Annotated in this window: 43 protein-coding genes and 2 pseudogenes; 15 read left to right on the top strand and 30 right to left on the bottom strand. The window is 60.6% G+C overall.

Features of this window, described 5'->3' with window-relative positions; all coding sequences use genetic code 11:
* Positions 1–175: 175 nt before the first annotated feature.
* From CXY73_RS23455 to CXY73_RS04555, 9 genes are all read right to left on the bottom strand, one after another.
* A complete protein-coding gene (locus CXY73_RS23455) occupies positions 176–328 on the bottom strand; it encodes a hypothetical protein (RefSeq protein ID WP_199184144.1) in 153 nt (50 codons plus the stop codon).
* Positions 329–605: 277 nt separating this feature from the next.
* Positions 606–1,253, bottom strand: a complete 648-nt coding sequence (locus CXY73_RS04590) for a 3-oxoacid CoA-transferase subunit B (RefSeq protein WP_104176978.1) — start codon at positions 1,251–1,253, stop codon at positions 606–608.
* Positions 1,250–1,999: a 3-oxoacid CoA-transferase subunit A gene (locus CXY73_RS04585; RefSeq protein ID WP_104176977.1), complete on the bottom strand. Its 750-nt coding sequence runs from the start codon at positions 1,997–1,999 to the stop codon at positions 1,250–1,252. Before CXY73_RS04585 ends, CXY73_RS04590 begins: the two co-directional genes overlap by 4 nt.
* Before the next feature lie 134 nt (positions 2,000–2,133).
* A complete protein-coding gene (gene accC, locus CXY73_RS04580; protein ID WP_104176976.1) occupies positions 2,134–3,498 on the bottom strand; it encodes an acetyl-CoA carboxylase biotin carboxylase subunit in 1,365 nt (454 codons plus the stop codon).
* Entirely contained in the window at positions 3,491–4,015 is a 525-nt protein-coding gene (accB, locus tag CXY73_RS04575; RefSeq protein ID WP_199184146.1) for an acetyl-CoA carboxylase biotin carboxyl carrier protein, read from the bottom strand. Before accB ends, accC begins: the two co-directional genes overlap by 8 nt.
* Entirely contained in the window at positions 4,005–5,546 is a 1,542-nt protein-coding gene (locus CXY73_RS04570; RefSeq protein WP_104133937.1) for a pyruvate carboxylase subunit B, read from the bottom strand. The genes accB and CXY73_RS04570 overlap by 11 nt, the downstream gene beginning before the upstream one ends.
* Positions 5,547–5,680: 134 nt before the next feature.
* On the bottom strand, positions 5,681–8,221 hold the full coding sequence (locus CXY73_RS04565) for an ATP-binding cassette domain-containing protein (RefSeq protein WP_158254027.1): 2,541 nt from the start codon (positions 8,219–8,221) through the stop codon (positions 5,681–5,683).
* A gap of 113 nt (positions 8,222–8,334) precedes the next feature.
* Positions 8,335–9,597, bottom strand: a complete 1,263-nt coding sequence (locus CXY73_RS04560) for a substrate-binding domain-containing protein (RefSeq protein ID WP_146071626.1) — start codon at positions 9,595–9,597, stop codon at positions 8,335–8,337.
* Positions 9,598–9,644: 47 nt separating this feature from the next.
* Entirely contained in the window at positions 9,645–10,688 is a 1,044-nt protein-coding gene (locus CXY73_RS04555; RefSeq protein ID WP_146071625.1) for an ABC transporter permease, read from the bottom strand.
* A 290-nt stretch (positions 10,689–10,978) separates the two neighbouring features.
* On the opposite strand from CXY73_RS04555, the gene CXY73_RS04550 reads away from it, so the two are divergent.
* On the top strand, positions 10,979–12,796 hold the full coding sequence (locus CXY73_RS04550) for a sigma-54-dependent Fis family transcriptional regulator (RefSeq protein WP_158252948.1): 1,818 nt from the start codon (positions 10,979–10,981) through the stop codon (positions 12,794–12,796).
* Between the two features lie 80 nt (positions 12,797–12,876).
* On the opposite strand, the gene CXY73_RS04545 is transcribed toward CXY73_RS04550, so the two are convergent.
* The gene (locus CXY73_RS04545) at positions 12,877–13,131 is read right to left on the bottom strand and encodes a hypothetical protein (RefSeq protein WP_146071624.1); all 255 of its coding nucleotides are present in this window, start codon (positions 13,129–13,131) and stop codon (positions 12,877–12,879) included.
* A 181-nt stretch (positions 13,132–13,312) separates the two neighbouring features.
* Entirely contained in the window at positions 13,313–14,098 is a 786-nt protein-coding gene (locus tag CXY73_RS04540; protein WP_104134074.1) for an N-acyl homoserine lactonase family protein, read from the bottom strand.
* A 260-nt stretch (positions 14,099–14,358) separates the two neighbouring features.
* Here CXY73_RS04540 and CXY73_RS04535 point away from each other — a divergent pair, with 260 nt between their 5' ends.
* Genes CXY73_RS04535 through CXY73_RS04525 form a run of 3 tightly spaced genes read left to right on the top strand, consistent with a single transcriptional unit; the run spans position 14,359 to position 17,728 of the window.
* Positions 14,359–15,447, top strand: a complete 1,089-nt coding sequence (locus CXY73_RS04535; RefSeq protein WP_104176973.1) for a zinc-binding dehydrogenase — start codon at positions 14,359–14,361, stop codon at positions 15,445–15,447.
* A 24-nt stretch (positions 15,448–15,471) separates the two neighbouring features.
* Positions 15,472–16,932: an NAD-dependent succinate-semialdehyde dehydrogenase gene (locus CXY73_RS04530; RefSeq protein ID WP_104134072.1), complete on the top strand. Its 1,461-nt coding sequence runs from the start codon at positions 15,472–15,474 to the stop codon at positions 16,930–16,932.
* Positions 16,933–16,966: 34 nt separating this feature from the next.
* A complete protein-coding gene (locus tag CXY73_RS04525; protein WP_104134071.1) occupies positions 16,967–17,728 on the top strand; it encodes an SDR family NAD(P)-dependent oxidoreductase in 762 nt (253 codons plus the stop codon).
* Positions 17,729–17,791: 63 nt separating this feature from the next.
* On the opposite strand, the gene CXY73_RS04520 is transcribed toward CXY73_RS04525, so the two are convergent.
* From CXY73_RS04520 to CXY73_RS04495, 7 genes are all read right to left on the bottom strand, one after another.
* Entirely contained in the window at positions 17,792–19,027 is a 1,236-nt protein-coding gene (locus CXY73_RS04520; RefSeq protein WP_104134070.1) for an alkene reductase, read from the bottom strand.
* A 42-nt stretch (positions 19,028–19,069) separates the two neighbouring features.
* The gene (locus CXY73_RS04515; protein ID WP_104134069.1) at positions 19,070–21,178 is read right to left on the bottom strand and encodes an acetate--CoA ligase family protein; all 2,109 of its coding nucleotides are present in this window, start codon (positions 21,176–21,178) and stop codon (positions 19,070–19,072) included.
* Positions 21,175–21,525, bottom strand: a complete 351-nt coding sequence (locus CXY73_RS23450) for a zinc ribbon domain-containing protein (RefSeq protein ID WP_104134068.1) — start codon at positions 21,523–21,525, stop codon at positions 21,175–21,177. The genes CXY73_RS04515 and CXY73_RS23450 overlap by 4 nt, the downstream gene beginning before the upstream one ends.
* Entirely contained in the window at positions 21,522–22,721 is a 1,200-nt protein-coding gene (locus CXY73_RS04505) for a thiolase family protein (protein ID WP_104134067.1), read from the bottom strand. Before CXY73_RS04505 ends, CXY73_RS23450 begins: the two co-directional genes overlap by 4 nt.
* A gap of 390 nt (positions 22,722–23,111) precedes the next feature.
* Positions 23,112–23,366: a hypothetical protein gene (locus CXY73_RS04500; protein WP_104176972.1), complete on the bottom strand. Its 255-nt coding sequence runs from the start codon at positions 23,364–23,366 to the stop codon at positions 23,112–23,114.
* 21 nt (positions 23,367–23,387) lie between these two features.
* A complete protein-coding gene (locus CXY73_RS21415; RefSeq protein ID WP_146071623.1) occupies positions 23,388–23,591 on the bottom strand; it encodes a hypothetical protein in 204 nt (67 codons plus the stop codon).
* A complete protein-coding gene (locus tag CXY73_RS04495) occupies positions 23,575–24,003 on the bottom strand; it encodes a hypothetical protein (RefSeq protein WP_146071622.1) in 429 nt (142 codons plus the stop codon). Before CXY73_RS04495 ends, CXY73_RS21415 begins: the two co-directional genes overlap by 17 nt.
* A 218-nt stretch (positions 24,004–24,221) precedes the next feature.
* Here CXY73_RS04495 and CXY73_RS04490 point away from each other — a divergent pair.
* Positions 24,222–24,617: pseudogene (locus CXY73_RS04490) on the top strand (helix-turn-helix domain-containing protein); the annotation flags it as partial.
* A gap of 452 nt (positions 24,618–25,069) precedes the next feature.
* Here CXY73_RS04490 and CXY73_RS04480 read toward each other — a convergent pair.
* On the bottom strand, positions 25,070–25,699 hold the full coding sequence (locus CXY73_RS04480) for a TetR family transcriptional regulator (protein ID WP_158252946.1): 630 nt from the start codon (positions 25,697–25,699) through the stop codon (positions 25,070–25,072).
* A gap of 119 nt (positions 25,700–25,818) precedes the next feature.
* On the opposite strand from CXY73_RS04480, the gene CXY73_RS04475 reads away from it, so the two are divergent.
* Positions 25,819–27,420: a GMC family oxidoreductase gene (locus CXY73_RS04475; RefSeq protein WP_104176971.1), complete on the top strand. Its 1,602-nt coding sequence runs from the start codon at positions 25,819–25,821 to the stop codon at positions 27,418–27,420.
* A gap of 138 nt (positions 27,421–27,558) precedes the next feature.
* On the opposite strand, the gene CXY73_RS04470 is transcribed toward CXY73_RS04475, so the two are convergent.
* Positions 27,559–28,377, bottom strand: a complete 819-nt coding sequence (locus CXY73_RS04470; protein WP_104176970.1) for an SDR family oxidoreductase — start codon at positions 28,375–28,377, stop codon at positions 27,559–27,561.
* 404 nt (positions 28,378–28,781) lie between these two features.
* Between CXY73_RS04470 and CXY73_RS04465 the strand changes: the two genes are divergently transcribed.
* Positions 28,782–29,783, top strand: a complete 1,002-nt coding sequence (locus tag CXY73_RS04465; protein ID WP_104134060.1) for an isopenicillin N synthase family oxygenase — start codon at positions 28,782–28,784, stop codon at positions 29,781–29,783.
* 360 nt (positions 29,784–30,143) lie between these two features.
* Here CXY73_RS04465 and CXY73_RS04460 read toward each other — a convergent pair whose 3' ends face one another.
* The 4 genes from CXY73_RS04460 to CXY73_RS04445 form a co-directional block, all read right to left on the bottom strand.
* A complete protein-coding gene (locus CXY73_RS04460; protein WP_104176969.1) occupies positions 30,144–31,178 on the bottom strand; it encodes a glycine betaine ABC transporter substrate-binding protein in 1,035 nt (344 codons plus the stop codon).
* Positions 31,179–31,904: an ABC transporter permease gene (locus CXY73_RS04455; RefSeq protein WP_104176981.1), complete on the bottom strand. Its 726-nt coding sequence runs from the start codon at positions 31,902–31,904 to the stop codon at positions 31,179–31,181.
* Positions 31,905–32,020: 116 nt separating this feature from the next.
* Positions 32,021–33,310, bottom strand: coding sequence for an ATP-binding cassette domain-containing protein (locus CXY73_RS04450; protein WP_104176980.1), 1,290 nt, complete (start codon positions 33,308–33,310; stop codon positions 32,021–32,023).
* Positions 33,311–33,338: 28 nt separating this feature from the next.
* Positions 33,339–33,980 (bottom strand): ABC transporter permease, encoded by a 642-nt coding sequence (locus tag CXY73_RS04445; RefSeq protein ID WP_104176968.1) that lies wholly within the window; start codon positions 33,978–33,980, stop codon positions 33,339–33,341.
* Positions 33,981–34,564: 584 nt separating this feature from the next.
* Here CXY73_RS04445 and CXY73_RS23445 point away from each other — a divergent pair.
* The 7 genes and pseudogenes from CXY73_RS23445 to CXY73_RS04415 all read left to right on the top strand — a co-directional run bounded on the left by CXY73_RS23445 (position 34,565) and on the right by CXY73_RS04415 (position 39,030).
* Positions 34,565–35,053 carry a GNAT family N-acetyltransferase gene (locus CXY73_RS23445; RefSeq protein WP_104176967.1) on the top strand — a complete coding sequence of 163 codons (489 nt, stop codon included), beginning with the start codon at positions 34,565–34,567 and terminating at the stop codon, positions 35,051–35,053.
* Positions 35,054–35,220: 167 nt separating this feature from the next.
* Positions 35,221–35,790 carry a GNAT family N-acetyltransferase gene (locus CXY73_RS04435; protein ID WP_104134387.1) on the top strand — a complete coding sequence of 190 codons (570 nt, stop codon included), beginning with the start codon at positions 35,221–35,223 and terminating at the stop codon, positions 35,788–35,790.
* 591 nt (positions 35,791–36,381) lie between these two features.
* The gene (locus tag CXY73_RS04430) at positions 36,382–36,864 is read left to right on the top strand and encodes a DUF2975 domain-containing protein (RefSeq protein WP_104134388.1); all 483 of its coding nucleotides are present in this window, start codon (positions 36,382–36,384) and stop codon (positions 36,862–36,864) included.
* The gene (locus CXY73_RS04425) at positions 36,864–37,085 is read left to right on the top strand and encodes a helix-turn-helix transcriptional regulator (protein ID WP_104134389.1); all 222 of its coding nucleotides are present in this window, start codon (positions 36,864–36,866) and stop codon (positions 37,083–37,085) included. Before CXY73_RS04430 ends, CXY73_RS04425 begins: the two co-directional genes overlap by 1 nt.
* A 68-nt stretch (positions 37,086–37,153) precedes the next feature.
* Positions 37,154–37,357, top strand: a complete 204-nt coding sequence (locus tag CXY73_RS23440; protein WP_369831208.1) for a helix-turn-helix domain-containing protein — start codon at positions 37,154–37,156, stop codon at positions 37,355–37,357.
* A gap of 121 nt (positions 37,358–37,478) precedes the next feature.
* Positions 37,479–38,416 (top strand): annotated as a pseudogene (locus tag CXY73_RS04420) (DDE-type integrase/transposase/recombinase).
* Positions 38,417–38,505: 89 nt separating this feature from the next.
* Positions 38,506–39,030: a hypothetical protein gene (locus CXY73_RS04415; RefSeq protein ID WP_104176966.1), complete on the top strand. Its 525-nt coding sequence runs from the start codon at positions 38,506–38,508 to the stop codon at positions 39,028–39,030.
* Between the two features lie 656 nt (positions 39,031–39,686).
* Here the strand turns inward: CXY73_RS04415 and CXY73_RS04410 are convergent.
* From CXY73_RS04410 to CXY73_RS04395, 4 genes are all read right to left on the bottom strand, one after another.
* The gene (locus CXY73_RS04410; RefSeq protein WP_146071620.1) at positions 39,687–40,175 is read right to left on the bottom strand and encodes a hypothetical protein; all 489 of its coding nucleotides are present in this window, start codon (positions 40,173–40,175) and stop codon (positions 39,687–39,689) included.
* 214 nt (positions 40,176–40,389) lie between these two features.
* Complete coding sequence (locus CXY73_RS23435; protein WP_158254024.1) at positions 40,390–41,418, bottom strand: M20/M25/M40 family metallo-hydrolase; 1,029 nt, start codon at positions 41,416–41,418, stop codon at positions 40,390–40,392.
* 286 nt (positions 41,419–41,704) lie between these two features.
* The gene (locus tag CXY73_RS04400) at positions 41,705–42,616 is read right to left on the bottom strand and encodes an amidohydrolase family protein (protein ID WP_104176963.1); all 912 of its coding nucleotides are present in this window, start codon (positions 42,614–42,616) and stop codon (positions 41,705–41,707) included.
* A 50-nt stretch (positions 42,617–42,666) separates the two neighbouring features.
* Positions 42,667–43,746: an IS110 family transposase gene (locus CXY73_RS04395; RefSeq protein ID WP_104176962.1), complete on the bottom strand. Its 1,080-nt coding sequence runs from the start codon at positions 43,744–43,746 to the stop codon at positions 42,667–42,669.
* Positions 43,747–43,891: 145 nt separating this feature from the next.
* Between CXY73_RS04395 and CXY73_RS04390 the strand changes: the two genes are divergently transcribed.
* Positions 43,892–45,066 (top strand): IS3 family transposase gene (locus CXY73_RS04390; protein WP_233198136.1). Its coding sequence is split into 2 segments (ribosomal slippage): positions 43,892–44,144 and positions 44,144–45,066, totalling 1,176 coding nucleotides; the frame shifts between segments, so codons are not numbered across the junction.
* Here the strand turns inward: CXY73_RS04390 and CXY73_RS04385 are convergent.
* Positions 44,954–45,643, bottom strand: a complete 690-nt coding sequence (locus CXY73_RS04385) for a transposase (protein WP_104176960.1) — start codon at positions 45,641–45,643, stop codon at positions 44,954–44,956. The two genes, CXY73_RS04390 and CXY73_RS04385, sit on opposite strands and share 113 nt — an antisense overlap.
* A gap of 259 nt (positions 45,644–45,902) precedes the next feature.
* Positions 45,903–47,302, bottom strand: a protein-coding gene (locus tag CXY73_RS04380) for an IS3 family transposase (RefSeq protein WP_104176979.1) whose coding sequence is annotated in 2 segments (ribosomal slippage) — positions 45,903–46,981 and positions 46,981–47,302 — 1,401 coding nt in all. Because the reading frame shifts where the segments join, the coding sequence is not laid out codon by codon here.
* Positions 47,303–47,374: the final 72 nt, after the last annotated feature.

The raw sequence follows: 47,374 nt of genomic DNA, 5'->3' as shown, positions 1-47,374 counted from the left end.
GATGACCGCCGCCGCCAGGTCGGACGGCGCGACCGTTTTGAAGGCGCCGCCGAACCGGCCGATCGGGGTGCGCAGCGGCTCACAAATGACGACCTGGCGCAGTGTGGTGGGTCTCATATGGGGTCTCCGTCATCGTTCATAAGGGTCGGGGATGCAGTCGACAGGATTCGGGCAGTCATTCGGAACCGCCGATCAGTGTCGTGATGATGGCCAGCGGCGTGAGCACGAGCGGAGTCGTCTCGGTCGCCTTCTGCACCGCGTCGACAGTGATGCCGGTGTTGTCGCGGATGCTCTCGTCACGCTCGACCGGGAGGCCGGGAATCTGCACGATCTCGTCGTCGTAGATTTCGGTGCCCAGGCCTTCGTGAGCGCGGGGTTGGTCATGTGCCAGCCGATCGAGGTGTTCCAGAGGGTCTGGTTGCTGACAGTTTGGTTGACGGCCGCCAGCCAGGGCCTGAGCGGCTTCTCGACTACGAACAGTGCTCGGCCCATCGACTCGACGCCGCCAGCGAGGACGATGCCAGCGGCGTCGAGACGGACCGCGGAGAGGGAGCCTCCGTAACGGCCGAAGGGGGTGCGCACGGTGTCGTAAACGAGGCTCGCGGTCATTCCAGTCCTGAGTATTGGAGGTGGAGGCCGGTGAGCTTTTCGAGCACCTCGACGGTGTTGTCACCGAACAGATCGCGCACTCGGAAGCCGTCGGGGGTCACGTCGAATACAGCGTGGTCGGTGTATATGCGGGAGACGCAGCCGACGCCGGTGAGCGGATAGGTGCACGCGGTTACGAGTTTCGACTCCCCCGACTTCGCGAGCAGGTCGGTCATGACGAAGACTTCTTTCGCGCCGCTCGCGAGATCCATCGCCCCGCCGACCGCTGGGATAGCATCGGGTGCACCGGTCGACCAATTCGCGAGGTCTCCGTGCTGCGAGATTTGGAACGCACCGAGCACGCAGATGTCGAGATGGCCACCGCGCATCATCCCGAATGAGTCGGCGTGGTGGAAGTAAGCCGCACCGGGAAGAGCAGTCACGGGTTGTTTGCCTGCGTTGATCAGATCCGGATCGATTCGACCAAGTGCGGGCGCGGCTCCCATGCCGAGCAGTCCGTTCTCGGTGTGCAGGAAGATTTCGATGTCGTCGGGCAGGTAGTTCGCCACGAGGGTCGGCGCGCCGATGCCGAGGTTGACGTACGCGCCGTCCGGGATGTCGGCGGCGATGCGCTGAGCGACCTCTTCACGGCTGATGCCGGTCATCGGACCGCCCCCGTCTCCACGTTGACAGGCTCACCTTCGACGTCGACACCGCCCACGAATTCGCCATCTTGGACCCACCGACGCGAGCCCACGGCCACGACACGGTCGACGAAGATGCCCGGTGTCACAACGGATTCCGGATCGAGCGCACCAAGGTCGACGATCTCGTCGACCTGCACGACGGTGGTGGTTGCTCCCGCCGCCATGATCGGACCGAAGTTACGGGCGGTTTCGCGGTAGACGAGGTTGCCCCAGCGATCTCCGCGGTAGGCGGAGATTAGTGCGAAGTCGGCCTTGATCGGGTACTCCAGCACATGTCGGCGGCCTGCGATGGTGCGCTCCTCCTTGCCATCGGCGAGCTGGGTGCCGACCCCGGTCGGGCTAAAGAACGCACCGATCCCGGCCCCGCCCGCCCTGATGCGCTCAGCGAGATTGCCCTGCGGCACGAGCTCAAGCTCGATGCCACCCGCCCGGTAAAGACCATCGAACACCCAGGAGTCGTGCTGGCGCGGGAACGAGCAGACGATACGGCGCACCCGCCCCTTTCCGAGCAGCGCAGCCAGGCCCGTGTCGCCGTTTCCCGCGTTGTTGCTCACGATTGTGAGGTCTCGGGCACCCTGCTCAATGAGAGCGTTGATGAGTTCCACCGGCTGACCGGCCCTGCCGAATCCACCGATCATCACCGTCGCCCCGTCAGGCACGCCCTCAACGGCCCGCGCAACATCGGCCACTGTCTTGTCGACCACGCGCTCAGCCCTGGTTCATGGAATCAACGGCAATGACGTCGAAGGATCGGGTCCGATATGCGCGTCGGATGATCCGATCGGAACAGACCCGGCAGTGAATCACGGTGGTCAAGGACATGACCTCTCCTTGAGGTTTAGAGTGTGGGGACGGGGGAAAGAAGTTCGGTGACGAAAGCGGTGTTGAAGTCACCGTTCTGGAACTTCTCGGTTTCGAGGATCTTCTTATGGAACGCAGCAGTGGTGATAATGCCGTCGACCACGAGCTCCTCGAGGGCACGGATAGTCCGTGCAATAGCCTCATCCCGGTCGTTGCCCCAGCAGATGAGCTTGCCGATCATGGAGTCGTAGAACGGCGGTATGACGTATCCGGACTCGATGTGGGTGTCGATGCGGATGCCGAACCCACCTGGGGCGCGAAAGTTCGTGATCGTGCCCGGGCCCGGGGCGAAGTTGTTGTCGGGGTCCTCCGCGTTGATGCGGCACTCAATGGCGTGGCCGCGGATGACGATATCGTCCTGTGTCAGCTCCAAAAGCTGACCGCCCGCGATCTGAAGTTGGAGTTTGATGAGGTCAATGCCGGTGACCATCTCGGACACGGGGTGCTCAACCTGGATTCGGGTGTTCATCTCGATGAAGTAGTACGTGCGCTCGATGTTGTCGAAAACGAACTCGACCGTGCCGGCGTTCCGGTATCCGACTTCGTGGCACAGGGCGACCGCGGCCGCGGCCAGGCTCTGCCGGAGCTCGGCGTCGAGCACCGGCGATGGCGACTCTTCGATCAGCTTCTGGTTGCGTCGTTGCGTGGTGCAGTCTCGCTCGCCCAGGTGCAACGCGGTGATCCCGTCCGAGACCACCTGAATCTCGATGTGCCGGATGTCGGTCAGGTACCGCTCGAGGTAGACCGAGGGGTCGCCGAAAGCGACTTCAGCCTCCGACATGATCTCCGCCAAATCCTTTTCCAGCGTCGCGGCCTCTTCCACGACGCGCATGCCTCGTCCACCGCCGCCGGCCGCCGCCTTGATGAGGAGGGGATAACCCACCTCGCTCGCCACGGTCAGCGCTTCACTGTAGTCCGCGATCGCGCCCACGGAGCCGGGCACGGTCGGTACGCCGGCCCGGCGGGCGATCTTCTTGGCCTCGATCTTGTCGCCCATCCGGCGGATGACATCTGCCGTAGGTCCGATGAAGACCACGCCTTCTTTTTCGCACATCGCGGCAAAGTCGGCATTCTCGGAGAGGAAGCCGTAGCCGGGGTGGATCGCGTCGACCTTATAGGCCAGCGCCGCGCCGATGACGGCGTGGGCATTGCGATAGCTCGACTTCGCCTGCGCCGGCCCGATGCAGACCGCCTGATCGGCCAGCTTCACCGGCAAGGAGCTCGCGTCAGCCTCCGAATAGGCGAGCACACTACGGATGCCCAGCTCCTTGCACGCCCGGATAATGCGCAACGCGATCTCGCCGCGGTTAGCAATCAGGACGCTTCTTAGCAGCTCAGCCATTGCGTCTGATCACCAGCAGCGGCTGACCGTACTCGACCGCCTGCTCGTCGTCGACCAGGATCTGAGTAACGATGCCCGCGAACTGCGCCTCGATCGTGCTCATAAGCTTCATGACCTCCACAATGCAGAGCACAGTGCCGACCACAACGCTGTCGCCAACCTGCACGAATGCGGAAGCACCGGGCTTCGGCGCTGCGTAGTAGGTGCCTACCATCGGTGCTTTAATATGCACCTCATCGACCGCTAAGTCTGTGGCAGGTGACGGAGCACTCGCAACGGGAGCGCTCACGACCGAGGTCGGGGTCATAGCGGATGCACTCACCGCAGCTGGCGAGAGTGCTGACGCTAGAACGGGTGCCGGTGCCACGACGGCCGGTCTGCCAGCCACCTGCCGGTCACGCGAGATGAACAGCTCCACCTCGCCAAACTTGATCGATAGCTCGCGCACGTCGTCAGTCAGGTTTACCCAGTCGACGAGTTTCTGGAGTTCTTTGATATCGGGCGGGTTAAGCGACATTTTCATTCTCTCCTTGGGTGAGGCTGATCTGTAGGCCTTCGAATTTCAGCGCCTGCGTGCCGGTCGAGCTTGTCTGATAGAGCGATTTGACCAGGCCCAGGATCGGTCCGTAGATCTCGTCAGGATTTCCACCCGCAGCCACGGTCCTCTTCATCTCGTCAACCTGCGTGCCCGCGAACATCGCGCGCAACAGCAGCAAATCGATTCCCTCGTCGGGGTAGCGTTCCCGAAGATCCGGCAGCATCGGCTCGATCAGGGACGGCTCGAGCGCGATGGTGGACGAGCCGTTAGCGATGATCTTCTCGCGCAGCTCCGGATCGATAGGGGCCAGCAAGGCCCCGTAATAGCCAAGAACGTACTTCTTGACCTCGTTCGGCACCACTGAGTAACGCTCACCGGAGATCACGTTCATCACAGCCTGCGTACCGACGAACTGCGCGAACGGGGTAATCATGATCGGGAATGCCAATTCGGCGCGCACCCGGGCAACCTCCAGCAGCAGCTCATCGAAACGATCCGACAAGCCAGCCGTTGCTAGTTGGGAGTGAAAGTTCGACAGCATGCCACCGGGGGTCTGGTGCAGATAGTGCAAGCCGTTGTAGGCGACAGCATGGCCGACCGGCTTACCCTCAGCCTCCGCGATAGCCGTCAGCTGTGCGCTGATGGTCTCGATCCGCTCGTCGTCAACGTTGACCGTGTAGCCCAGCGCCCGCAGGTCGCGCACGACGCCCTGCGTCGCTGGCTGCGCGGCGCCGTTGGCCATCGGCGCGATAGACGTGTGCAGCGCGTCGGCACCCAGCTCCACCGCCTCCAGATAGACCAGTGGAGCCAGTCCAGTCAGGCAGTGACTGTGGATCTCGAGCGACCGGTCGCCCATGACCGCCTTGAGGGCGGGCACTAGGGAGCGGATGCGATCAGGCGTCAGGAGACCGCCAGCGTCCTTCAGCATGATGGCGTCGACATCAGCTTTTTCGATCAGCTCGATCGCCTTAGCGACGAAGAGCTCATCAGTGTGCACCGGACTCTCACTGAACGAAACCGCCCCGAAGGTGGAAGCACCGAGCTCTTTCGCCCGGATCAGACCTGGAACGATGTTGTCGATGTCATTAAGTCCGTCGAACGAGCCGATCACGCGGAAGCCGTTGGCGTACAGGCTCTCCACCCAAGCCATGATGACATCGTCGGCCAAGAAATCGAACGAGGCGATGTTCTTGGAACGGATCAGGGCCCGGAATGTGGTGTTCGGTGCATGCTGGTGAGCCAACCGCACCCGCTCCCAAGGATCTTCCTTGAGATAGCGCACCGCCACGTCGAACTGGATCGGCGCCACCAGATCCACCTGCTCGAAACCGACCTTGTCGAAGTCACTCGCCATCGAGACGATGTGCTCCGTGCGCATCCGCGTCGCCCACAGACTCTGATGCGCATCCCGCAACGTCGTATCAATGATCTTGATCTCACGACGGCTATTCGCCGGCCGCCCCCCCAGACTCATCACAGAGGCGATCGATTCACGCTTATTCGTCAACATACATCCGACTCCTTATTCTTCGTTAAAAAAGGGACTTAGCGATATTTTGATCGCGGCCTTGCCCGCGAGACGATGGGCACACACTTCATCTTGTTCGTTCATGTTTTGAGCTCAACCTCCCACCGAGCAGACGCTCAGCGATGGCGGACAAACGCTTTGGTGAAGGACACCCTCGTCTTCAACGGCAGCACGTAAGTGACTAGGGCTATGAGTGTGATCCCGCCTATGAACAGCAGGTTCGCGCCCTGCGAAATGCGCAGCACAGTGGCCAAAGTCATCAGCATCGCCAACATGATCGAGCCGAGCAACGCTCCGACGAGCGTTCCGCGTCCACCAAGCAGGCTCGCACCGCCGATCACGGGTGCTGCGATCGCTAGAAGCGTATAGATCTCTCCAACCGAGGCGTCACCGATGCCTATTTGGCCAGCGAGGAACACGCCGCCGAGCGCAGCGAGCATTCCGCAAAGCATGTAGGCACCGGCGCGAATTGCCGTTGCTTGTATTCCAAGTCGGTTGGCGTAGATCCCATTAAGCCCGACTGCGCGAACGCGCAGTCCTAGGCCGGTGCGCCGCAGTAAAATGTCGCCAACGATGACAGCAACGATCAACCCAAGCAGGGCGACTGGGAGGATTCCAACACTCCGCATCAGTACAGTCATCAGCTCGTACCCGATCGCCCCGCCCGGTGTGGGCCGCAAGCTCAGGGCGATACCGGTCACGATCCCCATGGTCGCAATGGTTGCGATTACTGCAGAGAGTTTCATCTTCTCGACGAGCCACGCATTGATGAGACCGACCAGAACGCCGAGTCCCAGTGCCGCTGCTACAGCCACGAAGAAAGACTGGAAGATGTCCCCCGATTGGACCAGATATGACACGGTCACGACACTGAGACTCATCGTGGCCCCCACAGAGACATCGATGCCTCCCACAAGCAGCACGAAGTACTGCGCGATAGCGACCGCAGCTAGGGGGGTAGCAATGAGCAGCACGTTTCGCAGGCTTAACCCACTCAAGAATGTGGGGTTCTGGATAGCAGCTAGAACGCCAATCGTCACTATGAGCAGAGCGAGCACTCCCAGACGGATCGTTTCCTCATTCCTCACCCACTTGGGCAGCTTCGAGCCACCGGTCCCTTCAGCGCGCAGGGATACGGTGAACGGTGCTAGACCGGTATCGATGACCCTGGAATCGACTGCGAAAGCGCCCACGATACTCTCCTCATCAGACCCTGCGCCCGGCATGTCCGCGGTAATGCGCCCGCGCGACATGACGATGATCCTGTCAGCGACACCGGCCAACTCCGAAGCATCCGAACTCACGAGAACGACGGCGTTGCCCGCATCCGCGCATGCGCGGAGCATTCGATAGATCTCCATTCGAGAGCGCACATCAACACCTTGAGTAGGCTCGTCGATGAGGAAAACCTTGGGCTCGGTGGCGAGAGCGCGGCTGATCGCGATCTTCTGCTGATTGCCACCAGATAGCGAGCTGGGTAAGTGGGACGGACTTCCCAGACGAATTCCGAAGTCCTTAGTCTGGTTTCTAACGAACCGCCGCTCGGCAGTGCCACTCACGATGCCTGCCGTAGAGATTTTGCGCAGCACGCCAGCGGTCATATTCTCTTTGATTGTCAGGGATTGGAAGAGCGATTCCTGCTTGCGGTCTCCACTGAGAAAGACGATTCCATCGCGCGCGGCCTGGCGATAATTGGACAAGGATTTGCCGAGCGACGTGACAACGCCCCCTGAGATCCCGAGCGTAGCCAGCCCTCGCAGTAGCTGCCCCTGGCCATTGCCGTCTGCCCCCGCGATGCCCAAGATCTGACCTGCACGGAGCGTGAGGCTCAGAGGCCCGAATTTGTCGCCCGCGAGGCTCTCAGCATGTAGCAGTTCTGTTGCATTGGGGTCAAGTTCCTCGCGGTTTGGGAACTCTGTGTCGACGCTGGTACCCGCCATGAGCTCGACTACGTGTTCTGGTGAGACCTCGGCGGCGGGATATGTGCCGACGAATCGACCGTCGCGGAGGATCGATATGGCGTCTGCGACGCGGAAGACCTCGGAAAGCCGATGGGTTACGAAGAGCACGCCGGATCCGTGGGCAGCGGCGCGACGCATCAGCTCGAGCACTCGATCCACGCCGCTCGCATCGAGGGCCGATGTGGCCTCGTCGAGCAGAAGGAGACGGGGTCGCGCCATCACTGCTCGGACAATTTCAAGGAGCTGACGATCGCCGGGGGCGAGGGCGGCCACCTTCAGATTAGGGTCGAGCTCGAGGTCATAGTCGGCCAGTCGGCCCTTCGCCCAAGAGAAGATATCCTTATACTTTGGCCGCTGCGCCGCGGGTGTACCCACATACAGATTCTGAGCCACGGTCAGCGAGGCCAGAAGTGACCCGTCCTGGAATACGGTCAGCACACCGGCGGACTGAGACTCAATGGGCTGATGTTTTGTCAACCTCTGATCAGCGACAGTCACTGTGCCCGTGTTTGGAATAACCGTGCCACTCAAAATGCCCACGAGCGTCGATTTGCCCGACCCGTTCTCGCCGACCAAAGCGCGTATCTCGCCGACCTGAACTGTGAGGGACATCTCACTGAGGGCTTTGACTGGTCCGTACTGCTTGCTGACTGCGGTGGTCTCGAGTGCGAGTTCAGCGAGTCGCAACTCAGACACCGTCATATCTTTGATCGAGTTTGTCATCGGAAACTTCCGGGTTTGAGGTCCTATAGGGAGGTTCGGGTGTGGGGTGCCGCGGCGAGATGCACCCCACACCCTACGGGTCGCTGTTACTTCAGCATCCCGCTCATGACGTCTTCAGGGATCAGCGCGCTCCACCCCGGGAAATCACCGGGTAGGTCCGCCTCATAGACGCCCGCTTTGGCCTTGATGATCGGCAACGGCAGGGGAGTCCGATCCGGAACGTCCTCACCTGCCAGGATGCTCATCGCGTTGGTGAGCGCGAGACGTGCCTGATTGACGAGGGCGTTCGTGTAGTAGAGATCAAACTCTTTGGCGGTGCCCGCACGCTCCTCCCAGATGCCGAAGAGTTCGTTCATCTCGGTCCACGTGAGAATCGAAGGAACCTGCACGCCGGCCTGGTCGTAAGCGCTGATGAGCTGCGGGATTGGATCGGCGTATGTGTTGAGGACGGCCTTCGCTGGCACGCCCGACGCGATAAGCGCGGCAGCCGCGCTAGCTACGCCGGGGCGAGACCAGTCAGTGTCCTGCTGAAATCCGATCGTCGGGCCGTCTAACTTCGTGAGGGACTCCTGAAGGCACCCGGTCACCAGGGTGTCCTGAGGATTCCCGGGCGTTCCGAACAGGAACGCGAGTTCGTTGGTGCTGGTGAGGCCGAGGTCGTTCACCATCACGTTGCTCATACCCGTGCCAGCGTCGCACGCCTGAGCGTAAACTTGATTATTGATAACCGAGCCGTCGACATCCGGTGTCTCACCCGTGTAAGTGGCGATGACCGCTCCCGCTGCTTGCGCCTCCGTGAATACGGGTGCCATCGCGGCGCCGAACGCGTTGTAGCCGATGATGATGTTGGCACCGTCAGCAGCGAGGCTTCGCACGGCGGCCTGCGCTGACGGCAGGTCAGCCACGAACGAATATGAGATCTTGCCGACCTCAGGATACGTGAGTGCCTGCAGGATGACGTCCATAACGGCCGTCGTCTGCCACAGATTATCGACCGCGTTGAAGATGCCGATGTGCACCGGACCGTCGCCGATCGTACACTCCGGCTTCTTCCAGCAGTCGAGGGCAGTCTGGATCTGGTCAGGCGTCAACTCGAGCGTGGCCCGAGCGAAACCCTCTACGGCCTCGTCCGGGAGGCCGGCCATGGGAGTGTCAACGCCGAAGGCGAGGTTGACGAGTTCCTGAACCTGTGCCTCATCGTACTCGAAGTCGGTATTTACCTGGATGGCGGTGCCAGCGCCGTTGCCGCCGGTGTCGGACGAGCTACAGCCGGCCATCAGCATTGTGAATGCGGCTGCCGCAGCGCCGAGCATCATTGCTCGGCGGTGCAATCGGGAATTAGGTGCCATTAGTTTCCTCTTATTTCTCTTTATTGGGATTTTTGGTCGCAGAACGATCACGCTTGTTGAAGTGCAGCCTCGTCTGGCTCCGCTGGGACCTTGACGCCGCCCGACGTCTTCATCGTCCGAGGCCGCATAAGCAGGCCAACCCCAGCGAGGCCAAGTGCCAGCACTAGGCCCTGGACGAGAGTCCGTGCTCCTGTCGAGAAGCCCATGACCGCCAGGCCGTGGTCGAGCAGGATAATGAAGGTCGCGCCGAGAGAGGTCGCAAAAGGACCCACTCGACCACCCGTGAGCACTGCACCGCCGAGGACCACGACGATGATGCTGGAGAGCAGGTAAGGCCCACCGGACGACATGTCGGGCGAGGCTATCTGGCCGGCGAGCAGGACGCCACCGACCCCACCGATGAGAGAGGCTATGATCCACGCGGAGACGCGCAGGGCAAGGTAGCGGATGCCGAGCAGCTCACTCGCGCGCATCGAGGCGCTTGCCAGTACGAGCCGGCGCCCAGTCGTGATTCGCCGCACAAAGACAAGAATCAACACGGCGAACGCGACCGCTACGACGAGGATGAAGCTGACGCTGAAAATGTTGCCCTGTGCCCACGAGGAGAGCAGGGGCGGGACCTTGGTCTGTAGCGCACCCTCGCGGTAGATGATGGTCGCTCCCAACACCAGTTGCCCGGTTGCCAAGGTGGTCACCAAGGCGTTGAGCCCCATCACCTCGACGAGAAGTCCATTCACTACTCCGACGATGAGGCAGACCATCGCCGCGACGAGAAATGCCTTCGGCAGCATCTCGTTCTGCCCACCCGACTCTCTCAGCATGATGATGCCCATCGCGGTAACGACAGAGGGAAGGCTCAAATCAATCCCGCCTGTGCCGATTACAAATGCTTGGGCGAGACCAATTATCACCATGACTCCGAGCAAGGGCGTCAACGTGGCGAGCGTGCGTGGCTCGAAGAGATTCTGCCCTGCGGCGAGTTGGAGAAACAGGATCAGCAGAACATTGGCGATCAAAATCACCATCAACGGCGTCCATTCAAACTGGAACCGCCTGGGTGTGGCCATCTCTTGCGCGTTCGGTTGTGACACTCGGCGTCCCTTCTCTTTATGACATTCCGCTCAAGACCGCAGAGAGCATTCGATCCGGCAGACGAATGATCGAGTCTTGTGGTGTACGTCCGAGAATCTTCTCCCGCGCCGCAAGGGCTCAGCGGGTGCTGTGTCAAATCGAGACACCGCGGCCTCGCAGAAACTGAACGAGTGGAGAATATATCGAGACGGCAGACCTCTCCCCCCCCAAATGGGTAGTCTAATAAGTCATTCGCGACGAAGCGAAGCAATTGATCCCAAAGATGTGTTCAAGTGTCAGGAGTACCGCAATGCGTTCAACCCCCCGTCTCGACGACGTCCGGGATATGTTTCTCAGCGATGGCAAACTTGACAGCCGGATGGAACAGCTCGTTCGACCAGTCGTCCTCGATTCTTGGAAACGGTCTCGCCTGCTCGGAGTAGCCGATGATCGCTCTGTGCGGCTCCCATTTGAATCCCCCATTGTGAGCGACTCGGTGTTGCTCCGCGCTGCGCGGCCCATCCTTGCGCGACTCGCCGACGAGCTCGACATGGATCACGCCAGCCTGCTGATCGCCGACCGCCATTCGCGCATTCTGCAGACCTGGAACTCCAATGGTAAGTTCGCCCGGCGAATGGAGGGTATCGGCTCAGTAGCTGGCCACTCCGGCGCGGAGGAAGTTGTCGGTACAAACGGCATCGGAACCCCCGCCACCGACAGGCGAGCGAGCATGATCGTCGGAGCAGAGCACCTCGCGGAAGCCCTCACCGATTTCGCCTGCGTCGGCGCCCCGATCCACGACCCGGTCACGCGCCGATCACAAGGCGTTGTGACTCTTACGGGCCTCGTCGAGGACGCCAGCCCGATCCTCCCCGGCCTCATCAACCAAGCGGCGCGAGAGGTGGGGCGGCAGCTACTGAACCTCTCGAGCATGCGCGAGCGCGTGCTTTTCGACTCCTTCCTCGTCGCCTCCCGGCAGGGTAGGCCGATGGCAGTCGTCGGCGGAGACATACTGATGGAGAACCCCGCCGCGAGCGAATACCTGCATCACATCGACAAGACGACACTATGGCTGATGGTCTCCGAAGCTATTTCAGTGCACCGTCCCAAGCGCACAATCCACATCGAAACCGAGACCGCAATCACGGAGTTGGCCTGTTCCGCCGTCGTATTCGACGACGAAGTGATCGGCGCGATCATTGAAGTGGTCAACCAGAAGAACCACACCGTTCCGCTCACGGACCTGCCGCCCAAGCGAACTCGAGAGTCCTGGGCCCCGCTGTCAGAATCCCTTCCCGGCACAAGTCGACCGTGGGTCTATGCGCGGGAGCAGGCGGAATCGGCCATGCGTGCGTCGCTTCCCGTCGTCGTCTTCGGCGCGAGCGGCACAGGAAAATTCACGCTGCTCCGGCACATGTTCGACCGTGTCGCGCCTGGTCAAAAGCCAATGGTCTGCGACGGTCAGGAATCCTTGAATTACACAGAGGCGTGGCTGACCGATCTGCGCGCGGCGCTTGAGGGTTCCACACCGGTGATTCTGCGTCACATCGACGCACTCGACAACGAGACCGCCCAGCGGGTGGCCGACAGCCTGTCGGCCAATCCTTCGCTCCTGGAGCGCGCCCTCGTGATGGGCACCGCGAGCGCACAAGGATCCAAAGAGCAATCGGCAGGTCATCAGTCGCTGCTGGACGTGCTCGCGGTGGGGAGAATCGATATGCCAAACCTCCGTGAGCGCAAGCAGGACATGCGCATTTTGTTGCGCAATTTCGAGCGCAAGTACGCCTCTAGCCTCAACATTACGTACACGCCAGGGGCGTATGCCGCGCTCTCGAGGGCTCCCTGGCCGGGCAACTTGCGGCAGCTCGAGGCTGTTATGCGCGGCGTCCTAACCCTCGGTCGTCGCAGTGAGGTCACGAGCGACCAGCTGCCGCCCGCCATCGCGAGCTACGCGCGACGTCGGGACCTCACGATGCTCGAGCAACTCGAAGTGGACGGTATTGTCAACGCGCTGATCCGGTGCGACGGCAACAAGGTGCTCGCTGCCGAGATGCTCGGAATCTCCCGATCCACCCTCTACCGCAAGATAAGTGGCTACAAGCTCGACGAAGAGCGGCTCTTCGTCTGACACGGTCCAGGCTCCGCCCGTGAGTGAAGCGTATCGACCGCATACCGCCGAGTGACGGCGCGGCCCGTTATACGCTTCACTCACGCAGCGCTGGCGTCCCCCTCGGCGGGTTCGTGAGCGCTCACGCCGTGACGGTGATTGTGTGTGATGGCGTCGTCCATTGTGGGAGTCTTGAACGCAGCGGCCTTCTCCTGTCGGGTGAACTCGGCATCGAGGGCTCGGTTGTCGCCACGGTACCGCGCGATCCACGCTCTGCCGGCCGTTTCGGACATGTGGCAGAGCCCGGGGACGTCGGGATTCGCCGCGCACATCGACGGCGTAGTCTTCTTTGGCACGGCTGAAGGCTGCGGCTCCGGCCTGCGCGAGATCATCCCCACCGGCGACCATCTACGTTGGCTTATCCCTCCGCACGCCGCACAGTCGCGTTTCGGTGGTGCAGGCACGTCGACAAATGCCTCGTGGACGACGCCGCACTCTGCACATCGGTAGTCGACGAGGATCGCCATGATCGACCGCCTACTCGTAAAAGCCTGGAGCGTGAGCGAATTCGGCCCAATCGTCAGGGTCGTGGCTAATCCATACCGTGGCGTCGAGGGACTCCTTGAGATACTTGAGGCGCCGCAAAGAACGCAGGGCCCCCGTCGTGTCGGCGTCGATGGGGAAGTGGTATTCCTGCTCCATAGCCGCGCGCAAATGGATCGCATCTCCAGTAAGGATGAACGTACGCGACTTTAGGTGCACAATCAGGCTCACCTCGCCAGGAGTATGACCGGGAGTCGCGAGGATGGTGACCGCACCGTCCCCAAACACGTCGAAGTCGCCAGAGACTTCACGCACGTCGAGGCGACGGATGACGTCAAGCACCTCTTCGCGGTAAACGAACTTCTGAATCGGGTCCGGCCAGTTGGCGTATCGAAGCTCACCATCGCCGAAATAGTGTTTGGCCTCAGGAAACAGGAAGAGGCCGCCTGTGTGGTCGAAGTGTCCGTGAGAGGAGACCACATGCGTGATGTCAGAGGCCTTATAACCGATCGCCTGGAGTTGTCGGTCGAGGCGCTGGTCGGCGGTCCCACCGATTCTCAGGTTCGCGGCAAGGTCAGCACCGTACACTTTTTCCGGATCCTCGATGGCATCGGGATGCAGACCCGTGTCAAAGAGCACGAGACCTTTCGGGTGCTCAATCAAAAATGACGGCACCGGGATGGTGATCTCGCCACTGGTGCCATAAAGCAGAGTCTCGGACTGGACCGTGAGTGTCGGCGAGTCCAAGGCCCATAGCCTGCGTGCGTGTCCATTATTCATTCCGCTTCGATCCTTCCGCGTGCAATACGTCCTCGTATCCAGTCAGTCTGCTATCGAAAGTCGATTCGGCCGTGTCCTATCTTGGGTCAGCCCTCTCGCATACAGGATTCAACTTTTTTGTCCGACCTTCATTCCGCGTCTGGGAACGATAACTGTACCGAACTAGGACAACTGAGCACTCGGCACCCGACCTAAGCTCGGGGCGACGGCGCCGCCGCTTGAGCACGTCGTTGGTATTCATTTATGCAAAGGAGCGCCAGGTGCAGGGCAAAGTGGCAGCAATCGTTGGACCGGGCGAGTTCGCGGTAAAACAATACGAAGTCCCCGAACCAGCCGCGGGGGCGCTCGTCCTCAAAGTGCGGCGGGCGAACGTGTGCGGATCCGACATTCACCACTTCCACTTTCATAGTCCCGCGCTACGAGAAGCCGCCCTCGGTCACGAATTCATTGGTGAGGTAGTCTCACTGGGCGCTGGAGTCACACACGACAACGCGGGCATGCCCGTCCACGTCGGCGATCGAATTGTCCCCGTCTATTACGTCACCTGCCGTCGCTGCGAGCACTGCCTGCGGGGCGAGTTCAGCATGTGTACTAACGCACTCCGCGAGTGGTCCAAGAATCCCGATGTCGCACCGCATTTCTTCGGAGGTTTTGGAACCCATTATTACGTGAATGAGGACCAGCACTTCTACAAGGTGCCAGACGAACTCGACGACCGGATCGTGGCAGGTGCGAACTGCGGCCTTGCGCAAATGCTTTTCGCACTCGATCGCACAAGGCTCTCGGCGGGGTCCACAATCGTCATTCAGGGTGCCGGCGGTCTTGGTCTGTACGCTGCCGCCGTTGCGAAGGAGCGCGGAGCGCGGGTCATAATCATCGAAGGCGTGCCCGACCGCATCGCGCTCGCAAAGCGTTTCGGTGCCGACGAAGTCGTGGACATGGCGGTACACACCACGATGGAGGGACGCGTAGCTCGTCTTCAGAAGCTCACAGGCGGTATCGGCCCGGATATCGTGCTTGAGGTTACCGGTGTCTCCGCGGCTTTTCCTGAATCCCTCGTTCTCGCCCGTGTCGGGGGTGAGGTGGTCTCAGTGGGCAACCTCAACGTCGGCGAAGGGTTCGAGGTCTCGCTGTCACCCGGGATTATTACGCGCAAGAACCTGCGGTTGTACGGCGTGCTCCGTTACGACCCCTGGTACCTACATCGTGCTCTTGAGTTCCTCAAGCGCACACGCGATCGCTTTCCCTTCGAGTCGCTCACCATGCAAGCCTATCGATTCGAAGATTTAGGCGACGCCATCCGCGATGGGGAATCGCGCAGCGTGGCCCGCGCTTCAATCGTTTTCTGACAAGTAAAAAAGAAGGAATCTAAGATGGCTGAATACCTCACCAAACTATTCATCGATGGATCTTGGCAGGACGCGATCTCCGGGGAGACGTTCGCTGTGATCAACCCCGCCGATGGCAGCGAACTCGTGCGGATCGCGGATGCGAACGCCGAGGACATGCTCAAGGCGATCGACAGCGCCCAGAAGGCACAGGCTGGCTGGGCGGCGACACCTGCCCTGGAGCGCTCGCGTATCCTCCGGAAGGCCGCGGAGATTGCCCGCGCCGACATCGACCGGCTCGCGCACGTCCTCACGATGGAACAGGGTAAACCCCTAGCCCAGGCTCTCGGAGAGATCACCTACGGTCTAGACTTCATCGAATGGTTCGCTGAAGAAGCGCGGAGAACATACGGAACGACCGTTCCGTCGACGGGCCCCGACAAGCGAATCGTAGCGATCAAGCAGGCCACGGGAGTGAGCGTTGCGATTACGCCGTGGAACTTCCCCGCCCTCCAGATCCTGCGCAAGCTCGGCGCTGCCCTTGCCGCCGGGTGTGCAATGATCGTGAAACCGGCCGCCCTAACTCCGCTGTCTGCCCTCGAGATCGGCAAGTACTTCGCTGAGGCGGGACTGCCCGACGGCGTGCTGCAGGTCGTTACCAGCTCACGAGCATCGCGCGTGAGTGAGGCGATCATGTCAGACAGCCGCGTGCGAGTCGTCTCATTCACTGGCTCGACCGAAGTTGGCAAGGTCCTTATGCGCGAGGGTTCCACCACCATGAAGCGCCTCGCGCTCGAGCTCGGTGGACACGCGCCCTTCATCGTCTTTGAAGATGCAGACCTCGATCATGCACTCGAGCAACTGATCTCCGTCAAGATGCGGAACATGGGACAGACATGCGTCTCCGCCAACCGCATCTTCGTTCAGCGCTCCATCGCCGAGGAGTTCACACGTCGCGTCGTCGAACGACTCTCTTCGATGAAGGTCGGCTTTGGCACGGAATCAGATGTCGAAGTCGGTCCACTGATCAACGCTGGCGCCGTCGATAAGGTTGAGTCACACGTTGCCGATGCGATCGCGAACGGTGCGACGGTCGCCGCAGGCGGCAAACGCCCGTCTGGCGCCGCTCTCGCCAACGGTCACTTCTATGAGCCCACTGTGCTCACTGGGGTCACAGACGAGATGATCATCGCGCGCGACGAGACTTTCGGGCCAGTTGCGCCAATCTTCGAGTTCGATACCGAGGAGGAGGTCATCGAACGGGCGAACAATTCGCCTTTCGGGCTCGCCGCCTACTTCTTTACCCGCGATGTCAACCGTCTGGTCCGGGTCTCGGAGGCTCTCGAATATGGCACCGTCGGGGCGAATGACGGAAGCATTTCAGCTGTGCAGGCGCCGTTCGGTGGTGTGAAGGAAAGCGGCATCGGCCGCGAGGGCGGTCACTGGGGGATGGATGATTACATGGACATCAAGTACATCTCGCTCGCGGGTCTGACCCGGCCTTGACCGAAAGCTCATCGAAGAGGAACCGGAGAAACAAATGACAAGCAAGCTTTTCAAAAGGACCGCCGTCGTGACCGGAGCGGGATCAGGTATAGGACGCGCGATTGCGGCTCGCTTCGCGCTCGAGGGCGCGACCGTCGCCGTGCTCGACCTCAACATCGAGGCTGCGCAAGCAACGGTGGAGCAAATCATGGAATCCGGTGGCACGGGCTTCGCCGTCGAGGTCGATGTTTCCGACGGTGACTCTGTCGCAGCGGCCGCACAGCGAACCATCGAGGAGCTGGACCGGATCGACATCTTGGTCAACAACGCGGGGATCCTCGACGGCTACGCCCCGTTGCTCGACACGAGCGAAGAGCTCTGGGATCGCATCATTGGTGTCGACCTGAAGAGTTTCTTTCTTGTCACGAAGTCATTTCTCCCCACTATGCTCGACGGGGGCGGGGGCACGGTCGTGAACATGGCCTCGATCGCCGGGCTCGTCGCCCGGGGAGGCGGGGTTGCCTATACCTCAGCGAAGCACGGCGCCATCGGCTTCACGAAGCAGATGGCCGCCGATTACGGCAAGCAGGGTATTCGGGTGAACGCGATCTGTCCGGGGGCAGTGGAAACGGGCATGACGAAGGCAATTCTTGAGGAGGGCGAAGCGGCCGTCATCGAGTCGATCAATGCGGTACCGGCTGGACGTCACGCCCAGCCCGAGGAGATTGCCAACCTGGCGCTTTTCTTGGCGAGCGACGACTCCGCCTTCGTCCATGGCGCTGCATACGTCATCGATGGCGGCTGGACGATCGTCTAGCTCAAACACGAACAGCGGCTCCCCCCTAAAAGGAGGGAGCCGCTGTTTTCGTATGGCAGTCCGCTACGCGTCCTGAATCCGTCGGTAGCGCGAAATTGCCCACGCCGCCTCCCATTCGGGGTAGGGAGTAGTTCCGGAGAAATTGGTAACCCGCACACTCGACTCCAACTCCTCGATCGATCGCTGCCCGCTTTCGAGTTCGCGCAGCAGTTGCTCGGCAGCCAGCGAGGGCCAATCGACGTAACCGGCGTCATCCGCCGTATAGAAGGTGGGCGGGTGTGGTGGGGTAAGCGCCGCACTGTCGCGAAGCCGTTTGGGGAGGTCGGGGTTGGAGGTGAATAGTCGACCAAAGGCAACGGCATCAAGGCGCCCGTCCGCCAGAGCGGCACGAGCAGAGTCTGCAGTATAGCGCCCCGCAGCGATGAGGCGGCCTGTATAGCGCGCCCGCACCCAAGCCGAATCGATGCCGTCGGCGTGACTTCTGTGGGATTCGGACCCCGAAATGCCGGGCTCGACCAAATGGAGGAAGGCTAGGTCGAATTTAGCCACGACCTCCAGCACTCGGGCCCAGAGTTCGTTTGGAGCAGAATCATGCATACTCTGGAACATGCTCGAAGGCGATATTCGAAGTCCCACCCGTGATGCGCCGATCGCGCCGGTGACCGCTTCGAGCACCTCGCGCAGGAACAAAGTTCTTGCCTCGACGGAGCCGCCATAGCGGTCCGTGCGCTTGTTGGTGCCGTCCTGTAGGAACTCGTCGATGAGGTAACCGTTCGCGCCGTGCAACTCGACGCCGTCGAAGCCCGCGTCTAAAGCCTTGGTCGCCGCGGCGGCGTAATCTGCCACCACGCGCGGGATTTCGTCCGTATCAAGAGCTCGCGGCACCGCCGACGGAATCATCTCGCCGTCGAGCTCTCGATCTTTCTCAATGGCTATGGCCGACGGAGCGACCGCATGTTCGCCATTGGTTTGCAGCCGGGGATGCGACGCTCGACCTGTATGCCACAACTGCGCCACAATGAGTCCCCCTTGAACGTGCACCGCCTCGGTGACGTCTCGCCAGGCTTCGACCTGGTCCTCCGTCCACAGGCCAGGAAGCCGCCGATCACCTATGCCCTCGCGTGAGATGCAAGTGCCTTCGCTGATGATCAGCCCCGCACCAGCACGTTGTGCGTAATATAGCGGTGCGCTCTTCGATGGTACGGCTTGGGCGTTTGCTCGACGCCGGGTCAGCGGCGCAAGAATGATCCGGTTGCGGAGCTCGAGGTCGCCAAGCTTAATAGGGGTGAACAGACTCATTTTTTCCTCTTTTGTAGTAACACGAACTTGGCCCAGTTGCCGTCAGCTTTTTAGGGATCCACGGATCACGACGGCATCGACAGCCCGGATGGCTGGCTGCACATCTCCGTGCTTCGCCAACAGCATGAGCGGGTTCACATCCAGCTCATGGATCTCCAATTTGTCATCCAGCAGAGCGTCGCCGAGGTTCACGGCGGCTCGGGCCCAAGCCTCTATGTCGACCGGCGGCTCACCTCTCGTACCGCCGAGCACCGCGGCGATCCGCAGCCGGGAGATAGCACGGAGGGCGTCGTCGATGGAATACGGGGGCAGCAGGAACTGCACGTCGGGCATCGCCTCGACGTGGACACCGCCTGAGCCGATCACGACGACGGGGCCGAACACGGGGTCTACGCGCGCGCCGAGCATTCCCTCATGTACACCCTTCACCATGCGTGCGACGATCACCCCTTCGTTCGCGATTCCCGCCCTGGCCATCAGGTCAAACATCTCTTCAACGACACGAGTCGCATCAGCTTCACGCACGCCCACCCGCACAAGGCCGAGTTCGGACTTGTGCGTCATTTCGGACGAGCACCCCTTGATCACCACCGGGCCGTCGCCAAGCGCTTCGACTGCAGCCGGTGCACCGTCAGGATGGGTGACCAGCACGTGCTCTACTGTTGGCACACCCAAGCGGTCAATGATGCCGAGGCTCTCGGACTCATTGAGGACGACGCGCTCGGTCCCGCATACGCGCCTTATCCTGGGTCGACCAAGTGTGCGGTGCCGCGCGCGAGCGATGAGTGCGTGATGGTGGAGGTACTGTGAGAGCGCGCGAACCGCCTGCCACTCATCCGCATAGACGACGGTTCCGTGCGCTCGGAAGCGCTCGGCGATGTCATTCTGCGGGACCGCCATGACGAGCGGGACGCCGGCAGACGCTTCGAAGTCCGCCACGTCCCGCGCGAATCTTTCAACGTCGTAGCCTCGACCTGACACGGGGATGCCAAGAAAGCACGCGTCGACGGACTCATCGCGTCCGAGGACTGGAAGAACGCGACCGAACAGGGAGCTGTCGGTGAGCAACGCTGCGGTCACGTCGATGGGGTTGTCTAACGAGGCGAATGAGGGCAGTACAGCGGCGAGGTCCACTTGCGATTGTTCGGATAGCTGGGACAACGGCAGGTCGTTGTCTTGGGCCGCGTCGGCGGCAAGAACGCAGATGGCTCCAGAGTTGCTCACGATCGCGAGCCGCTCTCCCTTCGGGACGGTTGGTCGAAGGTAGAGCCCGACCGCGGACACGAGGTCGTGGGTGCTACGCGCACGCCAGATGCCATACTTTTCGAGGAAGGCGTCGACGACTTTTTCTTCGGTCGCGAGGGCGCCGGTGTGGGATGCGGCGGCTCGCTGCCCCGCTTCGCTGCGGCCTCCCTTGAGCGCGATCACGGGGACCCCACGCTCGAGGGCCTTCGTGGCTACACGCGCAATGGAGTCAAGGTCCCTAAAATCTTCGAGGTAGAGCAGCAGGAGCGAGATGTCGGGGTCTTCGAGGATCTCCGCCGCAAGCTCCGCCGCCGTGACATCGATGTCGTTCCCGGTGCCGTGCGCATAGCGGACACCGATGCCGGCCTGTCGAAGCAAGCCGTAAGGCACGGAGCACAGCGCCCCGCTCTGACTGACGATGGCGACGGGTCCGTCTTGCGGAGGCTCTTCGGTGAAGAGCGTGGAAAAGCCGAGGACGGCACCCGTCGCGAAGTTCGCGAGGCCCTGCGAGTTCGGTCCGACGATGCGCATGCCCGTCCGCGCAGCGGCGGCGAGCATCTCGTTCTGCCACGCGAGACCTTGCTCATCACCTGTCTCACCGAAACCTGAAGACATGACGATGCAGCCCTTGACACCTAGATCTGCGCAACGGACGATCTGAGCGACCGCGTTTGCGCCCGATACTGCGATGATCGCGACATCGGGGAGCGAGGGAAGATCATCGAGGGAGGGATACGCGGTGATCCCCTGGATCCGCACCCGGTTTGGGTTGATCGGGTATATAACACCTTCGAACCCGAATTCCCGCATGTATCGGATGGGACGGCCGCCGATCTTCTCGGGGTCGTTGGATGCGCCGATGATTGCGACAGAACCCGGACGGTGAAAGAACCAGAGCGAACTCATGCTGGGATCACTTCGCAGTAGGGGAACAACTGTGCCGTGTCTGCATCCTGGACGATCGACACGACGACCCGGCTGCCGATCGAGGTTCCTGGTGCGCACTGCGCCATGACACGAATTCCTTCGTCGAGGTCGACGAGAGTGATCCCAATCGACGAGGCACCTCCGTCGCCCCTGCGGTGGATCGTAGTCTGAGCAAATATCGTTCCTGTGCCGATGGGCTCGAATGGAGAGGCCGCGGAACCGCACCGAGGGCACCGCGGTCTGGGCAGGTACCACGCGTGCCCTTCGTCGCAGCGCTGCCCGAGAAGGCGGCGTTGACCATGGGTCCAATCGTCCAGTTCACTCATTTCAGCCCTTCTGCCGTAGAGGGCGTCGCATACGCGCCACCGTCCAACACGATTGAGACATGCGCAGAGAGGACACCGCCGTCAGCATGCAAGAAGCCTCGCCTCGGCCGCTCGACAAGCTGCCTCGATCCCGCCTCGCCTCGGATCTGAATGACGAGTTCGGCCATGTGCGCCATCCCACCCGCGACGCCCGGGTGGCCGTATGAAAGGAGTCCGCCATGCAGGTTCAGCGGATACTTTCCCGTCGCTGCGAATGCACCGTCTCGCGCCATTCCCCCGGCCGTGCCCGGCTGCGCGATGCCGATCTCCTCGAGCAGGATCGCGAGCGTGATGGTGAAGCTGTCGTAGATTCCAAAGATGTCTATGTCCGTGACGACGGCTCCGGCTTGGTTCAGGGCCTGTTCTGCGCTCTGCCTCGCACCGACGGAGCTGAAGTCCGCCTCACTGACGTGCTGGTGCAAATTCGTCTCGCCGATGCCCGTGATCTCCACACTGCGGGTGCCCTCGGAGCGGCGGGAGAGAACAAACGCCGCCGACCCATCAGAAATTGGGCAGCAGTCGAGCAGACCGAGCGGCTCCGCAATCAGCGGCGCATTCAGAACATCGTCGACAGTAATCGACTTGTGGAACTGCGCTCCGGGATGGGTCCGCGCATGCTCGCGCATCTGCACTGCCAGGGGCGCGAGGTCCTCTCGTTTCAGGGAGTAGCGATGCAGGTACTCGGAGGCGAGAAGTGCGTAGTACGCGGGGATGTTCGCACCGAGTGCTACCTCGTGCGTCGCATGTCCTACTTGCGCGAGTGTCGCGATCGCCGCATCGCGGCTCTGCCCACTTGCGCGGTTCTCTCCGCCGACGACGAGCACGGTATCGGCACTTCCCGACCAGACGAGACGAGCGGCCTCGGCAACCATCGCGAGCCCCGTCGCACCCCCGACGTTCATGCCAAAGGCCCGCTCGGGGGTCGCGCCCAGATACTCGGCGAGCAGATTCCCAGGCATGATGTGGTTGACGGTCGTCGCGTAGCCGGCGATGACCGTGTCGACGTCACGGGCACGAATCCCGGCGTCATCGAGGGCTTGTAAGGCTGCCTCACCTTGAAGCTCCAGCGCGCTGCGTCCGGCATTGCGGCTAAAGGGCGTCAGTCCGACTCCGGTCACGACCGCAGACGGGTTGTTCCTAATCAATGAGTCTCGCATCGCTGGCCTACGCACTGGGTCTCAGGGTCGCTGGCGGCGTCACCCTCGAGTCGTCGTCACGGGGAAACCAGTTTTGGGTCATATAGAACATGGTTTCAGTCTCTTTGAAATCACCATGCGCGGGCTGTCCCATATTGCGACGTGGAGCCATAGCACCGCGAACCGCAGGCGATGATCATAAAAGCGGGACAGCCGAACGAGAATGCCGCCATGCCCCCATAGGGATGCATCCTCCGGCAGAGGACGAATGGCCGCGCTCCATGGTTGCGGCGCCGCGGCCGCAGCGTCGACCAGCGCCGTCGTTCGATCCCGGATGAGTCCCGCTTGGGCGTGAAGCCAGTCACGGACCTCGCGGTTGTCCCTGGCAGCTCCGCCAGGCGGCGGGGTCACCTAGGTCGGGGGTGCGCTCTCGCCTGTTGTAGCCACAGTTGCGCCGATGCGGTGATGGTAAATCTTCGCGAACGGCTCAACTGTCGAGTCCGACCCGGTGTCCTCGGCCCGGTCGGCCGCGGACACCTGCGCACGCACGGCGGCACCCCACGCCTCATGCGCAGCCAGCCGGCTTGCGAGATGGGTCCACGCCTCGTCGTTGACAATCCGACCGGCGATGCCCGCGTCGAGCACATCGCGGACGACCGCTTCCATCCGTCCGATCTGGTCGGGATCCTAGACCCGCGCGAGAGCATCCACCTCGAGGGTCTCCTCCACGACCGCACACATCCGGTTGGATTCGCGGCCGCGCGTCGCCACCACATACAGTTGCTCGCGGGACGTGGACTGCGGGTCCACAAAAGTATGGGACGTGTCAACGATCATGTCCTGCACCCGGTTAATCGTCGCCGCATAGCCAAGCTCAACATGCGTGGCCACATATACGGCCGGCCGGGTCAACACCCCCAGGCCGGAGACTCTTCACCTTCAGGTCATCGCCCTCGTCACCCAGGATCGTCCAGAGGTCACCGTTCGCGACGAAGTCCTTACCCTGGTTGGACCGCAGCTTCCGGTCGTTCTGCCGCATCATGATCACATCGCTCACGCCGTCCTTGTTCCCGTCGTGGAGCAACGCCCCGCTCTTGCCGACAGCACTCTGGCCGATCAGGTCCAGGCGGGCATGCGCGTTCAGCGCGGCAACCTGCGCTTTGGCTCCCGTTACTATGATCGTATGCCGAGGGTCGGCGCGATCCGCCGTGACATAGAAGTCGAGCGACGCGTTTGCACTATCACGCGGCAGGAGGGACGCGGCCGCTTCCAACCCGGTTGCCCGCGGCGAATTCTTAGCCACGGCGCACGGAGTGGTGCCGCACGGCGGCTTGGCGGGCCAGTAGGTGTAGCCGTTCAGACCGTCGGACGGGGTCGTGGGCCCGTCTGCGTAACCTCGGTTAAGCCCCGGCTTTCGGTCCCAGCCTGTCGATAGTGAAGTCGTTGCTATCGAGCGGCGACACCACTTGTGGCGGGGCGGATTCAATTGGTCGTCGCAACACCTCGACATGGAGGTGGATTATGGGACGTCCAAAAGGTTGGATGGCCACGCAACTCGGGCGGGAACCGATGCGGCCGCCGGCGTGGCGCCGGGAGCACCGGCAAGATTTCTGGAACCTCGTCGGACAGGGTCTCTCGAGCGAGGACGCGGGCGAGCGGGCCGGCGTGTCGGCGCCGGTCGGGACACGGTCGTTCCGTCATGCTGGCGGGATGCGAGACATCAGCAGAGCACCGCTTTCGGGGCGGTTTTTGACCTTCGTCGAGCGAGAGGAGATCGCGATCCTGCGGGCACAGAACGCCGGGGTTCGACAGATCGCACAGGTCCTGAGTCGGTCACCGTCGACGATCTCACGCGAGCTGCGGCGCAACGCTGCATCTCGTGGCGGCAAGCCCGAATACCGCGCCGTGAGCGCTCAGCACGGTTGGTGTTAACAGTTGGATATTCACGAGGCGGTGCGTCAGCTGAATGTGCACCTCGGGGTGACGTTGGTGGCGGCTCTGATCGGTTCCAAAGACCGCAAGTTTCCCCATCGCTAGGCCAAGAGTGACGGACCCGTTCCTGGTACAGATTATGAGCGACGTTCGGGCATGGCGCACCGGGCATGGCGGCAGATAGCGGATGCCGAAAGCGATCACCCAGCACGGGCGTGGTTTGTCGGTGGCGATCCGTTTCTCCAGGAAGATACTCCGCTGACAGAAATCAGAGAAGACCGGGACGCCGACGTGATGAATGCCGTCGCCGCCCTTAAGGAAAACCGTCACGACGTAGGAATGTCGCACAGGCGAGTACTTGTACGAAGACTGGTCTCAGAATCATTCGTTCGGAGGTCCGCGGATATCGGGTGCCGTGAGAGTGTTCCGCATTCCGCTTATTGATTCTTTTCGTGTGCGAATGCGGCTTGTAGGGCTCTGGAGTAGTCCCGGAGGGCGGTCTCCACATATGGCAAGGGGGACGATTGCCCTGCGCAGAGCCACTTACGGAAACCGACGAACATAGCGTGCCAGTAGCCGTGGCCGAGAACTTCCGGCAGCGTGTCCTCTGGGTCAAGTCCTTCTCGGCCAGCGATGAAGCGGGTGATGGCATCCCGCCAGGGTTGACCCTGCATGTACGCGTAACTCTGTAACGACGGAACTGCCTGAATGAGGGTGACTTCGGCATGCATGATGGGCAGAGCAGCGGGATAGGTGTGCAGACCGGAGAGTACCGCTGCCACGACGGCGTCAGTACTGACGATGTCGATGGGAGCATGATCCAGCGCATTGGTGAGGTCTTTGAGTTGCCGGTTGAAACGGTTCCAAACGATGTCGGCTTTGTTGGGGAAGTAGTTGAACAATGTCTTGCGTCCAATGCCAGCGGCTCTGGCGATGTCGGTCATCGTTGTCTTGTCAAAGCCGTTTTTCAAAAACAAGCCCAGGCCGATCTCTGCGACGGCATCCACTGACACTGTCGAGGGGCGTCCTCGCCCTCGACTCTCTCCGGTATCGGGGGTGGAAGCCATTGACTCGACCCTACTCTCTGACAATACTTGAATTAAAACACTTAGTGTAATAAATAGAGTGTCTTCGACGCCTGAATCGGTGCGTCCGTTGATCATCCACAAGGAAGACGGAGTTCAGCATGATTTTTGATTACATTATTGTCGGTGCCGGAGCGGCGGGATGTGTCCTGGCCAATCGACTGAGCGAAGACCCCGCGAATCAGGTTTTGCTGCTGGAAGCCGGAGGCTCCGATCGTAGTCCGGTGATTCTCGTGCCGAAGGGGTTCTATTTCACGATGACGGACCCGAAGTACACGAAGAAGTTCGCCACGGAACCGTTTGGAACCGGGTCCGTCGAGCATTGGTCGCGCGGTCGGATGATCGGCGGTTCCACTGGGGTGAACGGCATGGTCTGGAACCGCGGTTGGAAGCCCGATTACGACTCGATCGAAGCGGCAGGCAATCCTGGTTGGGGATGGGACACCTTTGTAGGCGCCTATCGGAGCATTGAAGACCACGCACTTGGCGCGTCGGATATTCGAGGCGTCGGCGGTCCCGTCGGGATTTCCGTAGCTTCCCCACCCGAAGAGGTCAGTGAGGCCTTCATGGACGCTGCAGGAAAGCTCGGTATGAACCGGGAAGACGACCTGAACGGGAGCGACAATGAGCGCGTCGGATACGTATCGTCGAACATCGCGAACGGCTTGCGCGTTAGCGCTGCGGAGGCGTATCTGCATCCGGTTCGGCAACGGCCCAACTTGACGGTGCTAAGCCATTCGGAGGTTGGATATGTTCTCTTCGATGGGAAGCGTGCCACCGGAGTGCGCGTTGAGCGCAAGGGCGTGACGGTCGACTACTCCGCCCGTAAAGAAGTGCTCCTGGCCGGCGGTTCGCTCGACACTCCGCTTCTCCTTGAACGCTCCGGCAGAGGAGATCCAGATCAGCTACGTTCTGCCGGGGTGCAGGTAGTCGTGGACAGCCCCAACGTCGGAGAACGGTTGTACGAGCATCACGGCACCAGCTTCCAATTCTCGATGCAGGGCGCAGACGGATACAACAAGCAGCTCTCTAACGTTTCACGGCAGATGCTCACCGGCACGAAATATCTGATGCAACGTGACGGCGTCATGTCGTTCGGCGGCTACAACGTGCTGATGTATTACAAGTCGGATCCGAAATCCGACCGGCCGGACACGCAGGGATTCTTCACTCCTATCTCCACTGCGGCGGCATCGTTAACCTCGGGCAAAGTGAAAGTCGATAAAAACCCGGGAATGATGTTCCTGACTTACCCGCTGCGCCCAACGAGCACCGGATCCATCCACATCACCGGTGCTTTGCCGTCGAACAAGCCGACGGTTATCGCGAATTTCCTCGAAACCGAGCACGACCGCCGCTTGGTCGTTCTCGGGGCACGGAAGGGACGCGAAATCATGGCCCAGGGTCCGATCAGCCGACTCGTGCGCGAGGAAACCCTCCCTGGCACTGATTATGCAACGGATGAGCAGATACTCGAAAACGCGCTCAACCGCGGCGGAACCGGTTACCACACGCTGGGCACGTGTGCAATGGGCCCCAATGACGACGACGTCGTAGACGCTCGGCTTCGTGTTCGCGGGGTGGAAGGACTCCGAGTCGTTGACGCGTCCGTCTTCCCGCACATGCCATCGGGTAACAACAATGCCCCGACTCAGGCGCTTGCCTGGCACGCGGCACAACTTATCCTCGAAGACAACTCGTGAGCAACTCCCCTGCACGCTTCACTACGCTGCGGTAACGGCGTAGTGCGATCGGGTTTCGGGGTTCATCCCGGCCGTTTGCGGCAGGTCCCTGTCATCGCCGATAGTTCTCAGGCGCCGGCCATGTCGCTCTGCAGAGGCTCAGTGGCCGTGCGCCTCGATCGAAACAGGTTGCCATTCGTTCCACGTCGCCAGGCGTGATTCGTAATCCTTCGTCGCGATTGCTAGGGGGGCCGTGCCGAAGAAGATGCGTAGTGGCGGCTTTTCCGCGTCGACGACCTTAAGGATCGCGCCTCGGGTGGCCGTAGGGTCGCCGGGGTTGTTCGCCGACGGACGCCTTGCCGCGGCCTGTCGGACGTCGGCGTATTCCGGCATCTGTTCGCTATGCGAGGCGGATGGCCCGGACCAATCAGTCGAGAAGCCGCCAGGCTCCACCAACGTCACGTTAATACCAAAGCCTGCAACCTCCTGTGAGAGAGACTGCGAGAAGCCTTCAAGCGCCCACTTCGACGCATGGTAGATGCCAACAGATGGGAACGCACTGATCCCGCCAATACTCGATACCTGGATGATATGGCCCGAACCTTGCTGACGCATGATTGGCAACGCCGCTTGTGTAATCCACAGGGCGCCAAACACGTTCGTCTCAAGTTGCGCTCGAGCCTCAGCTTCAGTCAACTCCTCAACCATGCCGAAATGACCATATCCAGCGTTGTTGACGACAACATCGAGGCGGCTAAAGTGCTCGACTGTCTTGTGGACGGCCGCGAAGCCTGCATCTTTGTCCGTGACATCAAGCTGAAGCGGCAGAAACGTTTCGGAGTATTTGTCACGGAGGGTATCGAGTGTTGCCAGTTTTCGTGCCGTGCCTGCGACGGAGTCCCCGCGCTCCAGCGCGGCCTCTGCCCATTCGCGGCCAAAGCCCTTGGATGCACCAGTAATAAACCACGTCTTACTCATGAGCAAAGTCCTTTCGATAACGTACGCACACAGGTAACGCGTGGCGAGGACAAAGCATTCCTAGCTACGAAGTGCACGGGTTGTCCAAGGCCGCTCTCACACCGGAGTTCTGCAGCACCAGCCTCGGTAGTATTCCTCTTTCCAGAGGCGCACCCAGCTGCCCAGCGACCCTCGATAACACCGATCTCCGGGCGGCTTGAGTCATCGGCCGGCCCGATGAAATCACCAGCTCCACAGCCTCGGCCCGGAACTCAGCATTGAACTTTCGACGATTAGTCATGAAACGGATTCTCCTTACCTCGGCCTCAATTCACCACACGGGCGCAGCCGACGCGTATAACCCCGTCTAAGGCTCGGAGACGTCACAATTCGCAGCGTGGCCTGCGCGGTGTCAAACTTGAACCATGGTGCTTTCACTCCCAATCCTCGATTTCTCTCAACTCGACGCTGGCGAAGCCGAAGCTGCGGCATTCCGCGCCGACCTCCTGCGCGTCACCCACGAGGTCGGGTTCTTCTACCTGACCGGCCACGGCGTCGACCCGCAGCTGACGAAGGAGCTCCTCGCCGTCTCGCGCAAGTTCTTTGATCTACCGGCCGAGCAGAAACTCAAGCTGGAAAACATCCACAGTCCCCAGTTTCGCGGTTATACCCGCGTCGGCGGGGAGCTCACCGCCAACGCCGTCGACTGGCGTGAGCAAATCGATATCGGAGTAGACCGCGAGCCCGTGCCCCTCGCCGTCGGAACTCCAGACTATTGGCGCCTCGAGGGCCCGAACCTCTGGCCGGACTCCTTGCCCGAGCTGAAGACCGTCGCCCTGCGCTGGAATGAGGAGCTGAGCCGCATCGCACTTCGCCTGCTGCGCGCCTGGGCACTCGCCCTCGGTAGCCCCGAGAACGTCTTCGACGCCGCTTTCGCCGAGAACCCGTTCCTCTTAACCAAGATCGTGCGCTATCCCGGCCAGCCGGTACGTGCCCAGGGTGTAGGCGAGCACCGCGACGGTGGAGTTCTTACACTGCTGCTCGTCGAACCAGACAAGGATGGCCTGCAAGTCGAGCACGATGGCGAGTGGATCGACGCTCCCCCGCTCGACGGCGCCTTCGTCGTGAACATCGGCGAAATGCTCGAGCTGGCAACGGATGGCTACCTCAAGGCGACCCTGCACCGCGTTTTCTCCCCTGAAGACGGGTCCGACCGCATCTCCGTGCCGTTCTTCTTCAACCCTGCACTCGACACCGTAATGCCGCGACTGCAGCTCGACGAGAGCCTGTCTCGCGAGGCCCGCGGGCTCTCTGCCGACCCGACCAACAGTCCCATTCTTGAGACGACCTACGGTGACAACGCCCTGCGCTACCGCTTACGCGCCCACCCCAACGTGGCTGCGGCCCACCACGCCGATCTGATCTAATCCCGGATGACGGATGATGCCCAGACCGAGGCATCCGTCTTAGGCGTTACCTGAACCGTCTGGTCGATGATGGCCTCGTTCGTGGTCCCAGCCGGCATCGACAGCGCGACCAAAGCTTGCTGACACGGCAGCGGGTGGAGGCCAAAACACGATAGAGAAGTGCGGAACGTCAGCTGAATTGGTAGCGACCAAGGTAATCGCGGTGGCGTGTTAATTCGCCAACTATCCGACGCTAACGTGCTGCCGTGTGGGCACGTGTAGTCGCCGGTGAGGTTGATGTGTCCAGCCAGCGAGAGCAGAGCCACTGCGATGCTGGCCCGGACGATCGTGCTGTTAGCGGCATCCGTCGCCCGTGTCTGGTTAGCTGGTTGGGTCGGTGATGAAACCCTCCTCGATCATCCAGGCGTAGGCCACATTGGCGGGTTCGGCGCCGTCGACGTCAACTTGACGGTTCATGCCACGCAGAACTTCGTCGGTGAGCCGGGGCGATATTTTGGCGAAGATCTCTTCCAGGCCAGGGTGGGCCTCGATCGTCTCGGTGAAGAAGATCGGCGCCACGTTGTATGCCGGGAAAAATGCGAGGTCGTCGGTCAGGACGGTGAGGTCGAGCGCGTCGAGGCGACCGTCAGTCGTAAAGACTTCGCCGAAGTTGCAGGCGCCGTTGTCGGTTGCGCTGTAGATGGCACCGGTGTCGTAGATGCCAATGTTGTTGTCGGGCACGCCGTTGGCGGTGCCACGTTCTAGTCCGTAGTGGGCGAGCATGGGGTTCATGCCGTCTGGCCGGGAGTTGAATTCGGACTCGACGCAGAAGGTACGATCCGCGACCGGTAACGCGGCAAGTTCGGACAGGGCCGTGATGTTGCCGAGGTCGGCGACTGCCTCACTGCGCACGGCGAGGGCGTAGGTGTTGTTCATCGGTGCTGGCGCACCCCAGGTGACACCGTTTTTGATATCGAGGTCGTATACGGCTTGCCACATTTCGTTCTGGTCAGTGATCGCCTCAGTCTGGCCGAGGTAGGTCAGCCACGTGGTTCCGGTGTAATCCCAGAGCACGTCGGCCTGGCCAGAGAGAAGCAGATCGCGGGCCGGCTGGCTGCCGGGCACGTTACTGAGGTCTGTGACGTCGAATCCGGCTGCAGTCCCGGCGAGGACGGCGATTTTGCCGAGCAGTAGCTGCTCAGTGAAGTTCTTGGACGTGACTGTGAGGTTTACGCCGTCGGCGCCGTCGAGAGGGGTGATCGACCCGAGTCCGACCGCGGGAACGTAGGAGGTCGCCGGCTGCAGTCCGCAGCCGGTCAAGGCGACGGCGGACAGGGCGAGGATACCCGTGGCGAGGCCCCAGCGACCGAGGTGCCCACGGGCGCGAGGACGGGTGCGTGAAGAAGTGCGGTACATCTAGAGTCCCTTCGGGCGGGCGACGTGTTCTACCACACGGCCGACCCAGTCGATGAGGAGGGCGAGCAGCGCCACCAGCAGGGCCCCGGTGACGAGCACGGGGGTGAGGCTGAGATTGACGCCCGTGGTGATGAGGATGCCCAGTCCGCCACCGTTGACGAATGTGGCCAGGGCTGCGGTGCCGACTAGCAGAACGAGGGCGGTACGCACACCTGACAGCATGACTGGCACGGCGAGGGGGAGCTCCACCCGAAAGAGCACCGCCGTGGAGCTCATGCCCATGCCACGTCCGGCTTCGATGAGGCGGGCGTCGACCTGTTGCAGGCCGACCATGGTGTTTCGCAGCACCGGGAGCACCGCGTAGAGCACGAGGCTGAGCGTCGCCGCCCAAAAGCCGAAGCCAACCCAAAATGCGAGGAGTACGACGACGCCGATTGCGGGGGCGGCTTGCCCGACGTTGGCGATCGCGAGCACCGGAGCGGTCAAAAACCGCAGGGGCCGCCGGGTCAGGGCGATTCCCACGGGAATTGCGATAACCAATACGATTACCGCGGCGAGGAGGGTGAGTTGGATGTGCTCCACGGTGTAGACCCAGAGCGCGTCCGGGGCGAGGGTGGTCAGTTCGATCGGAGAGAGGTTAGCTGTCAGTAGCCAGATGACGAGCGCGAGGAACGCGAGCAGAATGCCGGCCAGCTGGTAAACCAGTCCCCGCCAGGATTGCCACACCGCGCGGGCGTGACTGACCGGTACGGCCGGTGCGGCCGGTGCGGCTGGGTCGCCGGGTGTTTCGATAGCGGAGTCGCCGCCGGCACTGCCGGCTTCTGTAGTCACCGTGCGGGTACTCACTGCACGGCCCGCGCATCAGCATCACTGCTATTAGCACCACTGCTATCGGCCTCGTTCAGGTCGGTGTCGGTGGTCGAGGCCTGCGCTTGGAACACGCCGGTGTTCAGTCCGACGGGAGCTTGGTCCGACTCGAGCACGGCAGCGGTCTGTGACCGGGTGATGGCGTCCATGACGGTCTGTACGTCGATGACGCCCTTGAACATGTCGCGGCGGCCGGTGACGAGCGCGGCTCCGGCGCTGGAGACGAGCATTATGTCAAGTGCATCATTAAGCGTGGCACGGTAGCCGACGACCGGAAGTTTCGGATCGTTAACGTTACTAATGACCTCGAGGCGGCCGAGCTTGCGCCGGGAGAGCCACTGGATGGGACGGTGCCGCTCATCGACGATGACCGCGTGGCCGTGGCCGGCGTCGATGAGGCGGGCCAGGACATCCGCTGCCCGTTCGCCGGGGCTTCCCACGACGGCGTCGCCGAACCCGACCTCTGCCACCCGGGTTAGGGTGAGCTGTTTGAGGCCAGCGCCGGACCCGATGAAGTTTTCGACGAACTCATTGGCAGGGTCGCCGAGGATGCGTTCCGGGGTGTCGTACTGTTCGAGCTGGGCGCCCTCGTTGAAGATGGCGATCCAGTCGCCGAGCTTGACGGCTTCGTCGAAGTCGTGGGTAACGCAGACGATGGTCTTCTGCAGTTCTTCCTGGATGTTGAGCAGTTCGTCCTGCAGGCGCAGACGGGTGATCGGGTCGACGGCGCCGAAGGGCTCGTCCATGAGTAGAACGGGCGGGTCGGCCGCGAGGGCGCGCGCCACGCCGACGCGCTGCTGCTGACCGCCGGAAAGTTCTCTAGGGTACCTGTTTCGGTAGAGTGCCGGGTCGAGGGAGACGAGCTCGAGGAGTTCGTCGACGCGGGCCGCGATGCGGGCTTTGTCCCAGCCGAGCATTTTCGGCACGAGACCGATGTTGGTGGCCACGGTCATGTGGGGAAAGAGCCCTCCGGCCTGGATGACATAGCCGATGCCTCGGCGCAGGGTATCGCCGTTCATATTGGTCACGTCGTCACCGTCGACGACGATACAGCCCTCGGTCGGTTCGATGAGTCGGTTGATCATTTTCAGGGTGGTGGTCTTGCCGCAGCCTGAGGGGCCGACGAGCATGACAATCTTGCCGGCCGGAATCTCCATGGTCAGACCGTCGACGGCGGGGCGCGCCTGCCCGGGGAAACGCTTGGTGACGTGGTCCAGCAGGATATTCGCACCGGTGATGCCGGTCGGGGAATCTTCGGTGCTGATGGATTCTGCGCTGTTGGATGCAATGAGTTCAGACACGAATACCTCGGGGTGTGGTCAGGCGGCCGAGGCCGACGAGAAGAAGATCAAGAATGAGGGCGAGCACAACGACGCCGATGACGCCCGTCAGCACCGACTCAAGGGAGTTGGCGCCGCCGAGGCGGGAGAGGCCGGAGAAGATGAATCCGCCCAGGCCTGGGCCGAGGGAATATGCGGCGATCGCGGCGATTCCCATGACCATTTGGGCGGATACCCGAATGCCTGTGAGGATGATCGGCCACGCCATAGGCAGTTCCACCTGCAGAAGCGTGCGAAACCGACTCATGCCGATGCCGCGGGCGGATTCCACGATCGACGGCGCAATACCCGACAGGCCCACGACCGCGTTGCGCAGAATAGGCAGCGTAGCAAAGAACGCCACGACGATGACGGCCGGAACAACGCCGAAGCCGAACGGTGCGATGAGCAGCCCGATGAAAGCAAACGACGGGATAGTCAAGCCAATGGCCGACACCGAGTTGGCAACCCCGGTGAGCGCGGAACTTCGGTAAACGAAGGCGGCCAGCACGACGGCGATAATTGTCGCCAGAATCAGGCACTGTACGACGAGGCTGAAGTGCTGCCAGCTGCTGAACAGAATCTGCTCAAACTGATCCCCTAAAAAATCCCACACATCAAAACCTCTTCGCTTCGATCACACATCAATTCACCGCCACCGGCACGGGCGCGACTGGAGACGCTGATGCGGAACTGGATGGGGACGCAGGCTGAGAGCCGTAGGCGAAGGTGAAGTTCTAGTCTCGCACGGCCACTCCCGTAAGGGCGCAGCGAGACGTTACAGTTCGATTACGTGCGCCGACTCTCCTACGAGAGAAGACGACGATACAGGCCGGCCGGAGCACTGATTGACACTGAGCTGCGCCTCCGAGGCCACGGCCGTTGTCAGCGCTCGTCGATAAGTAGGCCAGTGACGCTCTTCGAGGTAGACCACCCACCACGATTGATGGGTGAATACAGTGCAGGATTGGGCAGAGATTTAGCATCTTCGCGCCAGTGAGGGTATGTCAGTGCGGGCGATTGCGAAGCAGCTGGGATTGTCTCGGGTGACGATCACCCAAACGGCCGTGGCGTAGAAGAAAACCATCAGATTGTCTCGATAATTTTATGAGCGCAGCCGACCAATCTGTTTTGACACCCATGGGCGCTATCAAGGGATCGTAGCAACACCGTGCGTATGACGCCCGGTCATCGGGCCTAATGTCGGGCGGGGCAATCGCGTCACCCGAGATTGCAGAACACCATGAAAGCGAGAACGGTGGGGGAGTGCCCGGTCACCGACCCCCTTGCGGCGCCCTTCATCACGCTACCCTCGGAGTCATGTTGAAGACTTTTTTTCGACAGGCGACGGCCGACGATCTGGAACTTCTTGAAGCGATCGAGAATGAAGCTGACACGCTGTTCGCGACCGTATTCTCGATTGTCGGCTGGCGGCCTGCTCCTTCTTATACGAAGCCATCACAGCAGAATGACTTCATCCTCGTAGCCAGCGACGGTCCAAAATCGGATGCGGTCGGGTTTGCCCACGTCCTCGCAGTCCCTGGCAGCGGTCATCTCGAGCAGCTATCGGTAAGGCAGCCAGCGGCGAACCGCGGGCATGGGCGCGCGCTCGTCGAGGCAGTCAAGAGCGAATCAAGACTGCGCGGATGCAAACGGGTCACCTTGCGAACGTTCGCGGACGTTCCATAGAACGCCCCCTTCTACTTGAGCTGTGGTTTTATCGAGCGTGATCCTGATTCTGATTTTCTTCGAAATCTGTTAGTAGCGGAGCAACAGCGAGGACTCGGATACGGCCGGCGTGTTCAAATGAATTTCGACCTGACTGATGAGTTGCCCCGATAACCGCCTCCCTGCGCATGGCTGATAATGACGGAGTGGACCTCACTCTTCGTGAGCTGACGCAGGCAGACGTCGAGGCGCTTGCCGGATGGCAAACCGACGCGTTGTTCTGTGCGCGCGCGGGCTGGCAAGCCCGGGAGTCCCAACAGCAGGCGGTGGGATGGTGGCATGAGCAGATTTCGAATCCTGACCCGCACCTCATCCGATTGCTCGCACTCGATGCCCAGGACCCGATTGGCTACGTAGACCTGCATGGGAGTGGTCCAGTGGAACGCGAGCTTGGCTATGTGGTTGGCCCGTCCACATCGTGGGGTCGTGGTCTGGGGACAGCTGCTGCGCGTGCCGGAGTTGCATTCGGCTTCGATGGCCTTGGGCTCAGCCGAATTTGGACCGAGGCGGTCGAAACAAACACCGCTCCAGTCAAAGTGCTTCGCCGTCTCGGCATGCGAGAGATTGCACTCGGGAGCAAAGAAGACTTCTTGAGGCAAACCTCGCAATACGTTCAGTTCGAAATATTAGCCATGGAGTGGCAGCAGTCGGCCAGCCTCGCCGCCGCTGAGGGTTCCCACTCCGGGAACAGGGCATGAGTCTCGGCCAATGCCTTCGGCCCGATTGCGGTCTCCGTTTATGAACGGTCCCATGGGGCGGCTAATCGGCGTCCAGTCGGGGAAACGCGAGCACTACCGGCTGAGCTGCGATCAGACGTTATGTTGACCTTTATTGTCGGCATCCTTTTTGTCTGTGCGGTCTTGGGTTATCGACGCGTTCGGGAATCCTCGAGGCGCGAGCAGCAGGCGAACGACAAATCTCGCTGTGGAGAAACGATCAAAGTTACCGACGGCCGCTGGCTAGCATGCTTATGCAAGCAGCAGCGGGACTCCTCGTCGTAATTGGGGCCGTCTTTTTCCTCATCCTCTGGGGTGCGGGCGACATCTTTCTATCCAGTGAGGTTCCTCTTGTGGGCCCGTGGAGACATTAAAGAATCGTGTCCTGCCGGGTCGGAGCCACAGGTGGGATTCAGATGGTGTCGGCCCATAACCGTCCAGCATGGACCCGTCAGCGCCGCCCAGAGGCGGAGGCGCCTCGTGCGTGATCGGCTCGTTCAAGGCAGCCGCACAGAAATCCACTAAACGATCTTTTCTATTGACATTCAATAGATAACTATTGATACTCGATAGATGAGCTCGAATATATCTCGGACCTCGCATGCGATAACGATAGCGACCTGGATGGCGCTCGGTGCTCTAGCCGTCGTCATCGTTGTCGGTGGAATCCTGCTGTTTCCGATCTCTGCTTCCCTCGCTCGCGACAATCCTGAGTTTGCTGACTTACAACCCCTCCTTCTCGCGCTAGCCTGGGCTGTCGGCGTCTGCGCAGAAGCAGTGCTCGCCGCGACGGCCCTATTGGTCGGGTATATCCATCAGGATCGGATCTTCGATCGCGCCGCGGCACGAGCGGTCGACCTGCTGGTTCTGACGGTCATCATCGCGACTGTCCTAATCGCGTCTCTCCTACCCTTCATTCCGGGCCCGCCGCTACTGGCGCTCCTGATATTCGGCGGCGTCCTGCTGGGAATCACCCTGTCTCTCGTTCTAAGCGTTCTCCGGTCGCTGCTGCGCCGCGCGGTCCTCATGCGAGTCGAACTCGACGAGGTCGTGTAGTGGCCGTACGGATCCTCATCGACCGCCTGCTGGTTGAACGCGGCATGTCCGTCGGTGACTTCGCCGCGGCGGTTGGCATCACCCCATCCAACGTCGCCGTCCTCAAAAACGGGCGGGCTCGCGCTATCCGGTTCTCCACACTCGACGCAATATGCCGAGTCCTACACTGCCAGCCGGGTGACATCCTGGACTGGAAAGACGACCAGCGCGCAGACTCCTGATTCCCCAGAAGTGTCCCGTAGAAGGTTCGGCGGATTCAACCGGTCGTCGTAACACTCGATTTTGTGAGGTGTTGTACGTGTGGTTGAAGTATGAGCTGGTTGAGAAACAGGCGCGGTTTTGGGTGTTGATCACCCAAGGTTCGACGCTGACTGCAGCGTGCGATGCTGTGGGGGTGAATCGACGAACTGGACGGCGTTGGCGTCAGGCAACGGGTGGGCGGATCCCTTTTCTCGCCCACGAAGGCGGCCATCGGTCATTCGTGATGGCGTAGTCGACAGCGCCTTGGCCGGCAATAGTGCCGCTACTCCCCTCACCGCGAGTACTGAGCTGCCGCGGATATCTCGGACAGTGGGTCCTCTGGAAATGAAGGTTCACTGAAAGTAGAGAGCAGTATGACTGCAGCACGTAGGCGTTACACCCAAGACTTCATAGACGGGCTGCGCCACGAGATGATCACAACGTACAAACCGATCAAGGACGTCGCTACCGCGTACGGCATCGGGCCCGAGCCGCTCCGCAACTGGCTGGGTAAATACCGCGAGGCCAATGGCGGCACCGGGACTGATTTGACGGTGCCGGAACGAGCTCGTTTGACGGAGCTTGAGCAGGAAGTTCACGAGTTGCGGGGCGGTGAGCGCGTTCTTGAAAAAAGCCAGCGCTTACTTCGCGCAGGGGCAGCGGTAGTGAGCAAGTACGAATACATCGACTCTCAAAAATCTGACCCCACCAACCGGAATTCGGTGGTGAGAATATGCCTGTGGTTGGCCGTGTCCACGTCAGGTTTTCACCATTGGGCAATCCGACCGCAGTCAGCGACTGCTGCCCGCCGACCGCCCGGCGTGAAGTTCGTCGGTGACATCACCTACATCTACACCTGGCAGGGATCCATCTATCTGGCCATCGTCATCGACTGCTATTCCAAGAAAGTCGTTGGTTAGTCCATCGCCGATCACGCGCGAGCTCGTCGCCGACGCCCTCGCCAGCGCCGCTGCAACAATCCTGATCGAGCCAGACGCGATCTGGCACTCCGACCCGCAGCAGCGTTTACACATCGGCCGAGTTTCAAGCCTTGGTGACCGGTCTGGGGATGCGTTCCCCGATCGCGCACACCGGCGTAGGCTGAAACAACAGCATGGCGGAAAGTTTCTTCTCGATGCTCAAGAACAAGCGCGTTGATCGCACCGTATACGCGACGAAATCACAAGCTCGCAGCGACGTCATCCGCTATATCGAAGGGTACTACAGCAGCCGACGCCGGCACTCCGCGCTCGGTTACCGTAGGCCCAACGACGTCCACTATGGTGAGCAGCAGTCGGCACTGACGGCGTAGAGGGATCCACTAATTCCGCTGTCCGAAATGCCCACAGTAGTTCAAAGAAGACCTTCAAGGCCTATCTAGAAAACTGCAATGCCTACCGGATGAAACCCAAGGGCCGCCCCGACAAGGACGGATTTCAGCGCTTCCTTTACCCCACTCCCGGCAGCTATACGGCCATTGACCGTGTCAGTGGCAAACGGGTGGCCAAACCCTCCACACCAGTGAGTGTCACCATTCCCCTCGACGCAGGTGCACCGTCCGAACGAAACCGAGACCCTCGGCTCGCGGTCAAGCACCTACAGAAATTCGCTTACAAATCAAAAGAACACCGCAAGTACTTCGGCATGCGCAGCCTCGTCGAATCCGCCAACAAGACCCTCAAGGGCAAGAACTTCGAAGACCTCGCCAACGTCAGCAAACGTTCCGGCCGCGGCTTCGCCTTTAACTACCTCGCCGCAACACTCGCCGCCGTCTCATCGAACCTGCGCAAAACATACGACTTCTACGTGAAGGCCGCCGAAGTCGACCTCGGACATACGCTGTCCCGCGAACGCCGCCGCAAAGAAGCCACCGGAACACCACTGAGCGCCCACAGCTCCCTACCGGCCCTGGCGCCACCGCAGTAACAACGGCCGCCACCTACTCCAGCACCAACCACCCGCGCACCGAAAGCATCAGCCTGCCCACCCGCAGGCCTTTTCCCATTTAAACGAGCAACTCCGCCTCAACCGGCCCGATCGGCCCCGCCAACACCGTTAAAAACCGAAGGCCGGCCGAGTATTTCTACTCAACCGGCCCGTTCGCTTGGATTTCATGAAAACGAGACTTCAATTTCCTGAAACACCCGCAGTGGGTGTTTCAGCCTATTCGGGAGGCCTTGCTACGACTGGGGACTTCTCGGCGGGTGTGTACGACGTTCCAGGCTAAGGACGAATTCGTTCCAGTACTCGCCAGTCACCATCGTCACACGTGAGTTGTTGCCTCGAAGGCCTATGACTGCTCCGTGTTAATCCCCCGATGTTTTTCCAAGCTTCTTACCGCTCTCGCTCAGGTAGAGCAATTCGCTGTCTCGATCGGCAATAGGTGGCACTGCGTTGCTGTCGTCTGATTTATCTGTGTCAGGGGCCATTAGATTCTCCATTAATTACACTGAGGGCAGGTGGTCGTATGGCGTCCTGATTGTGCAAGAGGAGCGGCCAGGGCATTTCCGTAGTCTCTCGTACCGGAAGCCGGATATCCGTGTTGTCGTTGCTGTTGGTCAAACCCTCGCCCCAAAATATGCCTAACCCCGCCAATAGGAGCATCGCGCCCGAGGCAACAAACCCCCTGCGAGCCATACCCCGCGTGCTTGAATTCGTTTCTGCCGCCGGTTGAACGCCGCTACCTCTAGCTCGAGAACGAAGAACTCATACGAGCTGAATGGCTCGTTCCGAAATGTTCCGGAAATTCGATCGGAAAGCGTCTTGGAATGGATGCCCTTTACTTTCGTGGGCCATAGCGACACGATCGCCAACCCGGCGGTCAGTAAGGCGAAAACCGTCGAAAGCCGAAAGATCAGCGTGTCCTCCGAAAAGTTCACGGTCGTTACTATGCCAGATAGAACAAGGAGCAGCGACGCCTTCGTGTCCATGCCGACACCACGGTGGGCGGCGTAATCGTTCTGGCGTTCCAACGCTGCAAGAGTTGCTCTGACCTTCAATTGCGCGCCCGTCGTCACGGTGGCGGCAAGAGGAACTGGCGTTGAGGCCCTCGCCCGCAGCGCGTCTCCCAAACGCTCAGTCCAACCGTTACTCCCCATGCCCTGAAGGTAACAGACACCCAAATGCTTTGTGATCAAGTCATACCCTGGCTGCTATGTGAATCATTAAAATGAAGATCTAGGGCCACCCCCTTTCGGCCTGGGATCAGCCAGTCACATCACCACCGGAACCTCACCTGAGTCCTAGGACGGGTATAAGCTCTATGTTCGGGAGATGACGACGCCACTACTCCTCTCCACGAAGTAGCAATTCCGCTAGAATTTCGGACACTTGGTCCATCGAATCCAAGTCGACCCACTCATCTGGCCCATAAAATCCGCCACCACGCGCTCCAAATCCCACCGTTGGAACACCTAGAATGCGAATAGGAAACCGTAAGTCACTCGCACTGTGCCATCCGTATCGCTCGGGATTAACTCCCGTGACAGAAGCTATAACCTCAGAAACTGACCTGATGAAGTTCGAACTGATTTCCCCTGCCGGATTTGCACGAAGCCCTACCAGGTCGACAGAAACTATCCCCCCTTGTGCTACGAACAATGATGTCGACGCGGCAATTTTACGTTCAACGAAAGATCTCTGAAACTCTGCATCGTGATCAGAAAACCAGCAGGAGATGTCAACTTTTGACGTGCCAGGTATTTCAAATGGAGTTATGCCACCTCCAGTGATCCCTGTAACTTCCCAAATAGCCGACTCCGACGGAAAGGTTCGCACTGCCGCCGCTAATTCGACCGACGCATTTATCGGGTTCAGACCGATACGAGGATCTGCGCTTATCGGAGATCGTTCTTCTTGCGGCACCGGTGTACGTACATGAAAAGTAGCCCGTATTGTTGCCACCCCGCGCGAAGCAGTCTTGAGCTGTCTAAGTCCCTCGCCGCTCTCCGCGGGATGGCAGTAGACCGCCTCTTTGACACCAGTCACTTCAGCCACCGCTTGAAGCATCCCCAAACCTCCCCCTTGCTTCGCGGTGGCAAAGACAACTACTGGTGGATACTTTGGGAAACGTGATTGTTTCTGCAGAATTTTGAGCGCTGCGAGGATAGAGACAATTCCTGCTTTCGCATCCGCGACACCTAATCCATACGCTCTGCGTTGGCACTTCCTTAGTTCTAACGGCGGAATGCGCCAACCCGCGTGCTCTGGTTCCGTATCCAGATGGGTAAAAAGAAGGGTCGGACCCGAATCTTCGCGCGTATCACTTACACGTCCCCCGCGATCGTTTACGTTCGAGGTCCGATGCGTCGCCACATAAGACGTTCCGACCTGCCCACAAGAATCAGGCGGACTATATTCCAAATGTCCCGTACGATATTCATCTATGAATATGGCGCGTGATGTGTACCCGAGGTCTGCGAGAACTTCGTCGACAATGCGCCAAATCTCCGTTGCCTCCCCGGTTACACTCGACGCCGCAACTAGTTTTTTTTAAGCTCCTCAGACCACACCGATACGCTTTCTTCTGTTGCCGCATTCTCTGATTGAGACTTCACAGGAAAGTTTCTATTCGACGTAGGCACATCCGGCATACTCGACATCAGCTGGCCTCCTTGGGGAGAAACACAGGACTCGCTTTGACATGCCGCCCTTGAGGTGCCGAATCAATAAATTCACCCTTACGAACGACTGAGCGCCCCCGGACAAATGCGGCAATTGGCCGGCCCGTGACAGAAATTCCTTCATATGGCGTAAAGTCCGTTGCCATGTGGAGGTCCGATGATCTTAAAGTTACTTTTGCGCTCGGATCCCAAAGAACTATATCCGCATCGGAACCCGGTGCGATCAAGCCTTTTCGTGGAAAAAGTCCGTTCAGGCGAGCCGGGTTTGCGGAAGAAAGCTCCACGAACTTCATTGCTGTCATGCGACCCGTCGTGACGAATTGACTAAAGAGAACAGGAAGCCTGGTCTCAACGCTCGGGAGACCATTCGGCATGGTTCTGACGTCCGATTTAGACGACGCTTTTTGTTGAGTGTCATAACAACAATGGTCACTTCCGACCGTGTCAACATGACCCGAACCCAAAAGTTCGCCGACACGGAGCATACTATTTTTCGATCGTATCGGAGGACAACAAACGTAAAGTTCTGGACAATCACCCTCATATACTGCATCGTCCAATACGAGATGATGAACAACAGTTTCGCTGAACACCCTGAGTCCCCTGTTCCGGGCCTCTCGCACCGCTTCTATCGCGGCAGGCGTGGATTGGTGAACAAAATAGACGGGGGCTCCAGCAGCTTCTGCGAGATCTAGAACGGTTCGGACTGCTGCGACTTCGGCCAGTTCAGATCGGGTTTCACCATGAAAGCCGGCTGAAATTTGATTTCGCTCGACCGCGTCCAATTGAGAGGACTCAACAAGCGAATTTGATTCCGCGTGGACATAGGCGAGTCCTCCTGTGCTGCGTAGATGCGTCAGCGTCTTCAGTATCGTCGATTCGTCTGCCATCGTATCTCCGCTATACGTTGTGAATAATTTGACAGATGCTCCTATAGTTGTCAACTGGTTTTGAGGACTGCGTTTTCAACCGGGCAGACAAGGTGGAAGACCTCGCGGATGACGTATCTCTTCAGGCAGCGGATGATGTCGCGTTTGCTGAGACCTTCGGTGGTGCGCCGGGTCACGTACTCGATCGTGGGCTGATGGAAGCGCATTCGGACGATGACGGTGCGATAGATCGCGGCGTTCAGTTGCCGGTGGCCGCCGTGATTGATGCCATGGCGACCTGAGGTCATCCCGGAGGACGCCGGGATTGGGCTGATCCCAGCGAGTTTCGCCAGAGCAGCCTCGGATTTGATGCGTTCGGGGTTGTCTCCGACGACGATGAGGATCTCTGCCGCAGTGTCGGCCCCGATGCCGAACGACTCCACGAGTTGAGGTGCGGTTTTGAGCACGAGTCCCTCAATCATCGTCTCAAGCTCCGACGCCTCAGTATTCAGAGTAATCCAACGTCGGGCGAGGGATCGGAGTGTGTATCGGTTGCTGTCATCCGGAGTTTCAAGCCGGGTCGGCCGCAGAGAGGCAAGATGTCGTGCGAGCATCACCTGGGTTTTGCCGGCGGTGTCTTGGCGGAGCTGGTCTGAGCTGTGGATGAGCATTGCTTTGAGGGTGATCATCGCTGCGGAACGATCTTTCACCGCTGTGTCGTGGGCGACTTTAAGTTGGTGGATCATTTCCACGGTGCCATCTGCGGTCTTGGGTTCTGCGGTCGCGAACCCGGCGAGGACAGCGCGAGCCGCGTTTTCGGCATCGAGAGTGTCAGATTTACCGACCAGTCGCCGCATTCGTCGATCGGGCCGGTTCACCTCGACGACACGGTGTCCGTTACGGCGGATGAATGAGGTCAGCCCGGCGCCGTAAGAGCCGGTGCCCTCGATTCCGAAGGCGATGATCTGCCCGAATTCGGTTGCCCAGCTCAGTAGCTGCTGGTAGCCGCCATTGTCAGTTGCGATCGTGAGAGAAGACAGGATGCCGCCAACGGAGTCCATCACTGCTGCGACATGGACATGTTTGTGAGTATCGACGCCGATCACAACGTGACCAGAGTGGGTGAGATTCAGAGGTGCAGAAACTGCCATGGTGGTCCTGTTCGGTTGGGGTTAGTGTGGTGTGGCACTGACGCCGGCGGGTGGACAGGACTGTCACTGGCCTGCTCCGGAGATCTCGGACAGTGGGCCCTCTTAAAATGAGGGTGCTACTGGAAGAGAGAGCAGCACGTCCGCATTGCGTAGGCGATTCACTCAGGAGTTCAAAGACGAGTTGTGCCGTGAGGTGATCAACACCTCCAAACCGATCAAGGACGTCGCGGTCGCGTACGGTGTGGGCCCGGAAACTCTCCGCAACTGGCTGATCAAGTATCGGGAGGCCAATGGCGGGACGGAGACCGAGTTAACGGTCACGGAACGGGCCCGGCTGAAGGAACTCGAACGGGAAAATCAGGACTTGCGGGCGGAGACCGCGTTCTTGAAAAAAGCGACGGCCTACTTCGCGCGGGAGCAGCGGTGATGGCCAAGTACGAGTATGTCGACTCCCAGAAGAACGAGCCGAGAAACCTGAATCCGGTGGTGAAGATGTGCCGGTGGTTGGGGGTATCGACCTCGGGGTTTTACCACTGGTTGGGTCGCCCACAGTCGGCCACCGCGGCCCGTAGGGAAGCGTTGACGGCACGAGTCCAGCACTTCTTCGAAGCGTCCGACGGGACCTACGGGTATCGGCGAATCCACGTCGACCTGGCCGAGGAGAACACCGAGTGTTCCCCAGAGCTGGTGCGCCAGATCATGCGTGCCGAGAGCCTTGTCGCCTGTCAGCCGCGTCCGTTCCGGGTCACGACCGAGGCGGACGCTACGGCCGCAGCGTCCATGCCGGATCTGGTGAAGCGCAACTTCACCGCTGACCGCCCAGGAGTGAAGTTCGTCGGCGACGTTACCTACATCCACACCTGGCAGGGGTTCATCTACCTGGCCACCGTCATCGACTGCTTCTCCAAGAAGGTCGTCGGGTGGTCCATCGCCGATCATATGCGCACCGAACTGGTCGCTGACGCGCTCAAGAATGCTGCTGCGACGACTCCGATCCTGCCTGACGCGATCTGGCACTCCGATCGCGGAAGTGTTTACACGTCGGCCGATTTCCGGGCCTTGGTGAGCAGTCTGGGGATGCGCTCGTCCATGGGTCGCACTGGCGTGTGTTGGGATAACAGCATGGCTGAATCGTTCTTCTCGATGCTCAAAAACGAGCGCGTCTACCGGACCATTTACGCGACCAAAACCCAAGCCCGCAGCGACATCATCCGCTACATCGAGGGGTTCTACAACAGCCGACGCCGGCACTCAGCGCTCGGCTACCGACGCCCCAACGAAGTCCACTATGGTTATCAACAGCCAGCCCTGGCAGCGTAGAAGAAACCACTAATTCCGCTGTCCGAAATCCCCGCAGCAGCCCAATGCTTTTGGCACGGGATTCGCTGGTCTTGCCCCGATATTTGGCCCGGATACTCTCTGGGGCCGATGTCAGTACGGCGCTGATCTGCGTTAGTACCGCGGTGCGTGCCTTCATCGCGCTGGTGCGCGCGGTGCGCAGCACTCGGAGGGCTTCGACGTTACCGTCGCGGGCTTTTGGTGTAGAGGTGCCGTGCTGGGCGAGGACAGATTCGGCGGCCTGATAGGCGTCTAGCGGATCGGACTTGCCGTAGATGCGTCGGGCTTGGCGATTGGGCCGGTTGACCTCTTTCACGTCGAAGCCCTCGTGGATCAGGACCCGGGTCAATTCAGCACCGCAGGACCCTGTTCCTTCGACGCCGACAGCGATCACCGGTCCATACCGGGTGATGTATTCGGCGATTTCGCGGTAGCCGGATCCCACGGCCAGAAACTTCTTATCGGCAAGGTGTTTGCCGTAATTGGTGATGATGGCGACGTGATGGGTGTCGGCGTGGGTGTCGATGCCGGCGATGACGCTGATGTCGTCGGTTGTCATGATGGGAATAGCTCCTCTGACGCTCGAGTAACAGGGCGGACTCGCGTTCGTCAGGTGGGCAGACAAGACGGTGATGGGACTTCTTGGTCAAGCTCCTATTAGGTCATGTCCGCCTGGCGAATGCGTTTGATGCAAGCCGCGGAACGGTGGACGGATCAAATTAAGGACAGCTTCACGAAGCGTCAGTCAAGGTTGGAGTCACACCATTCCACGGCCTACTCCCATCATCACCGTCAAGGCGGATGAGGCCAGTGGGGGTTTAGGCGGCTAGTTCGAGGCGGTCATTCTCGGTGGGTTTGTCGGCTGGTTTGTTGATCCATGCCGTCTCGGGAATGGACAGGATCTTTGGTGCCTGGGTTGTGCTGAATCGCTCGGGGAAGCGCGCGCGTGCCGCGTCCAGCGTCGCTGCTCGTTCGATGGCTTTCGCCGCTGCGAGGCCGTAGTGAACGTCGGCGGGCGTGTTCAGGCCGATCCCGGAATGGCGATGCTCGTGGTTGTAGCCGTCGACGAACGCGGCCATGAACGTCTTCGCGTCGGACAGGGAGCCGAAGCGTTCGGGGAACGTCGGCGGGAATTTGAGGGTCTTGAACCACGCCTCGCTGTAGGGATTATCGTTGCTCACTCGAGGCCTCGAGTGCGACTTGGTGACCTCCAGATCAGACAATAACGCCGCGACGGTCTTGGATGTCATCGACGTGCCGCGGTCGGAGTGAACGACGTGCGGGACGCCGTGAATGCCGAAGATTTCCTTCATCATCTCCACCGCCAGCTCGCCCGATTCCGACGTGTGAACATACGCGCCGACGATGTACCGGGAGTAAATATCGATCATCACGTAAGCGTCGAAATACTTCCCCTTGACCGGACCTGCAAGTTTCGTAATATCCCACGAGTAGACCTGGCCTGGCCCCGTTGCCGTCAGCTCCAGGATCGCCCGCGCCGGATGGCGGGCCAGGCGGCGGCGTTCCTTGACCTGCTGGTTCTCGTTCAACACTCGATACATCGTTGATATTGAGCACAAGTAGGTGCCCGCGTCGAGCAGCTGCGCGTAGATCTGGATCGGTGGCAGATCCACGAACGACTCCGAATTGACGACAGCGAGAATCTGCCGACGGTCGGCATCATCGATCTTGTTCGCCGGGATCGGAGACGGCCCGGTCACCGGGATGCGTGGTTTCCTGGTCGCTGTTGCCCGAGGAACACCGACCAAGTCGGCCGCGACGCGAGTCGAGATCCCTCGGCTGGCCAGTTCGCGGTAAGCGATCATTACGGCAACGCGCACGGTGTTTCGTCCCGCGAGCTCTTCGAAAGACTTTCGAGTAGCTCGTGCATTTTTGACATGATCTCCAACGCCACCCCCGACGTTTCCAGGCGCTGCTCGGTCTTGTTCAACTGGCGGCGCAGCCGGGCTATTGCCGCTTGCTCTGGCGTTAACCGGCCAATCTTCTCCCCGGGTTTCTTCCCCGCCAGAACACCCGCGTCGCGCAGTTTGCGCCACTCCGTGATCTGTGAGGAGTACAAACCTTCGGTGCGCAGATACGCGCCGCCCTCGTTGTTCTTGATGGCCGCGTCATGCGCAGCCAAATGGGCTAGCTTCTGCGCTGGACTGAACGACCTTCTCGAGGTCGGACCACCAGCTCGGGGTCCGGGACTACTCATAGGACTATCGTCGCGCACGGCGATCACAGACGGGCTGGACATGGTGATGATTCCTGATTCTCGCCCTACGTC

It is taken from the genome of Cryobacterium sp. Y50, assembly GCF_002929805.1.
Taxonomy (GTDB): domain Bacteria; phylum Actinomycetota; class Actinomycetes; order Actinomycetales; family Microbacteriaceae; genus Cryobacterium.
The sequence above is the reverse complement of the archived record's forward strand: the minus strand, read 5'-3'. Positions and strand labels throughout refer to the sequence as shown.

What these genes read in the sequence shown, in the direction of transcription:
- CXY73_RS04590 (WP_104176978.1), bottom strand. Translation starts at nt 1,253, where the DNA reads ATGACCGGCATCAGCCGTGAAGAGGTCGCTCAGCGCATCGCCGCCGAC.
- accC (WP_104176976.1), bottom strand. Translation starts at nt 3,498, where the DNA reads ATGGCTGAGCTGCTAAGAAGCGTCCTGATTGCTAACCGCGGCGAGATC.
- accB (WP_199184146.1), bottom strand. Translation starts at nt 4,015, where the DNA reads ATGTCGCTTAACCCGCCCGATATCAAAGAACTCCAGAAACTCGTCGAC.
- CXY73_RS04570 (WP_104133937.1), bottom strand. Translation starts at nt 5,546, where the DNA reads ATGTTGACGAATAAGCGTGAATCGATCGCCTCTGTGATGAGTCTGGGG.
- CXY73_RS04560 (WP_146071626.1), bottom strand. Translation starts at nt 9,597, where the DNA reads ATGGCACCTAATTCCCGATTGCACCGCCGAGCAATGATGCTCGGCGCT.
- CXY73_RS04550 (WP_158252948.1), top strand. Translation starts at nt 10,979, where the DNA reads ATGCGTTCAACCCCCCGTCTCGACGACGTCCGGGATATGTTTCTCAGC.
- CXY73_RS04540 (WP_104134074.1), bottom strand. Translation starts at nt 14,098, where the DNA reads ATGAATAATGGACACGCACGCAGGCTATGGGCCTTGGACTCGCCGACA.
- CXY73_RS04530 (WP_104134072.1), top strand. Translation starts at nt 15,472, where the DNA reads ATGGCTGAATACCTCACCAAACTATTCATCGATGGATCTTGGCAGGAC.
- CXY73_RS04525 (WP_104134071.1), top strand. Translation starts at nt 16,967, where the DNA reads ATGACAAGCAAGCTTTTCAAAAGGACCGCCGTCGTGACCGGAGCGGGA.
- CXY73_RS04520 (WP_104134070.1), bottom strand. Translation starts at nt 19,027, where the DNA reads ATGAGTCTGTTCACCCCTATTAAGCTTGGCGACCTCGAGCTCCGCAAC.
- CXY73_RS04515 (WP_104134069.1), bottom strand. Translation starts at nt 21,178, where the DNA reads ATGAGTTCGCTCTGGTTCTTTCACCGTCCGGGTTCTGTCGCAATCATC.
- CXY73_RS23450 (WP_104134068.1), bottom strand. Translation starts at nt 21,525, where the DNA reads ATGAGTGAACTGGACGATTGGACCCATGGTCAACGCCGCCTTCTCGGG.
- CXY73_RS04505 (WP_104134067.1), bottom strand. Translation starts at nt 22,721, where the DNA reads ATGCGAGACTCATTGATTAGGAACAACCCGTCTGCGGTCGTGACCGGA.
- CXY73_RS04500 (WP_104176972.1), bottom strand. Translation starts at nt 23,366, where the DNA reads ATGGAAGCGGTCGTCCGCGATGTGCTCGACGCGGGCATCGCCGGTCGG.
- CXY73_RS04480 (WP_158252946.1), bottom strand. Translation starts at nt 25,699, where the DNA reads ATGGCTTCCACCCCCGATACCGGAGAGAGTCGAGGGCGAGGACGCCCC.
- CXY73_RS04475 (WP_104176971.1), top strand. Translation starts at nt 25,819, where the DNA reads ATGATTTTTGATTACATTATTGTCGGTGCCGGAGCGGCGGGATGTGTC.
- CXY73_RS04470 (WP_104176970.1), bottom strand. Translation starts at nt 28,377, where the DNA reads ATGAGTAAGACGTGGTTTATTACTGGTGCATCCAAGGGCTTTGGCCGC.
- CXY73_RS04465 (WP_104134060.1), top strand. Translation starts at nt 28,782, where the DNA reads ATGGTGCTTTCACTCCCAATCCTCGATTTCTCTCAACTCGACGCTGGC.
- CXY73_RS04460 (WP_104176969.1), bottom strand. Translation starts at nt 31,178, where the DNA reads ATGTACCGCACTTCTTCACGCACCCGTCCTCGCGCCCGTGGGCACCTC.
- CXY73_RS23445 (WP_104176967.1), top strand. Translation starts at nt 34,565, where the DNA reads ATGTCGGGCGGGGCAATCGCGTCACCCGAGATTGCAGAACACCATGAA.
- CXY73_RS04435 (WP_104134387.1), top strand. Translation starts at nt 35,221, where the DNA reads ATGGCTGATAATGACGGAGTGGACCTCACTCTTCGTGAGCTGACGCAG.
- CXY73_RS04430 (WP_104134388.1), top strand. Translation starts at nt 36,382, where the DNA reads ATGAGCTCGAATATATCTCGGACCTCGCATGCGATAACGATAGCGACC.
- CXY73_RS04415 (WP_104176966.1), top strand. Translation starts at nt 38,506, where the DNA reads ATGAAACCCAAGGGCCGCCCCGACAAGGACGGATTTCAGCGCTTCCTT.
- CXY73_RS04400 (WP_104176963.1), bottom strand. Translation starts at nt 42,616, where the DNA reads ATGGCAGACGAATCGACGATACTGAAGACGCTGACGCATCTACGCAGC.
- CXY73_RS04395 (WP_104176962.1), bottom strand. Translation starts at nt 43,746, where the DNA reads ATGGCAGTTTCTGCACCTCTGAATCTCACCCACTCTGGTCACGTTGTG.
- CXY73_RS04385 (WP_104176960.1), bottom strand. Translation starts at nt 45,643, where the DNA reads ATGACAACCGACGACATCAGCGTCATCGCCGGCATCGACACCCACGCC.